This is a genomic window from Natronomonas gomsonensis, from assembly GCF_024300825.1.
In the GTDB taxonomy this organism is placed as follows: domain Archaea; phylum Halobacteriota; class Halobacteria; order Halobacteriales; family Haloarculaceae; genus Natronomonas; species Natronomonas gomsonensis.
The window spans coordinates 223,405-281,075 of the sequence record NZ_CP101323.1; the positions used below are offsets into that span (position 1 = coordinate 223,405).

Consider the following 57,671-nt stretch of genomic DNA (forward strand, 5'->3'; position numbering starts at 1 on the left):
TGGCGATGAGTGGTCATCGTCCTCTCGTCCGGTCTTGTTACCGTACTCCGTCATTGTTGAGCAGTAATTCAGAGTAGCAGTGATGGGTCGACTCTATCAGAGAATTCGGTCATCGGCACCAAGCCTCCAGTTCCGTCGTCCAGCAGCCCTCTCGGCTCAGCCAGTCCCCACGGAATGCTGTCCGTCGGCGAGCGCTGAACGTTCGCTGACACAATCGACCGGCTAAACCCTGCGCCGTTCGCTCGGTGCGAATCCATTGCAACTCTAACGTCTCTCTGTCCATGGATATATTTCAGGTATACTACCATACCCCTGGTGTAGTTCGCTATATCTGGTTCGACAGCGACCGTCTTACCGAAGCGGGGGTTCGTTGCTGTCCTCTCCGGTTGGGCCGGACCGGCGACCGTTTGCTGACCGACAACTCGATTATTCTGTAGCGAAAACGGCTCACGATAATGACCGACCCAGCTGGCACGGACGGCGCCGTCCACATCTCTCTGGATTTGTGGTATCCGGACTGTTGGGAAATCGAAACGACGGAGCGGTTCGACGTGGGTATGCTCGGGTACGGCATCTACACGACGGGGGAGCGAGTCAGCACGCTGTTCACGCTGCATGCCGACACGCAGGCGGCTATCGACTCGGCTATCGACTACATCGCGGAGTATCCGTACGTCCACGCCGTCTCAGAGATGAACCCGACATACCGACACGCGACCACCCCTGTACCGGGCAATGCCATGCGGGACCTGCTCGTCGACCACGACGGTCGGAAGCAGATTACCAACGCGTTGATGTCACGAGGGTTCGTCTGCGCCGGGCCAATCGACATCAGGGACGGCCGAGAATTTTGGTCGCTTGCCACGAACCACGACCGCGAAACAGTCCAGTCGAAACTCGATGAAGTGCGTGACGAGCGGGATGCGGAAATCAACGTCCGCAAAATCACGAACTCAACCTGGCAGTCGGGAGCCAACGCACTGCCGACCGAGCGGCTGACCCAGCGGCAACTCGAGGTGTTTCGCCTCGCTCGGGACGAGGGGTACTACAACTATCCGAAGGACGCTTCGGCGAGGGAAATCGCTGAGGAACTCGAAATTTCGACCTCGACACTCCACGAACACCTGCACAAGGCAGAGGCGATACTGCTCGGACAGAACGACGAACGGTGACCGCTCACCGCCGGCAAGCGAAACGCGATAACGGTCACCGACGAGACATGGCTACGATTCGGGGGCGAACCAGGCAAGGACGAGGCCTATCACGGCGATTCCGGCCGCATAGGCGAACGCGCTGGTGTACGTATCCGTCGCGTCGATTAATACGCCCGCGACCAGCGGCGCGGTGAATGCTCCGGAGATACCTGCGGTTCCGAGCAACGAGAGGGCGGTCCCCGACACGTTCAGGTCCACCGACTCCTGTACGTAGGTGTACACGACCCCGAAGGTGAGTTGGATGACGAACCCGGAGACGACCAGTAAGAGCGCAATCAGCCGAACGCTCGACGTGCGAGCGATGAGGAGTACAACGGGGAGGGCCACCAAGAACGAAACCTTGATGACTGGTAGCCGGCGCCGCCCGAGCACCCGGTCTGAGAGGTAGCCACCGCCCGCACGCGAAACGACGCCCACTGCTGGAAACAGCGAGGCTAGCAGGCCGCTGAGGCCCAGCGAGATGCTGAAGTTCTGCGACAAGTACGTCGGCATCCAGCTGTTCATAAACAGGTACAGGGAGTAGGCCGCGAAGGCCAGAACACAGCCGAATCGCACGGGTCGTGATTGGAGCACCTGTGAGAAGTTCTGAATCGCGGTTTCGGAGGTTTCCCGGGGCTGTCGCTGAACGAACCGGAGCGATACCCCGAACACTACCAGTGCAGCCACGGCACACAGCGCTACGATGAGGAAGGTGGCCGCCCAAGCGTGCGACCGAGCGACGATCGGTGTCACGACTTGGGCGAGAGCGAACCCGGCGGGCGCACTCGTCGTGAACAGTCCGAGCGCCGTTCCCCGAGTGTCGTGGGTAAACACCTGCCCGACGACGTTTGCCGATGCGGTCCAGATGACTCCGATACCGGCACCGGCGATGACGCGTGCCACGAGGAGCAGCCAAAACAGACCGTTCGCTCCGGCCCACCAGCTGAGTATCGATGCGCCAGCGACGGTGAGGGTGGCGGCAACCGTCGCCCTCACGTCGCCGTACCTGTCGATACCGGCGCCCAGAAGGAAGTTCGTCACCGCCCATGCTCCAGGCGTCGCACTAACAATCCAGACTGCAGTTGAGGAGGAGACGCTGAACTCCGACGTGATAATCGGCAGCACGCTCGCTGGGACGATGATGTATCCCTGAGTGACCACCGAAAGCAGCCAAGCCCCGATGAGACACCCGATTGCGCTCCGCTGGTCGGTGAAACTGGCAGTCGAGACCGAGGGACCAGTTTGGGTTGCCATTACCCGAAGACCCCTCGATTTGATGGTGAGTACACACCCGGATATGGCAGGTCCTATCCAGAAATTGGAGATTCACGATCAAGGCTTGCTTCGAGGATAATCGGTTCTGTGACTTACCTACGCCCCATATTCAGCACGATTCCCGAAATTCCCCTCTATAATTACTTGCGTGGGGATTCTGGCCTGCCTGAACCTGCCATAGTCGCGTTCATCTATCATCAATCGGCGGTGAGTGCCGGTATTTGATCCTCGAATAGTCTTTCGAGTGCCGTCCAGAGGATTTCCGTTGGAACCGTCTTGCTGAACCGCGCCCGCTCGTGGCCGTCGTCTTCGCGCTGTGGAATTTCGTATTGGAAATGCAGTGGGCCAAGCTCTGAGTAGTCGTCGTCTCGGTGCCACCCACAATTGAATCCCGTTCCGGGTCGGCGTAGTGAATCCGATAGAACGCTGTCTCATCGGCAACCGCCATTCGAATCCAGCGTCGGTGTCTCAGGCCCGGTCGGCGGAACGACACGGTCGGGGTCGATTCCCGCCTGCAGGTACCGTTTGATCCGGATCATGGACATCGGCAGTAGAGGTGGCAGGCCTCGAGCCTGCACAGAGGCAGAATGTATCTCGGTGATGCTGCGAGACTCGCTGATGTCGATCGCTGGACGATGCGGGATATTCTCCGTGAGCACGGTGTAGAACTCCGGCTCGGGCTCGTGGATGAGGAGGATGCGGCCTACGAAGCGGAGGCGGCGACGGAACTCGAATTCGATGATGAGTCTGCTGATAACGAGACATCGGACTCGCAATGACGACTACCGATATTCCAGTGGAGCCAAGCGTTCTCAATACGACCGTTCTCTCGAACTTTGCATACATTGACCAGTTGTGGGTAGTGGCCGGACTCTCGGGAATCTGTACGGTGCCGGTCGTTCGCGAAGAACTCCACACTGGTGTTGAGGATCATCTCTACCTCCAGTCAGCGCTGGACGTACTCGATGCGGAGATTCCAGTCGCGACAGTTTCGGACACTGTTGCAAACCGTGAAGCAGTCGTCAGTGACCATCTTGATCCCGGAGAAGCACAGGCATTTGCGCTTGCCGATGCACACGACGGTCGGTTACTGACAGACGACGGCGACGCAAGGGCATTCGCGAAAGAACAGGGCGTGACCGTTGTCGGTTCGGTCGGCGTCCTCCTGACCGCCATTGATGCTGGGCGGATTAGCGAGGAAACTGCGGATTATTGGCTCTCAACGTGGATTGATTCGTCAATCTACTGTGCTTCGTGCTGGGGAGGAAGCCGAGCGTAGTAATTTTGGCAACAATACACACACTAACGGTGAAATAACCTTCTGGTGTCCAAGGTAGACCTCATAGCAACCACTTTTGAATTCCATTCAGAGCCGCCAAATGTATGGGAACCAGTCGAAGGTCCTACATCGGCGCATCGGCCGCAGCCCTCTTCGGTGGCCTCGCTGGCTGCATATCAAACAGCGATGACGGATCGAACGGCTCGGGTGACTCCGAGACCTACACAGTTGGGTACGGTGACTTCGAGACGGAGATTAGTGCCTCTGCGTTCCCCGACATGCTCTATTTTTACTGTGTACAGTCTGGATGGATGAACTGGCCGACAGTCATGGAGAACTTCGAGTCGGCGTACGGCCCAGCAGTCCACGACGACGACCGATCCTCCGGTGAAGCGCTCCAGCATATGCGCTCGCACTCGGAAAACATGACCCACTCCGGCTACAACGGCGGGTACACCTACGGGATCGTCGCCAAGAACGACGGCTTCACACAGGCCTACAAACCCAAGGGGTGGGACAAAGTCCCCGACTCGCTCAAAACCGACGACGGCCACGTCACTGCCACCCGACGGGTCACAACAGCTGTCACCTATCGGCAGGACATCTACGAGGAGCGTGGTCTCGACGCACCCGAAACGTGGGAGGACCTCCTCCAGCCCGAGATCATGCAAGACCTCGCGCTCCAGACCCCGCAAGCTGCGGTGGGTCTTGCCGCGGCACTCTCGGTCAACAACGCGCGTGGCGGCTCAATGGACGATCTGCAGCCAGTCATCGACTACTACAAGGAGATACAGGAAGGCGGCGCGGAGTTCACAGACAACTTCCTCGCGCAGTTCTCCAGCGGTGAATACTCGACGTTTATCCGGTATGACTACTCGGGACTCGATCTCAAGTACAACAACGACGAGATCGCCGAGGAGAACGTGGGTGTTGCGCTGCTGGGCGGCGAAAACGGGAATCAGGGGGCATTGAATATGCCCTACGGCTACGCCCTGCTGGAAGACGCCCCCAACCCGGAGGCGGGCAAACTGTTCATGGACTACGTCCTCTCCCTTGAGGGCCAACAGCACTTCCTCGACGCCTATGTCCGCCCGATTCGGTCCTCGGAGATGGATCTTCCCGACGAATTCATCGACAGCTCCGAGTACGAGCGAACGGAGTTCCAAGTCGATTACAATCAACTAGTCGAGGAGCAGGATTCCATCATCCAGGAGATTACCCGCGGTGCGAGCATCTGATGGCGACACCTGGCGATCATCCGACCGATACCGAATCGCAGTTCCGGGCCACGATGGACGGGGTTGCTGCCCTAATCAAGTCGGTTGTCGACCCGACGACGGAGCGTGACCGGGAGCGTCGGCGGATTGCCGTACTGTGTGCGCCCTTCGCCGCGTTGCTCACCATCGCAGGCGTGTATCCGTTAGTGGAGGTCGTCCGTATCAGCGTCTCCACAGAGCCATACCAGTCCGTCGGATTCTCGCTTCAGGCATACGAGACGCTCGTGTCTGACCCCTACTATCGGGGTGTCGCGTTCAATTCGCTGTGGCTGGCTGGCGGGACCACGCTCGCGTCGGTCGGTCTGGCGGTCCCTATCGCCCACGCCCTCGAGAAGTACGAGCTGCCCGGTGAGGATCTCCTCGTCACGCTAGTCTCATTCCCAATCAGTCTGCCGGGCATCGTCGCGGCGTTCATGATTCTCGTGCTGCTCGGAAACAACGGACTGGTGACGAACGTCGTCGCAATGCTCACCGGCGGGAGCGCGATTGATATGGCCATCGCGGTCAGCGCGCCGGGGCTGTTCGTCGCGTTCTGTTACTCAATGATTCCACGGGCAACGCTCATCCTTCGTGGGACCTACGCTGAGGTTGATCACGCCGCCGAGGAGGCGGCGAAGTCGCTTGGTGCAACTCCATGGCAAACGTTTCGACACGTCACCCTCCCTCAGATTAGACCCGGAATCACTGGTGCGCTCATCCTCACCTTCCGGACGGGGCTCGCCATCTTCGGGACGTTAATCGTCATCCAGGCGGTCGTGGTCTGGACGCTCCAGATCTCTCGGGAACTAGGGCCCGGTTACAACATTCAGATTGCCGGCGCGATGGCGACTGTGTACTTCCTGTTCACCTTCGCGTTCACGGCGCTTGGGCTCCGGTACACAGACGCGGAGGTGGGGCTGTGAACGCTGCACCATCGCGACGATTCGGCCGCGGGTTGGTGACGGCGACACTGCTATTGGTCGTCGGCTTCCTGATGGTCCCCGTTCTTCTCACGTTCGTCGGCTCGTTCGCTGGCGAGTGGAGTGGTGTCTTTCCCTCTGAGTTCGTCACGCTGCAGAACTGGCGAGAGGTTCTCGGACTGGCGGAGACAATCGGTTCTCAGCGCAGCATGGGCTGGGACGCGCTCTTTTCAGTCGGTGGCTACACGTTCGCCGTTCCATCGGAACTGTTCTTCAGCGTGGGGCTGGCCTTGGGCGGAGTGTTCATCAACCTCATCGTCGGCGTACCGATTGCCTACGCCGTTGCGCGCTATGACTTCCGGGGTGATGAGTGGCTGAACGCGGTCTCGGTCCTTCCTTTGGTCCCGGGGGTTATCCTTGGAGTGGCGTTTCTCCGGGCTTACCCCGTCCTCTCGGGGACGAGTTTCGGGCTCATCGTCGGCTACTCGCTGCTGAAGGCCCCGTTCATGGTGATGGCCGTCCGGAGCGAGTTCGAGTCGATGCCGCTTCGACGGCTAGAGGAGTCGGCGCGCTCGCTCGGTGCGTCTTGGCCTCGGACGTTCCTTACCGTCATCGTCCCGAATGCCCGTTCAGGAATCGTCTCCGGGGCGATTATCTGCTGGACGCTCGCAGCAGCAGAGTTCAATTTCTCTTACATCGTCTGGGCGAAAGGCACTCAGCCCCTCGCGCTGTTCCTCCAGCGCCATATCTCGAATAGTTCGTTCACTAAGGCCGCCGCCGCGGTGTCGATGTTCTTCTGTATCATCGTCGCCATCACAGTCCTGCTCCAGCAGGTCGGTTCGCGCGGCTTCGACACCAGAGGCTAACCAATGGCACGTCTCACACTCGATTCGGTTCAGAAACGATACGGAGAAACGACCGCTGTCGACGGCGTCTCGTTCACCGTCGACGATGGCGAGATTCTCGGCGTCCTCGGCCCCTCGGGCTGTGGGAAAACGACCACCCTGCGAACCGTGGCGGGCTTCGAGACGCCGAACAATGGAACAGTGTCGTTCGACGACCGGGACGTGACACACGTCCCGCCGGAGAACCGCAACGTCGGGCTTGTGTTCCAGGAGTACGCCCTATTTGACAATATGACCGTTCGCGAGAACGTCGCGTTCGGACTGAAGATGCGCGGTGTCGGAACGTCCGAGCGCCGGGAACGCGCCGCAGACCTCCTCGACATGCTCGATATCGGTGAGATGGCAGGGCGGCCCCCGACGACGCTCTCGGGCGGCCAACAGCAGCGTGTCGGCCTCGCCCGTGCACTCGCTATCGAACCGAGTGTCCTTCTGCTGGACGAGCCGATGACGGGGCTGGATGCGAAACTGAAAGCCCGGCTCCGCGACGAAGTTGGCGAACTCCTCTCGGAACTCGACGTCACTGGTCTCTACGTCACCCACAATCAGGAGGAGGCGATGCTGATGTGTGATCGTATCGCGGTTATGAACGATGGACGTCTCGAACAGGTTGGGACGCCTCGGGAAGTGTACGAGTCGCCGGCGACGGAGTTCGTCTCCGAGTTCGTCGCACTGGACGCCCCCGAACTTCCCTTTGTCCAATGGTAGACTCGACGGCATGTCGACCGTGTCGGTAAGTTCGGACCCATCTATCTCCCGGCACCCCAGCGGATTCGTGACCTCTGGCTTGATCTTGAACCGCTCGTCGACACACTGCGTACGGCGATGTCGTCGCCCCCACGGAACTGCAGATCAGTGACGGGCTCGGCGACGCCGAGAGCGCTCGGCTCGATATCCAATGGAGCGAACTGGGGATGTATTCGTTCCATTACGTCGATAGCGAAAGCGTTAGTTGGCGCTTCGATTGTCACCCGAATACACACTCTCCTGAGATTCATTTCAACCCCCCACCCGATGCAGCCATGACGGCCGCCGAACCGTCCTGTATCGACGTGACCGAAGTCTCACTTGTGACGCGTGCTGTCCATGCGATGTGGCGAGCGGCATACGAGAATGAGGATCTGGACCGACTGAGTGACCTCCTCCTCGCCGTAACCGGCGAGGCCTCCCACGGCACCGCACCGCTGGGTTGAGATACTTGCTGGTTGACGATTCGTCGGCATGACGAGTCGATGGTGGGGCCACACCGCCGTTACTCCTATCCCGGCATGGGATTCGGAGTTATCTTGACCGAGACACCACAGCGGTTCAAGAGGGTGTCTCGAACAGTCTGGGTCTCGGAATCCGATATTGTACATTTACGCTGGCGGTGAAACCGCCTCGGTGTACGTCATGCTACAAAACGTATCTGCATAAATATCCGTGGGAGCGTCAGAACGTGGCTTGTGTCGGCGTTGTCGGATTCACGCCCGCCGTGAACGATGGGGTTTCTCTCCTCGAAGAAAGATAGGACGGCGGCCGACAGTCTTTCGGCGGTTGCTCTTTCTGAGAAACCACGCGAGACACCCTATATCGACTGAAAACCGTTTGATCAGCAATCAAAACGGGTGTTCGATGCTGGCCCTTACGCTTAAATTCACACCGTTAGTAATACACGAGTATGGTGTCTCCTCAAACCAATAACATTTCTGTAGGCCCGCCAAGCAACGAGGAGGCAATTTCTATTCTCCACGTTGATGATCAAATCGACTTCATCGAGATGGCCGCCCGGTTTCTCGAGGGTGAACGCGATCGGTTCACTGTCGAAACCGCAACAAGTGCCAGTGAGGGACTCGAACGACTCTCCGAAAAATCGATTGATTGCGTGGTCAGTGATTACCAGATGCCCGGCATGGACGGGCTGGAATTTCTAGAAGCGGTACGCGAGAAGCGTCCCGACCTGCCGTTCATTCTGTTCACCGGCAAGGGCAGCGAGGAGGTCGCAAGCGACGCCATCTCGGCCGGAGTCACCGATTACCTTCAGAAAACCCCCGGCTCTGAGCAGTTCAACATTCTGGCCAACCGTATCGAAAACGCGGTCCACCAGACTCGAGCGGAACACCGCCTCGAAGAGAGCCAGCGACGGTTCCGGACGCTGCTCAGCAACGTACCGGGGATGGCCTATCGCTGTCGAAATGAGCGTGGCTGGCCGATGCTCTTCGTCAGCGATGACTGTGCCGAATTGACTGGATACGACCAGTCGGAATTCGTCGACGGCGACGTCAGTTACGGCCGAGATGTCATGCACCCGGACGACCGCGACCGAGTCTGGGGATCCATCCAAGACGCCTTGGAGTCTCGGGAGCCGTTCCGCGTCGAATACCGTATACGGAGTGCTGACGGGATGGAGAAGTGGGTTTGGGAGCAAGGTCAGGGCGTATTCGACGGCGGGGAGGTTGTTGCGCTCGAAGGCTTCATCTCGAATATAACGGAGCGACAGAGGGCCCAAGAACGACTCGAGTACCAGTCGTCGCTGCTGGAAGCACAGATGGAGACCACGATCGACGGGCTGCTCGTCATCGATGAAGACCGAACTGTCGTCTCCTACAACGACCGGTTCGTCGAGATGTGGGGAATTCCCGACGAGTTGGTCGCGACGGAATCGGACCAAGCGTTATTGGACTGGGTCGTCGAGCACAAACTCGCGGATCCAGAGGAGTTCTTGGAGTTGGTCGAAGCCCTTTATACCAATCCAGGGGAGACGAGCCGCGACGAAGTCAGACTTACGGACGGCCGGGTGTTCGACCGCTATTCGGCCCCGGTCGTCGGCGACGACGGCACTAACTACGGTCGTTTGTGGGTGTTCCGCGACATCACAGAGCGCAAAGAGCGTGAGCGAGAACTCGAACGGCAGGAGTTCCTGTTTAGCCGGGTACAAGAGATCGCTGATGTCGGCGCCTGGGAGTACGATCCACAGGCGGACGAGATTACCTGGACCGACGGTATCCGTCGTATCCACGGGGTCGACGATGACTACGAACCGACCTTAGAGGAGGCATTTGACTTCTATCACCCCGAAGATCGTGACGAGATTACCAGAGCGGTCACCAGCGCAATCGAAAATGGAGAAGAGTACGACCTCAAACTACGTATCGTCCGGCCCGACGGAGACATCCGAGACATTCGTACACGGGGGGAAGTCAGCACGGATGAACGCGGGGAAACTGAGCTCGTTCGGGGAGTGTTCCAAGACATTACTGAACGCAAGGAGCACGAGCAGGAACTCGTCGAAGAGTGTGAGAAGTACACGACACTGGTCGAACAGAGCCACGACAGTATCGCGATCGTCCAGAACGAAGAGTTCGTTTTCGTCAACACCCGTATGACGGAGATCACTGGTTACGACGAGGACGAACTCCTAGGGATGCCATTCACTGAGGTGATTACCCCGGAGGACCAACTACTCGTACAGGACCGGTATGAACGACGACTCGATTCGGACGCCGACTCGCCTCCATCTCGGTATACCCTGACCTTCGAGACAAAGGATGGACGCAAGCGAGTCGTTGAGGTCAGTGCCGCCAACATCCAGTACGAGGGAGCGCCGGCTGGTCTTGCCTCCTTCCGAGACGTGACCGAGCGCCAACGGTATGAAAACGAGTTGGAACAAGTCAACGAGCAGCTGGAGATATTGAATCGGGTTGTTCGCCACGATATCCGTAATGACATGGCAGTCATCCTCGGATGGGCAGACTTACTTGAAGACTCCGTCGACGACGACGACGGGCAGGATAACCTCGAGAAGATACTCACGAGTGGTGAGCATATCGTTGAACTCACAGAAATCGCTCGTGACTACGTTGAGACGCTGACGAGCGGCGAGGAGGTTGAGATCAAACCAACGGCGTTACGACAGGTGCTAACGAACGAGATAACCATTCGTCAAGAGGCATACCCTGGTGCGGAGATCACCGGTGACGGCTCCATCCCGGATGTCGACGTTCAGGCGAATGAGATGCTTTCCTCGGTGTTTCGGAACCTGCTGAACAATGCCGTCCAGCACAACGACAAAGACACGCCGGTCGTCACGGTCGCTGCTGAAGAGCGAGAGGACGACGTGCGCGTGACGGTCGCAGATAACGGGCCAGGAATCCCTGAAATGCAGCACGAGACGATATTCGGAAAGGGTGAGAGGAGTCTTGAGAGCAGTGGCACCGGCATCGGTCTCTACTTAGTCGGAACACTGATTGACCAGTACGGGGGCGATGTCACGGTCGAAGACAACGAACCGGAGGGAGCGATGTTCACGGTGACACTTCCGAAAGCAGATTCACCCCAGCAACGCTAGTGAGGAAGGGTATTCACGACGATTTTCGGACGGTACTTGACGACGCCGACGATTCCTGATCCACAATACGGCAGCTAATTTGAGGAGTCAACAAACTGGCGTCGAGGGAGATGATCGAGGTCGCTTCAACGGAGGTCTCTAGTCGGATAACAGTGCATCTGAACCTCCGAATCGGCCCGAGTTGGTCCCTAACCAAACGGTAATTCAATTTATTCCTCAGATTCAGACGCAACAGTAAACGACTCTGGTGCGCATGGAAGCTGGTTGTGTTGACACCATTGGCAGTGTTCAACAGCACTGTACCGCCCGAACGAGAACTCAGTAATCGGTTCATCGACGACGCCACCTCGTCTCTGATGGTTTCAAGTTCGTCATTGCTAAACATGCGTGACTCGACTTTCGGTCCGATATTACCAACGTACGCATAGCCCGCACGATTGACTGACTCGTCGTACAGTTCACGACAGGCAAGCAGGTAAATCGGGAGTTGCTTATCGAAGTTACAATAAAACTTCGCCCTTCAGGGCGGGGAGGATGTCAACAAAAACTGTCTCAGGGCTCGTCGAATGTCATCCCGTAACCCCACTCCTCAAGCTCACCTTCGACGTCGTCGAGATGCTCAAGCCCGGCCCGAACCAACGCTTCCCGAAGATCGGTGAGCGAGACATCCGCATCGAAGCGTTCCTCTAGCTCCCGCAATGCATCCCGCTCCGCCCGCTTCGTCTCCGGCAGCAAAAACAGCGGCACGCGGTCCCGACCGTCCTGGACCCCATCCCGACGGAATTTGTACGGGATGGTCATCGACTGCTGTTGACTCTCCGTCGTCTCGGTACTCGACTGCTCACTTGGCTCGTCAGCGGTCGCCTGCCCGTCGGCGTCTGCCTCCACTGGGTCTGAATCATCCGCCGTCGTCTCTTCGGCAAACGGATCCTCGCCGGCGCCTTCCTTCATGCCCGTCATGCCGATAGCACCTCGTGGTCAAGGTCACCGGGTTCCGGTGGATTTGGCGCTTCGATACCGACTTCCGCTCCGAGGTGTCGCGCAATGCGGTCGAACTGTGCGAGCGTCTCGAGTTCGTAGTCCCGGCGACGGTCACGGTGGTCCCGCACGTATTTGAACGCCGAACACTGCTGCATCCATGCACCTTCCATCATCGAAGCTCGCTCGCCGATAATCTCTGGGATGGGGTAGTCGATCTCATCGAGAATCGTTCGCTGGTCACGGGTGTTCTTGAACCCGATCGGCACAGCGGCAAGAACACCGACCTCTACGTCCAATTGGTCTTCGAGTCCGGCGACGAGGGACTCTAATCCTTCGACGGCAGCGCGACCTTTCGCACTCGGTTCGACGGGGATGACCAACGACCGAGTCGCGTGGATGGCGTTGTAGAGATGAGGGCCTTCGGTCGCGGGCGGATCACAGATGAGGACATCGTATTCGTCGGGTACGCCGGCTTCACGGAGGACACGGAGCAGCTGGGCGTGCATACCGAAAGCCTCGCCCATCGCTTCTGCCTGCTCTTTCTCTCGTTGGAGGTACTCCGCGAGGTCCGAGAGCATGTTGTGCTCTGGGATAATGTCGACGCCTTCGACCGTTCGGATGAGATCGTCGAAATTACCCTTCGGGCGACGAATCATGTGCCGGACGAGGTTGTCGACCGGCTCCGTACGGTCAGTATCGACACCGAAAAGGCGAGAGAGGTCGCCATCCTGTGGGTCAAGTGGGACGACAAGCGGTTTGAGACCGGCTCGTGCGTGAGCAACGGCGAGATTTGCAGCAGTGGTCGTTTTTCCAACGCCACCTGCCTCACTGTAAGTCGAGTACGCTAACATATGATGTTCATTGCTGGTATTTATCTTGAATGTTCGTCAGACACGTGTAACACAACAAACCAAACATGACATTCATTAATGTATTTAGTAGTGTGTGATAACGGTATTCAAGAATAAGAGTAATGGATACAACTCATGAATGTGATTAATGAATGTATGCAATGAACATAACCAATGAAGATTTGCAATGAACACGATTAGTGAATGCACATACGGAGGTGGTATTCAGCCATCTGCAGCTGTGTGAAAATCAGTTAGTACGGCTTCCAGAAATTGGCTCGCCAAATGCGACCGTCTGATTCACGGTCGTAATTTCGACCTCGACCTGTTCGCCGGGTTGCGTCCCTGGAACGATAACGATGAAGCCACGTTCGACCTTCGCAATGCCGTCGCCTTGGTCTCCAAGCGTATCGATCGTGACTGAGCGAACCTCGCCTTCCTCAACTGGGGGCTCAGGTGATTGGGTTTCTGATGGAGCCGTTGGCTGTTCGTCGCTCGGGTCGTTGCGAGAGGAACCATGGCCAGGTTCTGACTGGGAGGTATCTACGGCGGAGGGAAGAAGCGCAACTCGATAGATTTCGTCAGCTGAAAGCGAACTGTTCTCGACGACCTCTTTCGGGAAGCTTACAACGTACCGATCGCCATCAGCTTCGACCCGCGACTCGATTAACAGCCGAAGGGAATCTGAAATCTGCGTCATTACCGCTCTTACAATTCCCTTTCACAAAGTGGCCATGGATATGAGCTAGTAGTTACCTCTCCGGTGAATATTTCTAGCATAAACCCTTGGCCGCTATATCGAGAGGAGTCCAGGCGTTGAGACTAGCCGCCCTACTGCATACGACCCTCAAACCTATTCACCGAGAGTGTTCATCCTCGTTTTATATGTCCAAAGCAGGACTCCCCTTCAGAAAGCGTATCTCAGGTCTCAGAACAGCCCCGAATCCCCTTCCGGTGGGACGTCCCCGAGCACGCCGACACTATCGATGGTGTTAGCAGTGAAGTAGACCGCTCCGTCGACAAGCACCGGGGGAGTGGTAAACACCACGTCGAACCCGTCGATGTGATAGTACCAGCGTACGTCGCCGGTCTCGCGGTCGAACGCGGCGATCGTGGGCCATGTCGTTTCCAGTTCGAACTCCTCGTACTGGACCGGAGCGACGATGGTGTCCTCGCCAACGCAGAGCCCCTCTTGACATCCCTGGGCCTCGAGACGCCACTCTTCGGTACCATCTTCGATAGAGATCGCTGCGAGGCTTTCGAAAGTCAGCCAATAGGCAGTTCCGTCCGCGAGTGCTATGCCGTAGGCTTCGCGGTTGTAGCTGTCGAGCGTTCGGAGACGCTCTCCGGTGTCGGCGTCGTGGACGGTGAGCGCGCCGTTGGCAGCAACGACGATTCCATCAGCAGTCGGTCTCGGTCCGAGCACAACATTCTCGACGCTTTGACTCCATACCTTACTGCCGTCCGTGATATCGAGGCGATACAGCTCCGATTCCGAGGCGACGAAAGCGCCGTCTCCTTGGACTGCAGGAGCGTCGACAATGCGCCCCGCAAGCGGTGTAGACCACTGTTGTTCTCCCGTCGTAGCGTCGAAGGCTGTGAGAGCAGCATCTTGCCTAGAAACTTCAGGAACCAGCACGAGCGTCTCCGCAGAAACAGCGGTCATCTCGGTGCGGGAAACGGTACCGGATAATGTAGCAGTCCACTCCTGGTCACCCGACTTGCGGTCGAGCGCGATTACTTGGTCTCCGTACGCGGCAACCAGCAACTCTCCGATGACGGTGGATGTATAGTGGTTTGCCTCCTCGATACTGACACTCCAGCGTTCAGAACCGTCCGTCGCGTCGAGTCCGACGATTTTCGGGCCAGGGTTTGGGTCGACGTTGCCGATGTAAACCTCCCCGTCGGCCACGACCGGTAGCCAGCGCGTGAATGCGTCCGACGTCCAAGCGAGATTCCCGCGCGGCGGGACGGTTGCCTCCGTTGCCCCTGTGTTCCCTTTGTCCCGCATATACTGACGCCACGACCCTGAGGGGGTCGACGGGAGAGAACGATCACGGCTGCCCAGACAGCCGCTGAGACCAACACTAACACCAACAATACTCGCCGTCAGAAACGTTCTCCGCTTTATATCATCCTTGATTTGTGAGTCCTTACCCTTTTGTGATGAATCACCGAACACGGTTCCACTGATTTTGGAGGGCTTCATACCGATATTTATCGAAACATCAATGTAAGAGCGTATCGGATATCCTTGACAATCATTTTGCGTTCGCGTGTCTGCTGTACTCGATCTGGTGAGCAGTCGATCCGCTCGTGCAGGTCGAATTGACTGGTGAGTATGAGAACTCAGCGTGATTACAGCCGACAACACGCTGACGCTGTTGAAGAAGGTGGCAGGAATCGGGTAGTGAGGCACTCTGTCCGGGTTAGCGTGCCGTCTGAGTGGTACGGTGCTGGAGGTCTCGTTAATTTGCCTATATGATTGGGTTGTGACACGAACAGCCGCTTGGAGAGTCATCTGGAGCAGTTTTCGCTGACCGAATCGGTCGAAGCCACGCACCACAGCCCCGCTAAACCCGTTGTAGTCTCAACTTCCCACAACCTCGGAGGATGGATTTTGATGTGTGCCTTTAGTTCAAGAATTATTTCAGGGATTTGTGATTTCTGAAAATGTTCCGCAGCTACTAGGGATGAGGAAGCCGACATCAACTAAACGGGGGGTTCTGAAAATCACTCTGGTTCTCTGATGCTGGACATGATGTTCTTCATATACAATCTAGCCCGAGATTCGGCTTCAATCCAGACCGATTGCACGACTAATCAAGTCCACATCAGTCCATCGGATGACGAATCAGTTGGCCGTGTTCTACCTTCATACAGCGATCTTGAACGACATCTAACCCGGCTGCTTCCGCTTCGTGTGCTGCCTTGTCGTTCTGGATCCCCGGTTGCATCCATATCGCTTTCACGTCGTCACGAGAGAGTGCTTCCTCCACAATCCCCGGAACTTCCTCACTCGGCCGGAAGATCTCGACGATATCAACAGTCTCGGGAACGGTGGCAAGTGAATCAGACGCCTGAGTGCCAAAGATCTCGTCTGCAGTCGGATTGACCGGGTGGAGTTCGTACCCGTGCCTCTGGAGATACGCCGGTACGATGTGTGCGGCTTTCTCGTACGAAGTTGATGCCCCCACGACTGCAACCCTGTCGAGTTCCAGAACTTGACGTAGTTTATCGGAGCTTTCGATTGGCACACACTGTATAGATTGATCTCAAACATCAGTATTCCGCTGGAAACCAGTCCACTTTATCGCACCCCCTCTCAACATTCGGCCGGATGTCGATACAGTTTGACTTCACCGGTCAGGTGGTTCTCGTTGCGGGGGCTAGTGGCGACCTCGGAACCACGGTTGTCGAACAGTTCCAGAATGCGGGCGCAACTGTCTGTATGAGTGCCCGTCACCCCCCTGAGGACGGGAACGCTGCTGAACTGCTTGAGAACGATATGGTTCACTTCTACGGTGCCGACTTCACTGACGAAGCAGCTGTCAAAGAAGCCTACAACTCGATTATCGACGACCACGGTCGACTTGATGCAGTCTGTACGGTAATCGGCGCTTGGAGAGGTGGAACGCGACTTGACCAGACTGCTGTCGACGAGTTCGACTTCCTAATGAGCGTCAACCTCAAGACGATGTTCTTGGCCGCGAAGCACGCTGTGCCCCACCTACGCGAATCGAATGGGGATCTGGTGAGTGTCAGTGCCAGGTCCTCCTTGGAGGGTGGTAAAGGAGATGGGCCGTATCGAGCCGCGAAAGCTGGTGTCCGGCTGTTAACCGAAACGATTGCAGAGGAGAATCTTGGTAGTGTTCGCGCGAACGCAGTCATGCCGAGCATCATTGATACGCCGGCGAATCGAGACATGCTCCCGGATGCTGATCACGATAGCTGGCCGACACCCGAGGAGATTGCCCGGGAGATTGCGTTCCTCTGTAGTGACGCTTCGAGCGCTACAAGCGGAGCTGCGGTGCCCGTGTACGGAGAAATCTGACAGCCTTCGAGTACGTCAGTTCAAGAGAGTCGTTCGATGAAGGTGTTTATCGTCTGAATCTCGTCGTCGTTAATCGCGTGTCCCAGCCCATCGTAGAGTTTGCTGGTCACGTCGCCACCGAGTCGTTCGAACAACTCTGCAGAGTCGTTAACCTGCTCAGCGGCGACGTATGGATCGTCAGAACTGCAGCCGAGAAATACTGGGGTTCCGTTGATGGACCCCTCGTACTCCTCTCTCGTTTCTTCCCCGAGTAGACTTCCCGACAACACTACGAGACCCCCGTACTGACGGGGATTTCGGGCGACGAACTCACTCGCGAGACACCCGCCTTGTGAAAACCCGAGAAGAAGCGTCTGTTCGGGTGAGATTCCGGTATCAGCAGCAACGTCGATTGCTCTCGCCACGTGATCGAGTGCCGAGGAGAACCACGGTTCATTGTCTTCGAGTGGTGCATACCCGGAGCGGGGATACCAAGAATTGTGAGCCGCTTGCGGGGCGAGATACATCACGCCGTGCTGTAGAAACTCGTCGATGAGCGCGAGAATGCTCTGGGCAGTCGAACCGCGTCCGTGCAGCATCACGACGGCGTTCTCCGCTACCTTCGGCGGTGCTCCCGCTGTCTCGATGGGCTGTCCACGGTGTGGGTCCTCTCTTGATCCGGCAGAATTAGCGTTCCGTCCCATTAGTTTGTCCCTGCCCCAGAAGAGGGATCGAGCGGCCGCAGTTGCCCCTCGATCATCTCGCGGTCTTCTTCGAGCCACGGCGGGAGAAATAGCGATTGTCCGAATGAGTCGAGGTGGCCCTCACCTGCGAGTCCCGGCTCTTCCGTAGCGAGTTCGAACAGGATCCCGCCGGGTTCGCGCACGTACAGCGAGTGGAAGAAGTGACGATCCTTCACTCGTGACACATCGTACCCACGCTCGCGGAAGAGGTCGTGCCACTCGTAGAGTTGGTCTTTCTCAGGGATCCGCACGGCAACGTGATGGATGGATCCAGCACCCTCCCGTCCAAACTCGGCGTCCCGGTCGAGGAGATCGACGACGGTCGCACGGTCTCCCTGTGCCTGATACCGAACCCGGTCGCCGGCTTGATCGCGGAGTTCGAATCCCAGTGTCTCCAGGACGCTCGCAGTGACGAAGACGCTCGTCGACAGTAGCGTTACGCCGTGGATGCCGCGAATCGCGTGCTGAGTCGGAACCGAACCGTCAACCCACGGCTCTACGTCCGACTCGCCGGTGACGAGTTCGAGTTGCGTGCCGTCCGGGTCGGAAAACCGAAGGATCGTCTCGTCAAACCGGTCGCGTGGTCCCTCGACCGTGACGTCGTGGTCGGCTAGTCGGTCCTGCCAGTATGACACCGAGTTCGACGGGATGGTCAGCGTAGCGGTGCTGATTTGTGGCTTCCCGGGGCGACCAGCCTCTTCGGCGGGATACGGAAAGAACGTCAGGGCGGTGCCCGGTGAGCCAGTTTCGTCACCGTAGAAGAGGTGGCGTGTGAACTTCTCGTTGAAGTTCACCGTTTGCTTGACGAGTCGAAGACCGAGCACGTCGCTGTAGAAGTCGACGTTCTCCTGGGCGTCGCGAACGATGCCTGTGATGTGGTGGATTCCGGGTGTATCGGTGAGCATGTGAATGGGATGTCGAAGAGATGTCGTGAAGCTACGCTCCGTGTTTCTGGTGTCGGTCGGGCTTAGTCGAATCCGCCAGCACCAGACTGCGCGTTGGGGAGTTTCTTCCGTTCGATGGGTAGGTCGAGTACGATGAGTGCGGCTTCGAGATGTTCCGCTTTGGCGTACTCGGCACCGTCTTGGAGTCGTTTTTCCTGTGCGAGGGCCAGCACTTCGCCGCGCCGATCGTCGGGAATCTCGAATTTGTCGGTCGCAAGTTCGATGACGAGGCCGTTGTGATCGCTCGTATACAGCGAGTGGAAGATCCCACGGTCGAACTCGTTGTAGTGATGACCGTGTTCTTCGAGTCCGGCACGGATCTCTTCCAGTCTTTCGGGCTCGTACCTGAACGCGATATGGTGGACACCGCCAATCGGTGTTCGCAGACGGTCCGTGTTCGTCTTCCGCCTCTCTTCGACGAAGAACGTGAGAATGCGTCCGTCACCCGTATCGAAGAACAGGTGAGTAACGTTCGGCGCGTCGAGATTGGGCTGTTTGAGGACGAGGGACATTCCGAGCACGTCCCGGTAGAACGCAACGGTGTCCTCGACGTTGCTCCCTATGATCGAGACGTGATCCATCCCGGTTACGTGGAATGCACTCTCCGGTGGAGTATCGGTCACGGGCGGGTCGGTGGGTGGCGATTGAGAGTTAGCCATGGTTCGTTGTGTGATTAGATTTGTTTTCGAACCACTGTAAGTGCTCTCGGACAGAAACAACACCTGGTGACAACGATGCCAGTACCGACCGGATTCAGAAGATGTGGGCGTTCACGTTCCACGTACTGAGTGTCGATACTCGGAGTACAGCGTCTCATAAGCGGCGAGTGCAACGAACAGAACCATGACTCCGGCCAAGGCAGTAAGTGAAGACACTTCCAGTACCACAGGGATGATTGCACAGGCGAAGATTGCAACGACCAGACGTGGTCTGCTGATGCTGCCAACATCGCGCAACCGAGCGGCCACGTCACCGAATAGATAGAGTGCACCGCCACCACATAATGCGACTGCAGGAATCGTTTCGAGTGGGACCTGTGGATGGGCAACTGTCTTTTTGAGGCCGAACGCGACAAATATGACACCCGTCACGATCGGGAAGTGCAAATAGCTGTAGGTATCCCGGGCCATTCTGGCACGCTCGTGACGATCTGCTGTGACGAGATTCTCTTCCATCCCTAGTGTGACGTAATCGAAGTACAGCCACGCGAGCCCGGCGGCAAGTATGATTCCGAGGAACGCAGCAACAATCGATTCTGGGGGAAGTTCGAGGACGTCGTTCCCAAGCCCGAGGCCCATTGCCAACACTGACTCGCCGAGTGCGATAATGACGATATCTCGATGTCGATCGACGAAATGCTCGGGGCGGATCTGGAACCCAGCAACACCACGGACGTACGCGACTCCATAATCGATCGCGAGCGCGACGACCCAGACCGCAGCTTGTAGCGGGCCAGCAAGAAAGCTGGCCACCACAAGTAACAATGGTCCACCCAAAAAGCCCGGGGCGAGTCGGAGGATAGCATCTCGCGTTTCGGGTGTCGTCGCAGTCGCATACAGTGCGACGTGCAACACTCGAACGACGAAATATGCGACTGCAAAGAGCAGCGCACCCTCCTGGAAGGCGGTCGGAACTGCAAGGGCGACAATAAACATCCCAGCAGTTGCGGCAAAGATCACTATCCGTTCAGCGACGCTCTCTTCAGTCGATAGCGCATCCGTCAGCCACGTGTAGGTGACCCATCCCCACCACAGTACTGCAAGGAGGGCTATAGCGCGGCCCACGCGCATCCAAGTGATGTCCGCCGCTAGAAATGTTGTAACCTGTACGAACGCAAATACGAACACGAGGTCGAAAAACAGTTCGACAGGACTAACGGAATCCGCTGCATCACTCCCGTCTTTACTTTCTGTTGGCAGCACCTTCGCCATCGTTTCGTTGTACTACTGGATCCCAACCGAATCAATATAAACTGCCGCGGACAACGACACTACTAGGTGACAACCATGCCAGCACCTCGGTCAGATTCAGAGGGCAATCTCGCTGAAGACGAACGTAACGTAATCGATTCGCTAAGTGAACTCGGCTCTGAGTGGAGACTGGTCGTACTCTACGACCTCCATAAGGGTGAGAAACGATTCAACGAGCTTAAACGCTCGACCGATGCGTCGGGCCGAACCCTCTCTCGAGTCCTCGACGACCTTCGAGAGATGGGGTACGTTAATCGCCGTCTGGAAGAGGACACTCCCGTGGCCGCATTCTATAGTCTCACCACGAAAGGCGAATCCCTCTGCCCCGTATTCAACGAAATAGAGGAGTGGACCAAAGAGTGGACCGACGAATCAGCGTCCGGGTCTGACCCCACATAAACATCGTCCAGCCGGTTAGGTTCCCAAGAGCGCATCGATTCCCGAGTTTTGAAGCACTACTGTCGGAAACGACACTGTAGATGAAGTCAGCTCCCTCGCGGTTGGCGAGCCTCGAAGACATCGGTGGAGACGAGGAGGAGGAGGAGGTTACGCCGCTTGAGTTGTTCTTCGATCTCGTCTTCGTCTTCGCGATGACGCAGGTGAGTAGTTTTCTCGCCAACCATCTCACGTGGATCGGCGTCGTTCGTGGTGTCGGCTTGCTCGCCGTATTGTGGTGGGCGTGGGTCACTTACTCCTGGTTGACAAACGCCATTCCCGCAGAGGAGGCACTCCCGGCACGAATCGTGCTTCTCGCGGCGATGGCGGCCATGCTTATCGTCGCACTCGCCGTTCCCGACGCTTTCGGTGACGATGGAGTGCTCTTCGGCCTCGCGTACTTCGTCGTCCGGATGTTACACGTCCTCCTGTACGCGCTTGCGACCGACCCAGAGACACGGGATGCGATTTTGCGGCTCGCTCCAGGATTTTTACTTGGACCGATACTCCTCGTCCCGGCAGGGTTTCTCGATGGATCCATGCAAGCATTGCTGTGGGTCCTCGCGCTCGCAGTCGACTACGGCGTCCCGTTGGTCCGAGGTGTGTCCGGTTTCTCCATCCAGGCGAGCCACTTCGTCGAACGCTACCGCCTGATTCTCATCATCGCACTCGGCGAGTCCATCGTAGCAATCGGCGTCGGCGTCAACGCCGGTGGTCTCGCGCTCACTCCGAACGTTATCGTCGCCGCTCTCTCCGGTATCCTGCTCGTATTCGCTCTCTGGTGGCTCTACTTCGACTACGTCGTGCTCGCTGCCGAGCGGCGACTCGTTTCGGCGACCGATTCGGAGCGAGCGGTCCTGGCACGGGACTCCTACAGTTATCTCCACCTCCCGATGGTCGCTGGGATAATCTTTACCGCGCTCGGGATAGAGCAGACGCTCGCACACGTCGGAGAACCGCTCGGGACCATTCCAGCCGTGGCGCTCGGTGGCGGCGGGGCACTGTACTTGATCGGACACAACCTCTTTCGACTCCGCGATACCGGAACGATCAGCGTTCCTCGATTCGTCGTTGCAGCCGGTGCCTGTCTGACAATTCCGCTCTCGATGCGTGTCTCCGCGCTCACGTCGCTGTTTTCGCTGATGGTTCTGTTTGTCGGTCTCTCCGGCTTCGAGACGGCCCGGTCTGAATTTCGCCAATCGGTTCGAGGGAGCTGAATCGACGACGCGAAAACACTTACCGACCGCCGTCCGATGGAATCGGTATGAAGACCGTCTTTCACGTGGCCGATGGGGCTGAGGACGTTCAAGACGCGGCAATCCGATACGCAAGGGGTATCTTTGAGGACGAATCCGTCGAGATGGACGCCGTCGCCGTCGTCGCCAACGCATCTGGTATCGAACTCGTTCGATTTGATTCCGACTACGCCGAGGAAATCGCCGAACTATCCGAGGGGGCTGTCCAGTTCGTCGCCTGCAAGAAATCGATGCAGGCCGCTGGACTGACGCGAGATGACATCCTCGACGTCGTCGAGACGGCCCCCACGTCTGTCGGAGAACTCACGCGGCGTCAGGAAGACGGATACCACTACATCAAGGTCCCCTGAACCTGCCCAAGTAGTCCTACTCGGAGAGGAAGTCCGCGAACTCGACGGCCATCCCGAAATCACCACCGTGATCTTTCGCGATCTGGTGCGCTCGTTCGGCACCCTCAGTCGCCCAGTCTCGTTGCAGTTCGTAGAGGACCTGCGACCACGTTACTGGAGTCACACCGGCTTCGATCATGCGCTCCATCGCACGCTCGTGATCCGCGGTCGTTTGTCCGCCAGATGCATCGGCAACGACGTAGACGTCGTATCCCGCGTCCAGCGCCGAGAGTGCAGCGAAACAGACACAGACTTCAGTCCAGAGACCAGCGATGACCAATCGGTCACGGCCGGTGGCTTCGATGGCTTCGACGAACGCCTCGTCCTCCCACGAGTTCATTGTCGTTCGGTCGATCACCTCCTCGTCCGGCAACGTCTCCGTAATCTCCTCGAAGAGCGGACCGTTGTACTCCCTGCCTATGCTCGTGAGAACGGCCGGCACGTCGTACGCGTCGATGGTCTTTGCCAACCCAGCGACGTTGTTCCGGAGTTCTCCGGTCCCGATGGTGTTGACGCCGAGTACCATCTCGGGCTGGTGGTCGATGAGCGTAATCGCACAGTTCTGGGGCGTGAGCAACTGATCACTCGGAGTAGCAGTTATGTTTTCCATGGGACGCAATCTAAATCCGTTCACGAACCGGAATAAGTGCTTGCGGACAGGAACACCACCAGGTGACAACGATGCCAACTCTCCGACAACCATCCCATGCTGGCGGCCAGGACAGATGCCAGCGCCCCAAGTCTCACCGGATGGAATCGACGCGTCCGCTGGTGGTTGGTCGACCGAATTCCCCTTGAGTTCAAGAAGTCACTCTTCGGTAGCCCTGCACCTCGGAGTCGATGACAGGAGTGTTACCAGGTGCTGCGATTGTCTCTCTCACCTATTAATGGCCTGGGACTGAAGGAGGGCTCACGATGTTGTACGATCACGTCTCCGACCTGGAACTTGAAGTGGAGGACTACGAGCTCGAATGGCGCGAGCGGGACACGACCAGTGGTTTCACCCGCGCGACGACCATCGTCTCGTTACACGGCGACGGCGAAACCGGGCGTGGCGAGGACGTCACGTACGACAACGACGCACACGAAGCCCTCGACGGTTCCGCAGGGGACTTTCCGATAACGGGGGAGTACACCCTCGACGAATTCTCGAGGCACGTCTCCGAGATCGACCTCTTTCATGGCACTGAACCAAACCAGTCGATTTTTCGTAACTACCGACAGTGGGCGTTCGAGAGCGCCGCGCTTGACCTCGCATTGAAACAGGTCGATACGAACCTCGCCGACCGCCTCGGCCACACGTACGACCCCGTTCGATTCGTCGTAAGTACACGTCTGGATGAGCCACCGACCGGCGATGTCGTGCTCGATTGGCTCGACCGCAATCCAGAGCTGGAGTTCAAACTCGACCCGACATCGGAGTGGACTACAGAGGTCGTCGAGCGACTCGCGGCGACCGACGCCGTCCAAACACTCGACCTCAAAGGACAGTACCACGGGACGACGGTCGATCAGCCGGCCGACCCGGAACTGTACGAACGAATCATTGAAGGCTTTCCCGAGGCGCTCATCGAAGATCCAGAATTGAACGAGGAGACGCGACCACTGTTCGAAGGTGAGGAAGCTCGTGTGACGTGGGATTACCCTATTCGCGGAGTCGAGACGGTCGAAGAGCTCCCTTGGCAGCCGGAATGGCTCAACATCAAGCCGTCCCGGTTTGGTTCGGTTCAGTCGCTCTTCGACACAATCGATTACTGCCGAGAGCATGACATCCATATGTTTGGAGGAGGACAGTTCGAGCTCGGTGTCGGACGCGAGCACATCCACGCGGTTGCTTCGTTATTCTATCCCAACGCACCGAACGACGTAGCTCCGAAGGCATACAACGACCCTGATCCGAGCGGTGATCTCCCGGCGAGTCCGCTTGCGCCGCCAACGGTTTCTCGGGGTCTCTCTTGGCGATAGCGAGTGCAAAAGCTACGCTTGTTTGACGAAAGGCATCTAGTTCTACGACTCTGATTGATACCCTCATTGATGGAAAGCAATAGCCGAAGGACTCATGCGTATATGGTCGGCATTGGTCTACGCAACGACCTTGATGGTGGAATCACTCTCAGTGAGGCAATACGGAGGGTTGATGTTCCATTCGAAACTCTTCAGGATTACTATCCCGACCACCGTACTCGTTCGAGGGCATCCTCAAGCTCTTCTACTATCGGGAGATCACAGGCCACAGCTACCGTAAGCTGGCAGAATACCCAGAGTTGGCGGATTCGTTCGGACTGACGCGGATCCCGGACGAGTCGGTCCTCTCCAAAGCGTGGCGCCAGCGCTTCGATGCCAGAGTCCGTGAGTTCATCACGACGGGGGCGCACTACGTCATCAAGGAGATCCATGACCTCGACCTGGGTGTCCCGGAAGCCCGACCAAAAGCGGAGGTAGTTGATCAGCGACGGGACTCCGATGATGTCACTGATAGCGAGGCGAGCAAGTCGTTCTCTGACGAGCAAATCTATCGGACGACGCGATTAGCCCGTGACCACGGCTTCGACGATTTTGACTCTGGGCGAGCAGAGAACGCTTCCTACGCAGACTCACAGTTCTTCGAGCTACAAACGTTCATGGGTATGGTTGGCTGTGGCACGCCCTAAGGCGCCAACCGCTTCCAGTACCGACACCGCCCGGACAGTGGACCACACGGTGATACGCATCTCAGAGCGGTCAAACAGTTCGAGCCGGAAGCGCTGATACAGGGGTTCGATGCGGCGACCGACCGGCTGCTCTCGGTCATTGAGTCTGAAGCGTCGTTCCGCCGGCCTGTGACGGCCGCGATTGATATCACGACTATCCCGTACTACGGCGACGTCGAGGGCATGTCGATAATCAGCGGCACGAAAAACACTGACGTCAGGGCGTTCAAATTCGCGACGTTGTCGATCATCGGGCAGAACATCCCATTGGTCCTGGGTGTGGAGCCGATTCGGGAGAGCTCGGAATGGGATAGGAATCCGCCGAATAAGATCCATCGTGTCGTCCGAAGCCTGGTGAAGCGAGCCCAGGAACACGTCCCCATCGAGACTGTACTTTGTGCCCGCGAGTTCGACTCTCAACAGGTCTATCAGACGCTCTCAAACCTCGGCGTGAACTACCTCATCCCGAAACGGATCAACAGCACCGAGCGGGACATCATCCAAACGATGGAAACAGATGGCGAAGCGGTCGCTGTTGAGACTGCTTCCGTCCACGTCGAAGCTGGAAACCACCAGATGCGGTTCCTGTACGTACCCTCGACGAAAGGCGATGGCACAGCTGCCTTCGCGACGAACCTCAGGGTGGGCCCAGATGAAGCAGAGACGGTCTGTCGCCGATACAGTCGCCGCTGGCAGATCGAGAACGAGTACAAAAGCATCAAGCACGATTTCCTCGCGAAGACCTCCTCGAAGGATTACAGGGTTCGGCTGTTCTACTTCGTGTTCGCTGTACTGCTGTACAACATCTGGCGACTCACCGACTTCCTGCTGAAAGCTGACGTGGATGGGCGGATGGACTATGCACCTGTGTTGACTGCTGGTGAATGCATTGAGATCGTCGTCTCGGTGCTGATTCCCCCTGACTAATGGACTGAACCCCGCTGGGTCCACTCTCTTGGAGTGGCAACACTGGTCAGCACCGCCAGAAACTAGCTACTATCATACTCTTTCGATAGTTGCGGCCAAAAGAGTCCAATCTACTGGTGAAACACCGAGTAGAAGCACAAGCTGGCGGAGATATTAGCGAAAACTAGGCCAGCCTCCGAAACTCTGGGGACTACCAAAGCAAGACAATAGTTGAGACTGGCTCTCTCAATGCATAAAGCCCAGGCTAGTTGTTCGATTTGCCGTCAAACCGTATGATACTCAGGCCCCCCGCGCACGAATTCAGCAGTTACACTGAGGAGAAGTACGACTGACCGAAGCGAAGCAGGTCTCGGTCAAATGCTTCTGGGTCGTCGACTCGAAAGTGGAAGAGCTGATTTCGCATATCCCCGATTTCAAGGACTAGCTCGCGAATTACGTCCTGTTGATCATCGAAGAGTGATTCAAATTCTGCCCAGTGGATCGAGATGAATTGGGCATAGTGTGCGTAACTGCAGTGCTCGATTGACGTTGGCGTCGGCAGTGGGTGTTCCTCGTCGAAGGTTTCGGCCAACTGCTCCGACAGTGAATCTCCGAACACTCGCGTGAAAATCTCGCGCAACTGCATTTCGATAGACTCGATCAACAGAAACGGCTCGAGCATCTGTTTCAGTCGCGTCAGGAGGTCGTAGTCGGTCAGAATCTGCCACTCGTCGTCTCGATCGACCACAATGTACGTGTACTCTGCGAGTGAATCGAATACGGCGAGAAGGTTCTCGTCTTCACTGATGGTGTGTGCATCTTCGACGGCCGCTCCGACCGAGATCTTATCGAGCGTTTTGTGCCCGACATCCAGCCGCTGGAATGCAAGGAGGGTCCGGACCACGGACCTGTAGGTGACAATCCCGACGAGCTCGCTGTCACGTTCGACACCGATCTGGGTGTAGCTGTTCTCGAACATCCGACGGAGCGCCGATTCGAGCCCGAGGTCATATTCGACGGTCTGGAGGGTGTTTTCGATGGGCAGGTCAGCGATTGTGTACATGGATGCTCAGAAGGTTGGTTCGTAGCTAACTATGTGTTTCCGTCTGTATCCAAATGACCGCTTTGTCTAGGTAGTATTCGATGTCTCTAGGTGTTGGTCGGTAAGATGCGTCTCGGCTTCTGTTCACAGATATGGAGACAAACATTGCTATTAGCGGGCTATTCAGTAGTCCGAGAGACTTGATTGTTCATGTGGCTGTCTGCCGGTGAGCACGTACGATGCAATAGTTCTAAAGAACTCTGCGAGGAGGACAAGCAGTATTGGGCCAAGAAAAATCCCGTAGAACCCGAACGCGATCGGTCCGAGAATATAGGCAAACATCAGTAGGCCCACATGTGTCCGGTTGCCGCTCACATACGGGCGGATTAGAAAGTCAGGAATCGTATCGACGACTACGAACGCTAAAAGGAGAAACAGAATCACGAAGCCAAACGCGCTTGGCTGACCACTGGCGACGGCTGCAACCGCGAGAATCGCTCCGACGGGGAGATACACGATTTTCATCCCGACAACTGGAATTAAACTTCCTGCTCCTGTGAGTGCACCGACTAGGGGCGCAAATGGAACTTTTACTGCTTCGGGTGCAACAAGATTATATCCAGAAAAGACAAGAATCCCGATAATTCCCGTCACAAATGCGTTCAGGATATTACCGAAGAGAATAGAAGACAGTTCATCGTCAACAGCTACTGCGTATGATTTGACAACACCTGACTCATCAAAATTGTCGAGGAACCAGCCTACGAGCTGCGAACCATCGGTGAGTAAATAATACGTTCCGGCCAGAAGAATGAATCCATGGAGTGCTGCGTTTGCGATGAGGCCTACTGAATCAATCAGCGTAGTCACCATTCGTTCTGCCCATGTTTGAACTGCGGGATTGTTGAGAATCGCTGCAACCTCCTCAGGACTCATTGCTAGTATGTCACTGATCTCTAACCCTACAAGTGGTGCCGGAAGTCCACTCCCTTGTGCCGACTGCAGTGCAGAGAGATATGCTGCACCAGGACCGTTCCCGCCGACGAAGCGCTGGATCTCGGGTACCACTAGCACAAGGGTATAGGTGAGCAAGAAGAGAAACGGCAGTAGGAAAACAGCAATCGTAGTCACTGCAAGCACCTGACGGCGATAGGGAAGGTAACGGCCTTGGAGTCGCGATGGAAGCGAAAAGTTATCGAGCTTTCGATAAATTGGGCGGCTTGCATAGTAGAGAAAAACCGTGAACACGAGCGTCGCCTGAAACTGAATTAAGACAAAAACGACAGCAATTAGCAATCCTACCCCTCCTATTCCGAAGAGAATTCGTCGCCGTAGTCTTGCGTCGTAATTCATTCAGCTAATGATTACAACGGTATGGAAAAGGTATGTTGATATTGGAGTGCTGACTTTCGCTCGTTAACCTACAATCGTGGTTGGCTCATTTATCGCCCAGAAGACAATACGAAAAACATCATGACGCAATCGCCATGAGAAACCAAGACGACATCTGAATTGTCGGCTAGATCTGCTTGAACCCAGCGAGACACCGTCACGGAGGTTGTCTAATGTTTACAAAAAGAGCGATCACCACCGACAATCAAAGAGGAAAATGTAACCACGGGGGCTATCTGAAAAGACGACCAGCACGCCACTCCCACAGTGACTCAACTGATATCCAAACCAATATCCAGAGGGCGGTCAGGCCCACCACAAGAACTGTAGTTGAGAGCACCCCGAACGGTTCTACCGTTCTGAATAGGAGGGGTGTGAAAATGAGGATCAGGACTACAACAGATCCCAATCCGGCGAGTGCACATACAAAGTGCTCAATCCGTGAAGGGGTGGATAGCTGATTGCTAGCTGGTCTTGCCTCCTGACTGACCGAGGACGGTTTGCTCATACATACCACCTTCTGAATAAAGCTTCGTGATTGGCATATAAAAAATCTTGGTAGCTATTCACACAGCCTGAGGATTCCTCCGCTTTCAGGCGGGGAGAGGATGTTACACCCCGTATATTATCATAGGAGACGTGCCAACGCTTGTGTCTATGCTCTCGTCCTTCCTTGTCCCTCTCCAATCTAGCACGGAATTCACCGAAACGGTGGCAGTAGTCGCTGCAGCAGTCATCGTCGGTGCTGTGATCTGGTTCCTGGGAAAACGCCTGAGAACCCGACTTCGAACGGAGAACGCCGAAGTCGTCCGGGCGGGACTCCTCCTGGTTGTGGCAAGCGTCGCCGCCGTCGTCTTGGTGCTCCGATGGAATGCGGCTCGGACCGCACTCTCGGTCGTTGGTGTGCTTGAATTCGGTATTGAGGCTGGTGTCCGCCTCCTACTTACGATACTCCTGTTCGTCGCCGCGTACACCGTCACCCGTATCCTGAAGCGGTTCCTCCTCGGCAGTGGCAGCTCGAACCACCGCGTCACGTCCGACCACCAGCGTCGGGTCAGCTACTACGTCACTCAAGTCGTGATCTACGTTTTCGCCGTATTCGGAACGTTCTCACTGTGGGGTGTCCAGCTAAGCGATCTTCTGCTAGGAGCCGGCGTCCTGGGTATCGTGCTGGGGTTTGCGGCCCAGGAGACGCTCGGATCGATTCTCGCAGGGTTTATTCTCATGCTCTCGCGCCCGTTCGCCATCGGGGACTGGGTCCGAATCGGCGATCACGAGGGATTCATCACCGAAATCACCATCAACAACGTCCGACTCCGTAATCTCGACGGCGAACACGTTGTGCTCCCGAACGAAGCCGTGAACAATCGAACGATCATCAATCGCAGTATCGAAGGAAAACTTCGGCTCCGGGTCGAAGTCGGGATCGATTACGACGTTGATCCCGACCATGCCGAAGCTGTCGCTCTGGAGGCAATCACGGAACTCGATGAGATCATGAGTCAGCCCGCCCCGCAGGTACTCCCGGTTCGATTCGACAATTCGGCCGTGATACTCGAACTGCGATTCTGGGTCGACAAACCGACTCCACAACGGAAATGGCGAGCCACGCAAGTAGTCATCCACAATGTCAAGGCCGCGTTCCGACGGGAGGGAATCAAGATCCCGTTCCCGCAACGTGAACTCACGGGGCGAACAGAAACCGGTGGCTTTCGAGTCGTTGACGACGAGCTGAGCGGCCAACCTGAGGCGGATTCATACCCGCCGACATCATCGCCAGATCGATCCGAGTGAGCGGGAGCAGCGTCCCTCCCTCGATTACCGATTCCCTTCGAGTCGAGTTCGTGCCTCGGCAATCGTGTCCGCACGACCGAGGAGTGTCACCATATCTCCACGCTCGAGAACGGTATCCGGCGTCGGAACGAACCGCTCGCCGTCCTGCTCGACGAGTCCAATGATACAGCCCTCGGGCAAATCGAGCGCCGCGATAGTGGTTTCAACGACCACCGGAGCGTCCACGGTCACGTCGCTCACGTCCCCTCCGTCACCGAACTCGGACAGCCATGAGAACAGCCCGGGGCGTAACAGTATGTTGTCCATCGTGGATGCTGTCGCCAAAATCGGTAAAACCGTCCGAACCCCGAAGTCCTCGAAGGCGTCTCGGTTCTCCGGATCGTTCACCTGCACGACAAACTCGTCAACACCGAATCGTGTCCGGGCCGTCTGACACGCTAGAATGTTTTGATCGTCCCAGCTCGCCTATGATGAACACTCGATAACAGCCTGGGGAAACCGGTAGCCGACAGCTGGCAGGGTATTGCAACCGCATCTATTGGATTCTATTGACAACCAACTCAGCGAGCCCTCGGAGGTGATTCGTGGCCGTCGTTTTCGGGAACGGAGCGAGAAACTCTTTGGCTGTTCGTGCGTATTCGGTGGCTCGCTTCTGGCCGTACGCGATGCTCCCGCTGGATTCGAGCTCCGAGATGAGTTGTTCGTCGGACGTATCAGAAGCATTCGCTAGAACGGACACGTCGACGCCGTGCCGTCGCGCGTGAATCGTGATGAGTGTTGCTTTCCCTTGGCGCACGTCACTGCCACGTGTCTTTCCGAGTGTCTCGGTCTCGCCAGTGAGGTCGAGTACGTCGTCATAGAGCTGGTACGCGACGCCCAGATTTCGACCATATGCGGCCGCACGGTCGGCAGTGCGATCATCGTGCCCAGCGAGCACCGCGCCCATACGAGCCGAAGCTGCAAAGAGTGCCCCCGTCTTCAGTCGGGCCATCTCGAGGTACTCGGTCTCGGTCACCGAGTCACAGTGCTCGAACGAGAGGTCAAGTGCCTGTCCCTCACACAGCTGTCTACACGCCCGTAGAAGCGTCCGGTGACAGACCAGGATTTCATCGGCGGAGACGTCTGTCTTGAGAAGTGTCTCGAACGCTCTCGGGAAGAGGACATCTCCCGCGAGGATGGCGGTTGACGTGTCCCACTTCGCATGAATGGCCGGTTCGCCCCGGCGTAACACGTCCTCGTCGATGACATCGTCGTGGATGAGCGACAGTGTATGAACCAATTCGACGGCAAGCGCCGCTGGTAGTATTCCGTCTCGTGCTTCCTCGTCAGCACCCAAAGCCTCTGCAACGAGGAGGAGCATCGTCGGCCGAAGTCGCTTCCCGCCCGCACGGATCGGATGCTGTGCGGCTTCGTACAGGTACGCTGGTGACCCAATCGAGCAAGTATCCAATGCGCCGGAAATCCGCTCGGCGTATCCGCCAAGCACATCCTCGAGGTCTGTATCGTCTCCCGTGTTCATGAAATTATTTGCTTGATAGGGTGTGTGGTCATGATTCGGTGGACCCACTCAGTCATCACCTGTCGGCACGGACTCACGCGCCTCGCCGATAACGCTTTCAGCCCATGTTCCACGAAGGAACCACAGTACGGTTGCGAGCATCGCCAGCACGTTCGAGAGCGCGATGGCGTACCAGACGCCGGTCGCGCCCATGCCGAGCCATTCCATGAAGACGTACGCTGGCGGGAGCCGGAACACCCACAACGACAGGATCGCGAACACCATCGCCGTCCGGGTTGATCCACTGCCGCGGAACGCCCCTTGAACGACCTGGAAGACGCCGATGAACAGGAACGTCGGCCCGATGATCCGGAGGTAGTCGCCCCCGATGGCGATGACGTCGGGCGCTCCCGGAATGAAGACGGCCGTGATGGGTTCGGCGAACAGATACGCGACCGCTCCGGCCAGCGCGAGGACGACGGCGACGATACCGCTGCTGTACCCGACTGCACGCTTCGCCCGCTCGGCCTGGTCTGTCCCGAGGTTTTGCCCGACGACTGTCTCCGTGCCCCGGGCCAGTCCCAGCGCCGGGAGGAACACCAGCGAGTTGAGACGGTTGCCGATACCGAGTGCGGCGACGGCGTCGTCGCCAGCGAAGGCGACGAGTGCGGTGAGGACCGTAATCCCTAGCGCCCGCGTCGACTGCTCGACGCTTGAGGGCGCACCCAGCGAGACGATCCGCTTCACCATCGTCGGGTCGAGCTTGAAATCCGACAGCGAGAGGTGGATACCCACTTTTCCAGAAACGAGCCAATACATCCCGAGAATCGCACCGACCCCTCGTGAAAACACGGTCGCGATGGCCGCACCCTGCACGCCGAACCCCTCGAACCCCGTCGTCGCGTACAGCCACGACTGGAGTCCGTCGAGCCCGAGTCCACTCAGGAGAACGTTCTGGTCGAACCCGAGGATTAGGAACGGGTCGAGGATGACGTTGAGCGCGACGCCGAGGGCCATCAGGTACAGCGGGGTTCGGGTGTCGCCCCACCCTCGAAGCAGTGCCTGAAAGATGAAGAATCCGAACATGAAGACGACGCCGAGGAAGATTGTGCGGGTGTACTCGACGGAGAGCGCGTACTCAACCGTCCCGGGCGTCGCCCCGACGAGGGAAACGAGTGATGGGGTAAGCACGTACCCGAGGACGGAGAAGACGGCCGCGACGACGGCGACGAACGCGATGGTCTGGCCAGCAGCATAGTCGACACGGTCGTCGTTCCCTGCGCCCTTGTTCTGGGCGACGAGGACCGTTCCGGCGACAGTGAACCCACCGGCTACGGAGATCATCAAAAAGACGAGCGGCCACGAGTACGAGAGTGCCGAGACGGCCTCCTGCCCCAGTCGGCCGACCCAGAACGTGTCGGCGAGGTTGTAGCCGACCTGAAGCATCTGGGAGAGGACGATCGGAAGCGAGAGTATCACCAGCGGCTTCAGCAGCTCACCGTCGGTGACGTTGACATCGCGCGTGCTCACGCAGTACGCCTCAGTTCCGAGTCAATATACGAGGCCAGCGAGACGCGTGCTGCCGCGGCGGCGCTTTTGCGGTCTGTCGTCGCGCGACCGTACATCGCGCCGTTGACCGTCGCTAGGATATGCTCCGCAACCCGCGACGGGTCGACATCACGGAACGTGTCTTCCTCAATACCGTGGTCAACAATGCCCCGAATGGTGGCTGCCAGCCGTTCGTCGATCTGTGTGAACTGCTCGCGAAATACCCCGTTCGTCACGGCCTGTGACCGGAGGCCAACTAGTACCGCTTGGAGCTGCCGTTGTTCCTCGTCGGGCTGAAGCGGGAGGAGCTTCTCAATGACGTGCTCGAGATCCGCTGCCGGCTCATTACCTGTCTCTGTATCGATCGTCTCTTCGAATCTATCGACGGCGAACTCAAGAAACGCGACCAGAAGGTCGTCTTTCGTGTCGTAGTGGTAGTAGATAGCAGCCTTCGATTTGTCGAGTTCGTCGGCGATTCGGGAGATCGACAGGTCGGCGTAACCGTGGTTAAGTAGTGCTCGATAGGTGGCTTCCATAATCTCTTCTTCGGCGGTGCTCCAGTGCTTTTCGGGTGAATCAGAAGCCATTGTCAGTTTGATTGGTTCTCGTCGAGTGGTTCCAGTTTGGTGACGTCGACGACGTTGAATTCGGTCGTACACCAGTGGCAGAATCCGAGATCGGGGTCGACCGGCTTTCCGCAGGCAGGACAGGCTGGAGATTCATCAGCCCCTGTTGGCCCGACAGTATTGTTTGCCTGGAATCTATCGGTTCGTCTTCTAACCTTCGCGATGAGATACGCGTCAACGGCGCTGGCGGCACTGATCAGAACTATCGGGAGAGTCGAGAATGGATCGGTTAGCGTACCCGAACTAAGCGCGGATATCGTTGACTCGGGGACGAACAGAACTGAAGCAGCAACGATGAGTCCTAGCCATCCAAGCGCTCTCAGCCAGCGCCGGAGGTAGAAGTGGCCAAGTCCGGTGACCACTATCCCCAGAAGCGCAGCGAGTAGTGGATTGTTTCTGAGTGAGACTCGTCCCATACTACTGACTAAACGTTCGGTAGGTGTTAAACCCTTCGTCTAACCTGAGAAGGCCATTGCCAGAGGCATGATAAGATACACACTACATATCTGAGTGTACTAGTTTTGAGCCGTATATTCGGCAGATAGGCAAATTATGGCTGAGGATATTGCCTGGTTCGAGGCGGTCTACTCTAACGTGAGATGAGGGGAAAGATTGATACTTACCGAACGTTCAGTTAGGGCCGTGGCGCGACCCGAAGCGCCCGAATACACAATGACCGATGAATCTCGGCCCGCTGACGAATTGACAGCATCGTGGCACGGCCGCTACCTGGCTCGCTGGGGCAATGAGACACCCCTCTACGAGGCCGTCACCGACGCCGTATCGACCGTTACCGGCGATGCCCGTTCAGCAGTCGCCTCCCGCTATGATCGGGCGCATGCGTTCGCGCTCAGTCAGCTGTTCGGCGGAGCTGACGGACCGTCGACGCCATCGACTGGAGTGGTCAAGTTCGTTCTCTCCGAGTGTGTCGTCTCGGTCCACAGCGACGGGCAACTCTCGGTCAGCCTCGCTGACCGTGAACGTAACGCGATTGACTAATCACATACATACATGCATAGACTCACCGCGAACAGCAGACCCGATACAGGATTGACGGCCGGACTCGATCGAACAATCGTCACCCGGAGACTGAATCGGGTTGATGGACCAGCCAGCCCCGAAACTGAGTATACTCCCGAGACCACCTCTACAACATAACTCACATGCGACATTTTGGACTCAAAATACGGATGGCCGTCGTCGGTGCACTTCTCGCGGGGTTCTACCTCGTGGCCGTCGCCGCAGCGATGGTCGCGTTCGGCGAGGGCATCCTCCCGATTGCCATCGTCGGCAGCATCCTCTTGATCGGAATCCAGTATAAAGTCGGCAAGTGGGCCGCGTTACGGAGCGTCGGGGCCGAAGACCTGCCTGAGACCCAATACGCAGAGATTCATCAGTTCGTTGAGCGCGTCTGTCGAGAGAAGGAGATGAAGAAACCGTCGTTGAAAATCGCCAGTATGGGCGTTCCGAATGCGTTCGCGGTCGGTCGCCGCGGAAACGGAACCGTGGTCATCTCTCAGGAACTCATTCAACTGCTTGACCGAAGCGAGCTCGAAGGCGTCATCGCCCACGAACTCGCCCACATTGACAATCGCGACGTCATCACGATGCAACTCGGTCAAGGCATCGCATCCATTGTCGCTATCGTTGCGCAGTACATCGTGTTGTTCACTGGCGAGAACGACCTCGCAGATTTCTTCCTCGCGGTCGTCGTCGGGAACATCGTCCAGTTCGTCGTGATGATCTTCGTGCTCGCGATTTCCCGGTACCGTGAATACGTCGCCGACGCCGACGCCAGGGATGTCATCGGGCAGGGCGAACCACTCGCTCGCGCGCTTGAGAAAATTCATCAGGGCAACCAGCAGGCCCAACAGTCGGCTGGACGTGCCCAGCGCGGCCGTGGGTCGGCTAATCGGCGTGGCCGCGGGCGAGGGAGTCAGCGCTCCCGCGACGCGAACGTTGATCAGCAGGTGAGCGCACTCTGTATCTCCAGCTCTGACCGTGGCTTCCTCCAACAAATCGTCTCCACGCACCCGCCCATGGAGAAGCGTATCCAGCGGCTCCGCTCGTAGATGCCCGGGGTCCGCGAACTCCTCGCAGTCGTTCTCGGCGTCCTACTCGGCATTGTGTTGATTGTCGCCCCACAAACAGCACTCCGACTGTCCGTATTCGTTGGCCCGAACCGTCGACGTCGTAGTGACTACGGCACAGACAAGCACGACTCGCTCTCCGACCAGTGGACGTGGCTCATTCGTGGACTCGGTGTCTTATGTCTCGCTATTGCGCTCTTTATCGCGTATCAAACGTATGCCTGACTGGTCCGCCAACACATCTCTATCTCTATAGCTCCAGAGAAACTCATCGATATGAGATACTGAGGTAGTGAATATGACGGCAACCCCGGAGTCTCGTCGGGTGGTCTTCCGACGGATCGCAAGACGTTCGCATACTGATTGGCCGGCGTACGATTCGACACCCTTGTACGATCGGACGTCGCTTGCTGGTCTGGAATCGGACGTTCGTATCGTCTCTGCAACGTGGTTCAGACACGATGATCATACCTCCGTCGAGCAATTCGTCTGCTCGCTCCCGTTGGCCTATGTCATCTTTGACGCCGAGGATCGCTACACCGGGCCCACACGATACGAGATGTCTACGCTCTTTCGGGTGTTCGTACTGAAAGAACTCCACGGATGGGAGTACGAAACAGCTCTCGTCGACTACCTAGAGAACCGTCCTGTACTCTGTGAGCAACTGGGGTTCGAGACGATCCCAGAGCAGTCAACACTGTGGCGAAGCTGGCACGAGCGGTTCTCCGCTGACCTCCGAGAGACTGTCGAGACAGCGGCTCGAACGATCCTCATCAAAGCACAGAATGCAGGTGTCGCGGTTCCGCGTGAGCCGGCACGAAAGCTCCGATACCACGAGAACGAGTCTGGTGAGTCAGACTCGGATGAGCAAACTACGTTGGAGCAGGCAGAGAAGATCACTGACCACGTCAGCCGCATCGTGTTCCCGGCGTTTTCATTGGACCGTGGGGACGGCTGTGAAATTCACGAGAACGCCTACTGGGGCTTGCAGACCTATCTCGGACTCCGTGAGAGACTGGCTGCGAACGAGGGCGCTCGTAGTTTCACCTACGAGTCGACTCGTGAGCGGACACCACTCGGACATGCCCACCGCGACCACATTCGTGACCTCTCCATCGCGGAGATCCGCGAGATGTACCGACAGGCGGTCAATAGGCTCCTGAGCGAAGTCGCGGAGACAGGGGAGTTCTTCCGAGCCGGGATCGTCGCAATCGATATCACCGAGGCTGACCCGTTCACCGGCGATAGAACGGGCCACGAAGACGAAATCATCGGCACCAAGGAGAACACGGAGGAGTACGCCTACCAGTGGGCCACCGTCCAGTTAGTCGGGAATGCCGTTCCGATTGTACTGGACGCACGGCCAGTTCGGAAGGGGGAGTCCCGCTTGGAAATTGTCAAGGACCTCTTGGATTCTGCTGAAGAGATGGTACACGTTGATAACGTGCTGATGGATCGGGAGTTCGACAGTCAGCACGTCCTGGAGATGCTCAGCCAGCGTGGCCTGTCGTATGTCGTTCCCAAGCGGATGCAGACCAGCGAGAAGGCTCAGGCGAAGCGATTGCTCCGGCGTGACCAAGACCGATACGAGACCGACCGAAAGCTCCACCTCGGGAAGAACGAATGGCACGAAACGACGCTGATTTACCGCCGGAAAGAAGACTCCGAGTACGACGACCACCGACAGTACTCGGTGTTCATGACGAATTGCGGGAGTGGGCACCTCACAGAGTACGGGTATCGGTGGGAGATCGAAAGCGGCTACAGGTCGATCAAACGGTTCATGGCTGCGACGACGTCGAAGGACTTCGGGTTACGGTTCTTCTACTTCGCGTTTGCGTGTCTGCTGTACTCGATTTGGCGGGCAGTCGATCTGCTCGTCCAAGTTGAATTGACCGGGGAGTACGAACACTCACCGATCGTGACAGCCGACAATACGCTCACGCTGCTGAAGAAGGAGACTGGAATCGGGTAGTAAAGCTCTCAGTCAAGGTTAGCGCGCCGTCTGAGTGGCCACACTGTTGGAAGTCTCGGAAATTCGCCCATACGTTAAGGAGTATGACAAGAATGGTCGCTTGGAGATCGATCTGAGGTAGTTTCCGCTGACCAAACCGCTCAAATTCACGCATCATAGCCCCGCTAAGCCCGCTGTAGTCTCAACTTCCAAAGCAAGAGATTTCATATAGCACTATACAGTTTACAAGATGGGTATTCGGCCCAATCAAGCGGATACAGTGCCTGTAGGTGTCGAAAATCTCGAATAAGATTCTGCGCTACATTGGTCATGATTACTCTGATAATCACGATCACTTTGAAGTACCCTGCCGCCGTCGGTGAAGCACGAATGCTGCAACCGCCTCACGCCGCCGCTTCCCCCGGGGTAGAGCCGCCAAAAGTCGGGACGCAGGACCACGGAGGGTGGACTGATGTCTGACCGAGCGCTTTCGACGCCGCTTGACGACAGCTTCGAGCGGTACCTACAGGACAAAGGGAAGGGCCGCGGTGGCGATGGCGGGAACTACCGCCGAAACGCAGCGCGCGAACTCAAGCGGTTCACCGAATGGGCCGCCGGCGCCCGCGGTAACGACGACTGGACCGGAATCGTTCCCGATAACGCCGACTCACAGCCGACCTTCGAGCACCTCGACGAACGAGTCTTCCGAGAGTACGCCCGTCACCTCGCCGGAGATCGTGGACTCAAGCAGAACACTGTACAAACCTATTACCGCTATATCTCTGCGTGGTGTGGATGGTGCGTCAACGAAGGCTACCTCGAGGCGCACTACGCCCAGCGGGCGAGTGCGATAGCCCCACTACCAGAAGATGACGGTCGTAAGCCCGGTGACCAGCAGGCTTGGACCTCCGAACAGCGACACACGCTTACCCAACACGTCGACGACCAAGCCCGCGCCGCGGTCAAGGCCTACACGACTGTCCCGGAGGATACTGGTTCTCTAGACAAACAGCGGGCGCGCTACGCGGCGCTGAAGGCGGCTCGTGACCGTGCCCTTGTGTTCCTCCTCGCGTACACAGCTGTCCGGGTTGGCGAACTCCTTCGGGATCCGAATGACCCGCGTCGACGCGGTGTCCGTTGGGAAGACCTCTCTCTCAACGACGGGAGTATGGATGTCTACCGAAAGAAACAGCAATGGGACGCCGCGAGTCTCCCCGATCCGGTGATCGCTCCGCTTCGGAGCTACCGGAAGCTAATGGATCCACCGGCGGAGCGGTGGCCAGTATTTCCGACGTTCGATCAACGGACCCTTGCGGGGCTCGTCCGAAAGGAGCTAGCCGACCGAGGAAACGTACCGGATACAATCGCTAAGAACCGTGAAAGGTACGCTCGTGACCTTCTGTTGGCGCTCGATGAGGACGTTCGGCCGCCATCGATTACGACAGATGGCGCACGGTCGATTCTCAAGCGACTCTCAGAGGCCGCAGAAATCGATATCGACCATCCGAAACACGACTATCTCGCCCCTCACGGCGGTCGACGTGGCATGGGCGAGGTTCTCGTTCGAGCGTTCGGCTACACCGTCGCAGCGCGATATCTTGACAATTCAGAGGAGATGGTCCGCGAACGGTACTCTCACATCGAAGCTGGAGAACTAGGCGATATTGCCGCTGATGCACTAAAAGAGGTGGATGGTGAGCATCTTAACTGAATAATTATGAAATCGATAGACGAAGTACGTCGATTGTCGTAGAAAGGTTTTAGTAATTGTCGATAACACCATATGACATGGAGTACGTGTGCCCAGACTGTGGAGAGACAGCTGAAATGGGAAAGTTCCCCTCAAAATGCTCCAATTGTGGTTTTACTCCAAAGCAAGGAGCTGATTGAGGCGACAGTGTTGTTTTGATTCACACCTGTCGGAACTAAGTCACAAATCACCAACCGAATTCTCGACACGGGTGTTATTGCACCCGGCCTTTCGTAAAACAGCTGTTCATCCCTGGATACATAGCCCGTCAGTACCGGCCGCGACGGATACAACTCGCTAACAAAATGAGCTGATGCGAATCAGTACTATGGCCTTAGGAACTCTTCTACATTCGGTTTCTCTCACGGCACAGTCGGGGGTTCATCATTGACCGTTTAGCGTGATATCATTGATTTCGATAATGCGTTCGTCAGCCTCGAGATCCTCTTTTGCTTCATCCGGCATCGGACTGTCGACGTTGTAGACTGTTAGTGCCGTGCCGCCGATCGTCTCGCGCGCGTTGAACATCCCTGCGATGTTGACGTCGTATTCGCCCATTACCCGCCCGATAAAACCGATAACCCCCGGCTCGTCGGCGTTGCGCGTTACGACCATGTTCCCGTGTGGGATGGCATCGACACGGTAGCCATCTACGCGGACGATACGTGGGTCGTTGTCAGCGAACAGCGTTCCATCGACCGAGATTTCGTTGCCGTTGTCGTCGCTGACGGTTACCGAAAGCAGGCTCTGGAAGTCCTCGGACTGTCTGGTCTTTGATTCGGTAACGTCGACGCCCCGTTCATCGGCGATTTGTGGCGCGTTAACTGCATTGACTTGCCATTTGAGCGGTTCGAAAATCCCTTTGAGTGCAGAGGCAGTGACGAACTCGATGCTCTCATCGGCGATTTCGCCCTCGTAGACGACTTCGATGTTCTCGATACGGCCATCGAGTAGTTGGGCGGCCACTTTACCGGCGGTTTCGGCGATTTCGATGTAGGGCTCAAGGCGCGGGAACGCGCTCTCATCAATCGACGGCGCGTTCAGGGCATTGGCAACCGGCTCGCCAGCCAGGGCGGCGTTGACCTGGTCGGCTGTGGAGGTAGCAACGTTCTCCTGGGCAGCCTCCGTTGATGCTCCCAGATGGGGTGTGACGATAACCTCGTCGTACTCAAGTAGCGAGGAATCGGGGGAGAGGGGCTCCTCAGCGAAGACGTCCAGCGCAGCACCAGCTAGGGTGCCATCACCCACCTTCGTCGCGAGAGCCTCCTCGTCGACTACGCCGCCACGAGCGCAGTTGATGAGATAGCCGTCTCCAAGGGTGTCGAGTTCCTCCTCACCGATTAGCCCCTCTGTCTCCGGAGTTAGCGGCGTGTGGACAGTCAAGAAGTCCGCCCGTTCGAGACTCTCCTCGAGACCAACGAGCTCGGCGCCGATTCGTTCAGCGCGTTCCTCACTAATGTAGGGGTCGTAGGCGGCGACTTCCATACCTAGTGCATCGAGTTTCTTGGCGACCTCCTGTCCGACGCGGCCGAGGCCAACGACACCCATCGTCTTCCCGTTGAGTTCGGTACCGAGGTAGTCGCTTTTGGCCCACTCGCCGTTCTTCAGGCGGATATGCGCCTCTGGAATCGAGCGGGCGGTCGCAAACGTCATTGCGACAGTGTGTTCAGCAGCAGCACGAACGTTGCCCTCGGGGGCGTTGGCAACGATAACGCCCTGGTCGGTGGCGGCTTCGATGTCAATGTTATCGACGCCGATGCCTGCTCGTCCGACGATGACTAAATCTTCGGCGGCCGTGAGAACCTCCTCGGTGACTTCGGTTCCAGAGCGAACAATCATTGCGTTGGCGTCCGAAACTGCCTCAAGCAAGTCGTCGCCCTCAAGTTCATAGCCTGTTTCGACCTCGTGACCCGCGTCTCTGAGTACATCTAGACCCACGTCTGTAATGGGATCTGTAACTAACACCCTCATGTGTGAACAACCCTCTTACGTGGAAGGTAAAAATTCTTCCGCTCAAAGTGAGGAGCACTCGCCATCCGCTATCCCCGACGTGTCTTGTAGGGCAAGGTAACGCGACGGCAAGATTCATGCGTGTCGTATCTCTCTTTTTCCGAACAGTGACTCGATGGCGGTACAGGAAATATTTATTTGACGGCCCTGTCATTGTTCCACCGCGATGACACAGAATGTCACAGAAACCGAGTACACTCTACACGACCTTCGCGTGGAGTGTGTCGAAATAAATGGCGAAGCGGCGGCCAGTTACGAAGTGGGCGACTACTTCGAAGTCCACGGGGAAGAACTCGTGTTCCCTGATGGACAACCGTTCTCGATGTATGCGTTATCGTCGCTTCTTCCTCTCCTTCCCGCGAAACAGCGAGAGGCAGATTCCGACGACTGGATGTCCTCAAACGTGAGGGTAGCCGGGCCGGACCCCGATATCGCTGGAATCTTCGAAATCACTCAGACTGATACGCGCACAGTCAGCTACGAGGAAGTCACTGATGAGTAGCAATCAACACCAGAGCTAGTACGGTCGTCCATCGGACGGAGACGCATAGTCTGGTACAGTGACATCGGAAACTTGCGGCTGACTGGTGGTGTGGGGAGCACCCGATTGGAATTCGTTCATCCGAGGTGTTCAGCCTAGGGGAGTTGAGATTTCGGGTGTGCGAAAGCAATCACTGAGTGGGTACAACACCCGGAGAAAATCAACGAGAGCGGGCGAAAGCACTGGGGTTTCGAATGAACCGTTGGAACTACCGAGCGGCAATAGATATATAATGACGGGTGAAAAATGTGGGCAGGTATGACAGAACCTTCCGATTTGAACGACCTCCGGCAGGGTACGGAACTCATCAAACGCGGCTTCGCGAAGATGCAGAAAGGCGGGGTCATCATGGATGTCGTTAATCGTGAACAGGCTCGAATTGCTGAAGACGCTGGTGCGGTTGCAGTAATGGCTCTTGAGGCGGTCCCAGCAGACATCCGTAAACGGGGAGGAGTCTCTCGAATGGCCGACCCAGCAATCATTCGCGAGATTATCGACGAAGTCTCGATCCCAGTCATGGGTAAATCGCGAATCGGCCATACAAAAGAAGCCGAGATTTTGGAAGCGGTTGACGTGGATATGGTCGACGAGAGCGAGGTGCTGACCCCTGCCGACAACCGCTATCATATCGACAAGCGCGACTTCACCGCCCCCTTCGTTTGCGGGGCCCGAAACCTCGGTGAGGCGCTTCGACGAATCGACGAAGGTGCCGCTATGATTCGCACGAAAGGAGAGGCCGGAACGGGCGATGTTAACCAAGCTGTCCACCACCAACGGAATATCAAAGGGGCCATTCGCAGCTTAGAAGGGATGGCCTTTGAGGAGCGTGAGTCTTGGGCCCGAGAAAACGAAGCCCCGGCCGAACTGGTACACGAAACCGCAGAGATGGGTCGTCTCCCGGTAGTGAACTTCGCTGCAGGTGGCATCGCTACACCGGCAGATGCCGCTTTGATGATGCACCACGGGTGCGACGGCATTTTCGTTGGTAGTGGAATCTTCGGAGCTGAAGACCCTAATTCGATGGCCAATGCCATCGTTAACGCGGTCAACAATTGGGACGATGCCGAAACTCTCGCGGAGATTGCCAGCGGAATCGGCAAAGGCATGAAGGGGAAAGCCAATGTCGACCTCTCTCAAGAGGAGCAACTGCAGGAACACGGTGTGTGAGTACGGGCTTAGGTGACCAAGGAGATCCAGCCACTACACAGTATACGTTTACGTTCGGTCTCGCTATGCCAGACCCCGGGATTGCTCTAGGTGGCATGGAAGCCGATGTTGGCGGTTATCGCACGGGCCGTTCGGGATGCTGTCGACATGCACCGTTTCAGCGATATAGTTGCCATCTGGGCGTTCCAGATGATTATGTCTGGAAGGAAAATTTATATATGATTACATCGATACTGCTGCTATGGGTCTTGATGACTCAGCGCAAGGTGCAACCTTTGGACAGTTCGGCGGACGTCATGTCCCGGAAGAACTAGAAGCGGTACTTGAGGACCTGGCCAACGAATACGATCGCCTAAAAGACGATCCGGAGTTCCAGCAGGAACTCGATGACCTGATGCGTAATTTTGCAGGTCGTCCGACGCCGCTTTACCACGCGCCAGCACTTTCCGAGAAGTACGGAGCGACCATCTATCTCAAGCGTGAGGACCTCGTTCACGGTGGCGCTCACAAGCTGAACAACGCTCTCGGTCAGGCACTGCTGGCCAAACACGCGGGCAAAGACCGACTTATCGCGGAGACGGGAGCCGGCCAGCACGGGACGGCTACCTCCATAGTTGGCGCACTCACCGGCCTCGAGACGGAGATTTATCAAGGAAAAAAGGACGTCGAGCGACAGCAGATGAACGTCTTCCGGATGGAACAGATGGGCGCCAGCGTCAACGAGGTCACGCGTGGTGGTGCCGGCCTCGCCGATGCGGTAGATGCGGCAATGGAAGACCTAATTAAAAACTCCGAAGACACCCACTATATGGTCGGATCAGTTGTCGGCCCCGACCCCTGGCCGCGAATGGTCCGCGATTTCCAGTCAGTAATCGGCGAAGAAGCACGTGAGCAAATTCTCGATCAGGAGGGACAGTTGCCGGATGCTGCTATCGCTTGTGTTGGCGGTGGATCGAACGCAATGGGGCTGTTCCATCCGTTCTTCGAGGATAAGGAAGTCGATTTCTACGGCGCAGAGGCTGCCGGAAAGGGGCTTGATACTGACAAACACGCGGCACCGCTTTCGGAGGGCGATGATGAGGTGTACCAGGGCATGCGAACGCGAGTAATCGATGATGATGTCGACGTACACTCCATTGCTGCCGGGCTCGATTACCCCGGCGTCGGACCAGAGCATGCGAACTATCAAGCGCTGAACCGGGCCTCGTATCACGGCGTCACTGACGACGAAGCGCTCGAAGCCTTCCAAGATCTCTGTGAGTACGAAGGGATCGTTCCGGCCCTTGAGTCGAGCCACGCTGTCGCACTCGCGAAGAAACTGGCCGCCGATATGGACGAGGACGACGTTCTACTCGTAAACGTGAGCGGACGAGGCGACAAGGACGTCGAAAAGATTGCCGAAGAATACCTCAGATAACCCGCTGTAACCGTTTCTTCTCGAGTGGTGGCCTCGATTTGCAGCGTTTTTCGAGACGGCATCGCCACGTTATGTTGATGGCCGTTCCGGTATGGGACCATCGCAGAGATAGGGAGACGGCGATGGTTCTCACTTACAGTGTCGGAGAAAATCCGGTAGGAGACGTTATCGCACGGAGTCCAACAGCAGTTTCTGTTCGACGCGTTTGACTTCGTGTTGGACATCGCGGACGGCGTCGATGTTCGCCGAAATCGAGGAGACGCCTTCGTTGACGAGGAACCGCGCCATCTCGGGTTTCGACCCGGCCTGTCCGCAGATGGACGTGTTGACGTCGTGTTCGCGGCAGGTCTCGATGGTGGTGCCGATGAGTTTCAACACGGCGGGATGGAGTTCGTCGAAGCGGTCGGCGACGTGTTCGTTGTTGCGGTCCACAGCAAGCGTGTACTGGGTGAGGTCGTTCGTCCCGAAGGAGGCGAAGTCGATGCCCGCCTCGGCCATCGCTTCGACGCCCAGCGCCGAGGCCGGCGTCTCTATCATCACGCCCCAGTTTCGCTTTTCGGGGTCGATGCCGGCCTCTCCCATGAGGTTCCGGGCCCGAATGACGTCCTCGGCGTCGTTGACGAGCGGGAACATGATTTCGACGTTGTCGTAGCCCATGTCGAAGAGTCGGCGGAACGCTTCGAGTTCGTGGGCGAAGACGTCGGGGCGGTCGAGACTCCGGCGGATGCCCCGATAGCCCAACATCGGGTTGTGTTCGTGGGGTTCGTCGTCGCCGCCTTCGAGTTGGCGGAACTCGTCGGTCGGCGCATCCAGCGTCCGAACGCGGACGGGTCGGGGGTAGAACTCGTCGGCGACGCCGCGGACGCCCTCGACGATTTCCTCGACGTAGGCGTCGACGCCGTGGTCGTCGATGTAGCGTTCGGGCGTCTTGTTCGTCGAGAGAATCATGTGCTCCATGCGGAGCAGGCCGACGCCGTCGGCGCCGGTCGCGGCCGCGCGTTCGGCGGCTTCCGGAATCGAGACGTTGACCTTCACTTCCGTCGCCGTCATCGGCTTGACTGGGTTCTGAGGTCTGACATCGTCGAGGGCATCCGTCTCCTCTTCGGAATCGACGCTCGTCCCGTTCAGGACCGCGCCCTTGTCGCCATCGAGGGTGATGGTTTGTCCGTCTTCGAGTACCGCCGTAGCGTCAGTCGTTCCGACGACTGCAGGAACGCCCAGTTCCCGGGAGACGATGGCGGCGTGGCTGGTCATGCCGCCCTCGTCGGTGACGATGCCGCTTGCGCGCTTCATCGCCGGCACCATATCCGGCATCGTCATCTCGGTGACGATGATATCGCCCTCGCTGACCTTGTCGACATCGTCGAGTTTGCGGACGATACGGACCGGGCCGTCGGCGGTACCAGGGCTCGAACCCAGGCCGTCGACGAGTACCTCGCCATTCCCCGAAGCGGACCCATCGTTAACACCGGTGTCGGTGGCGGATGTCTCGACGTTGCTGTCGGCGTCGTCTTCGTCGATGGTTGTAATCGGGCGCGATTGAAGCATGTAATCCCCCGCATCGGTCATTGCCCATTCGACATCCTGTGGTGTGCCGTAGTACTCTTCGACACGTTCGCCAAGGTCTACGAGTCGGGAGATATCCTCATCGGAAAGCACTCGTCTGGTGCGTTTTTCCTCGGGGACGTCCCGTTCGACCGTCTCACCGGTTTCCTCGTCCTTCAGGTGCATCACCTTCTTTTCGGCAACAGTTACGTCGATTTCCCGGTTGGTTCGTTGGACCACGTAGTTGTCCGGGGACACCGCTCCGGACACTACTGCTTCACCGAGCCCCCAAGCGGCTTCGATAACCATTGTTGAATCACCCGTTGACGGGTGGCTAGTAAACATCACCCCCGACTTCTCAGCATCAACCATCTGCTGGACGACGACAGCGATGTTAACCACCGAGTGATCGAATCCCTGCTCTTGTCGGTAGTAAATCGCCCGCTGCGTGAACAGCGAGGCCCAGCATTCTCGAACTCGGTCGAGGAGGTCATCACCTGTGACGTTCAGGAAGGTGTCTTGTTGGCCAGCGAAAGAGGCGTCCGGCAAGTCCTCTGCGGTTGCCGACGAGCGGACCGCGACAAAAGCGTCATCCTCCCCGATTTCGTGGTAGGAGCCGAGGATCTCGTCTCGGAGTTCCTCGGGGAACGGTGTCTCGAGAATGAGTTCCTGTGCACGGTCCGAAGCGGTCATCAAGGCACTTGAGTCCTCAACATCGACATCGACGGCATCGAACAGTTCCTCATCGATTCCTGCGTTTTCAATAAACGTCCGGTAGGTGCCTGCCGTTACAACAAATCCCGGTGGAACGGGCAATTGAGCCTGCATAAGCTCGCCAAGAGATGCACCTTTTCCCCCGACTACCTCGATGTCGTCAGCACTAACCTCATCCAACCAGAGTACTGGCATCTGTACATGACGATGGTATAACTGAATAAAGAGTTTTACGGCTTTTGACACAGGTGGTCGGATGATATCGGGACGAACTAACACTGCGGAACTGTCCAGTTGCGGCCTGACAGAAAGAGCTCGTGTGGCCTGACTCAACAGCACAATGCGGTCGACAATGTGTCGGTTCTGCGGTACCGAAACAGGAGTACGAACTTCTAGGGCCTATCGGAGGATGGTTTGATTGTCATGGACGAATGTCTCCCTAGATGCGATACAACGAGGGGTGAGCCGTCACTCCTGAAAACATAATTTGACATTAGCGAACTATCTTCACGGCAACTGGTAACTTCCCCACCGATGGTATTATTCAGAATATTGGGGGCAATTATAACTATGATTTCCATCGTATCTGCGCAGTTCGAGGGCCCCGTTCTACACATAAAGTCGTCTCAAATACGCACACCCATGTTCACTATCCACAAACGCTGCTGTGTTATATTGAAACACGTTCACACCCGTTCTATCGGACTACGCTTTCCATCTATTCTTATACATCGAAGTGTCGTAGTTGTACACTAATGAATATCAATAGTACTGTTGTTATCTCTACTTCGCCGTGGATCACTTCGGGACGTTTCAGTGCCAAATAAACGGAGTCGATAGCGGACCGTCGCCTGAGGGCGCTCTGGAGGTGCTAGCTGAACGGTAGGAGATCCGAACTGATCTGCTGAGGCTCCGTTGACGAAGCGTACTACAGCTACAGGCGAGACCTGGGTAAGTTGAGTGAAGTAAGGACAAATCATAACAGACATAACTTTGTTATTGATTGTGTTTAGAAGTCGGGATCCAGAACCAACCGTCAGCGCGAAATCCCCTAGTAGAACTCACCAAACCCGAGAATATCGTGCTGTTGATTTCATGGTAACCGATATCTGTTTCCGTTTGTAGTTAACAAACGCATGTCGGTTGTTACAGACGTATATTCGAACCTCTTCCATACCATCGATGTTCGTTCTCTTGGTGGTATTTCCACCTTCTGTCGGTTCATGTATATTGATGGTGTACCGCCGACGGACTAGTGAAATAGACAACCATGATTGTGTTTGTCTAGACCAAACGTATAAGTCAGAGGCTGTCAACCCGTCGGGTATGAACGATAGACAGGAACAAAAACAACGCACGATTCAGTCTGTTGATAAGGCCTGCCGTATAATTAGGATGCTGCGAGAGTTAGACGGTGCAGGTGTAACGGAGATAGCCGATCGGATGGATATGCCAAAAGGTTCTGTGCATACCTATCTGAATACCCTGAAGCAGAACGATATCGTGTGCAAAACTGGTGGTCAGTACCGTCTTGGGTTCTTTTTGCTCGAACTCGGGGAAGAGATCAAACACAAAAACCAGGTGTGTCAGTTCGCACAGGGGCCACTCGATGAGCTGGCTTCGGAGACCGGTGAGTTGGCCCGTCTTGTCCTACGAGAGCAGGGATACGGTGTGTACTTGGACAAATCTGAGGGCAAAAAAGCGATCGAAACCACGATTCTACCTGGACAGCGTGAGTACCTCCACTACACGTCTCAGGGGAAGGCTATCTTAGCTCACCTCCCAGAATCAGAAGTTCGGAAAATCATCGATAAACATGGATTGCCCAAACAGACAGAGAATACCATTACGGATCCTGAGGCGCTGTTCGAGGAGTTAGCGGAGATTCGTGAACGGGGGGTTGCCTTCAGTCAGGGCGAACGCACCCGTGGACTTCGGTGTGTATCGACAGCGATTCACGAACCAAATGGCGATGCCGTAGCTGCAATCGGCGTTTGTGGGCCAACGAATCGCATGCGTGACGATCGGTTCCGGAAGGAAATCCCGGAAATCGTTCGCGACAAAGCAAATCTCATTGAAATCAATATGCAGATGGCTATGAATTGATTTCTGACCGTATTTGTTCTAAACAAAGATGGCCCTTCACAAACGATTTCGTCTCGTTCGGTACCGTACGCAAAATCAGATTCCCGCGTTGACGTCCCTGCCTTCGCGAGTGTAAGAAAGACTTAGGTCAAGATGCCACTCACGTATGACTCATCACCCAAACAGCGTTCTCCATAGGTCGGTCGGGTTTGTTAGGAAGTCCTGTACCGGATCACCACCGAGTAGCCGGTTATGTACCGACATCGATAGTCGCGTTAAGCCCTCGTAACTTCTCTATTGCAGAAATCGCTGCGAGATAGCTCGTCTTTTGGTCGTTTGGTGACGGAACGTTTCGAACCGATGTCTCGATTCGACCCATCCCACCCTCAGCCGTAATCTCGTGGACGTTGTTCTTCCCGGTTGGATCTGCGACAATCCTGACAGTCGTTTCTTCAGGGCCGACACCCGCGAGACTCAGCGTCATCGCGACGTTGATATTTGACGGAAACAGCGGTGCGGCCTCGTCCGCTGTTCCTTCAAAGACGACGGTAGGTTCTGTGATGGCGTTAAGATCAATTCCGCTTTCTTCGATATACGGCGCTCCTTTGAGAACACCAAGTGGTTTCGTGGTCTGCAGCGACACGTTTTCTAGTTCCCCAGTTAGCGCAGCGGTTTTTATCGAGTCGAGACCTGCAATCGAACCAGAAGGTAAGTAGAGATTGCCAGTACTCCGCTCCGCTGCCCTGAAGATATTAGACCGCAATTCCGTATCGGCAAGCGCTCCGACGCTCATCAGCATGCAAGAGCTTCCTGATTCAAGTGCTCCAACAGCGACGTCATCGACCACGTCTTTGTCGGCAGCCTCGATAACGAGGTCTGTCTCAAAAACCTCAGCGACCGTGTCGGCTTTTCTAGGATGTTCTCCATGCTTGAACTGGTCGCAAACGGTGGTAACGCGATCTGGATGATGGTCATACACAACAGAGAGGTTGACTGGAGCCGTTCCATCAGCGATGTGGGTCGCGATTTCCTTCCCAATCGTTCCACAGCCGACAATACTGACTGAACGAATCATGGGCCACTGTCAGTTAGGCAGAGGTAAAATATTGACGCAACCAAAAGGATTGCTACGCCGAACTCAGTCGTCTGAAGTTACTGTTTCACGAAGAGACGCCGGCCGGGCAGTATACAAGCCAACGATAGCTGCGCCGCACAAAACATATATTCGAGGGGGAAAACACCTCACATGAACCATGGAAAAAACAGGGTTGCTAGTGCCACTATTCCGTCGGCAAATGGAACACTGTCAGGTAACGTCTGAAGAGACCGTTGCGCTAGTAACGGACACAAAAAGTCCACGTGAGTTCGTTGGGGCTTGCTTCGCCGCCGCTGAGGACCTTGATGCAGACGTGTTCGAGGTACAGATTCCTGAGTACGGTCGCAATTCCGTATCCCCCGAGATATCCGAGGGTCAGGGCGGCACACTGCGCCTCTCCAATGGCCCAGTCGCCGCCTGTAAACACGCCGACATGGTGTTTGACTTCACCCTCGAAGGGTTCATCCACGTCCCCGAGCGCGGTGAGATACGTGATGCTGGAACCCGAATCCTTCGCGTCGGAGCCCGTGAACCGCACTATCTCCGTCGGCTGATGCCCTGGGAGCCCGAGGAGGCCCAGCGCGTCAAAGAGCGTGTCCAACGGCACCGCGACCTACTGGCCGAAACCGACGAGATGCGTATTACCTCCGAATACGGAACGGACGTAACGATGGAAGTCGAACCGAGCACGGCATTCGACTCCTACGGGTTCGTCGATGAACCCGGTAAATGGGACGTCTGGGGGCAAAACATGGTCTCGAATTATCCGTCGAACGTTGACGGGACGATTGTAATCGCACCGAGCGATTACAACGTTGTCCCCTTCGCGGAGTATGTTGACTCGGCCATCGAATGTGTCGTCGAGGACAACTATATCGTTGAAATAAACGGCGAAGGCGGAGACGCCGAGTTGATGCGCGGCCACCTCGAAAGCTACGACGACCCGGATGTCTGGGCGACGAGCCACTTCGGATGGGGGCTCAACCCCAATGGAACGTTCTACAACATGGCACTTCACGACCGAAAGCCCGACGAAGCGGGCGTAAGCGCCAGTGAAGGGCGGGTCTGGGAAGGTAACATGCTCTGGAGTACCGGTCCGAACACTCATGAGGACCGCTATGCACCGTGTCACTACGACATCGCACAGAAGAACTGCAGTGTCTATCTCGACGGCGACCCCGTCGTCGAGGAGGGTGAGGTCGTCGTTGAGTGAGCGTCGGGGCGAATCTCGGAGCAGCCACCACAACCACCAACTATCGACGTACCGCTGATTCCAGCGGCCACGTTGAGTGTCATTTCAACTGGGTCGTTCCATCGACGTTACCACATTGAACACCGCAACTCGAGCCACGGAAGTCTAGTCTCGACAGGCGCCACCATCCGTGATACGGCCGCGGTGAAATGAGAGACTGTACTTACTGGACCGAGCGCGGAGAAAATCCATACACACAGGACGTCGCTATCGTGATGCCTCCGTATCGGCTGGCTCACTCCTCACGATTCGAGTTCGCTAGCCGTGACCGAATGTGATTCGTCAATCGGTCCATCGCTTCGTCGGCCGTATCGACTTCGTCAGTCAGGCTCAAAAACCCGTGTGCAAGGGCCGGATAGTGGTCGTGAGTGGTCGGGACGCCACTTGCTTCGAGTTTTTCTGCGTACTCGATACCATCATCTCGGAGTACGTCCATACCAGCGGTTACGACGACAGCGGGGGCGACGCCGGAGGGGTCTGATACCCGCCGAACCGCGGCGAGAGGGTTGTGCTTTTGGATGGGATACTCGAGATATTGGTCCCAGAACCACTGCATATCTCGGCGGGTCAGGAGCGGCTGGTCGCTGTGCTGAACGTATGACTCCGTCTCCCGAACGACGCCTGTAATCGGATACAGCAGGAACTGTCCATCTACGGTTAGGTCAGTCTCCATCGCACGGAGTGCCGTTGCAGCTGCAAGGTTGCCCCCCGCACTTGTCCCTGCGACGCCGAGAGTGTCTGAATCGGCACCCAGTTCGTCTGCATGTTCGGCCGCCCACTTGAGCGCAGAAAACGTGTCGTTGAGCGCCGCGGGGAACGGGTGTTCCGGCGCCAGGCGGTAATCCACCGAAATAACCAGACACTGGCTTCGACTCGCGAGTTCCCGACAGATGTTATCAGCGGAATCGAGGGTTCCGAGTGTCCACCCGCCGCCGTGATAAAAGACCAAGACCGGCGGATTCTCTGTTTGGGGATGATACACCCGAATCGGGATGTCGGATTCTTCACCCTCGATTTCGAGATCTCGAACCAACGCAACGTCGGTCCCCCCGCCACGGGAGAAAAGTTCGTCTTCGACTCTCCGGGCACACTGAACGGACATTGTGCTCCAGTCTGGAATCCCGTTTCCATCCATCTCTTCGATTACGGCCGCCATCTGTGAGTCCATTTGCTGGCTCATCTTGTGAACCATTCTCTATTGCAAGTAATTCAAACCACCGGTCAGTCACACAGTACACGGGCCGCACGTACATTTCACCTTAGTGAGAAGGAATGACACTTACACCCCGGTTAGAGGCCAGCAACATCCTCGATGGCGTCGGTTAGCGCCTCAATCGAGTCGCGGTCGTGTTCGCCCATATGGCCAATGCGGAACGTTTCCTCGCCCAATACCGACCCATAGCCGTTGGAAAAGACGAAGTCATATTCCTCGGATACTGCGTCGATGGTCTCGGCAACGTCGATGCCGCGAGTATTCTCGATACAACTGACCGTCTGGGATTCGTATCCCGTTTCTGGGAAGACATCGAAGTGTTCGCGGGCCCATTCGCGGGTGTATTCAGCCATCTCGCGGTGACGCCGGTCCCGGGTTTCGTGACTCTCTTCGAGCATGTGTTTCATCTGCTCGCGATAAGCCAACATGATTGGGATGGCTGGCGTCGAGTGAGTCTGTCCCTTTCGGTCGTAGTAATCCAGCGTCCGCTGGAAGCCACCGTACCACGACGCCGACTCCTTCTGGCGTTCCCGCTCGTAAGCCTCGTCACTGACGACACAAACCGCTAACCCCGGCGGCATTGCGAAGGCTTTCTGAATCGAAGTAAAGATTACGTCGATTCCGTGGGCGTCGATATCGACGTAGTCGCCTCCTAGCGCAGAGACGGCATCCACGACGAAGTAGGTGTTTGGATACTCTGCGACGACATCGCCGATCTCTTCGACTGGGTTACGGACACCTGTAGAGGATTCGTTCATCACACAGGTGACGACATCGTAATCCCTGTTGCGTTCCTCGAGAGCCGTCCGGACGTCATCGGGTTTGACTGCCTTCCCCCACTCGTACTCGACGCGGTCGACGTTCTTTCCGAGACGTTCGGCGACGTTCGCCTGCCGCTCGCTGAAGCTGCCGCAGGTCGTACACAGAACGTTGTCATCGACGAGATTGAGAATCGAACTGTCCATGAATTCGGTTCCGGACCCTGTGAGAACGATGACCTCGTTGTCGGTGTCGAGGAACTCCTTGGTGTCCTCGACGATGGTCGTATAGAGGTCCGTCATCCGGTCCATCCGATGGCCGAACATCGGCTGGCTCATTGCCTCGATAACGTCCTCACGAACCTCGGTTGGACCAGGAATGTACAACGTCTTGTCGGGATAATCGCCGGTGTATTCACGTTTCTGAGTCATGCATTTCACCCAGGCAGTATCCACTGAGTAGCGAAACAGTATGGTACTTTTGGTGTGTAAAATCATATCATACCGGCTGGTAGAAACGCGGTCTCTAAACGGAGCACGTTCTCTTTGAGCCACGTCTGTGTGCGACGAAGGGGTTCTCAGTAACGTCTGGTGAGACGTGAACGAATCGTCTCTGAACTCAGGCGTTTTCAAGAACGTCGCGGTCGAGAAGTGTCTCTCGGACGTCTGCCATCGAGTTCACGACGATCTCACAGTGGGGTTCGACAGCTGGCTTGGGATCGAACCCGATCGAGAGCCCAGCTACGTTCAGCATTGGTAAATCATTCGCGCCGTCACCGACCGCAACAGTGTCTGCGAGGTCGATCCCAACCTCGCTAGCGAGGGTCTCAAGGGCATCGTCTTTGGTGCCCTCAATGAGCGGTCCTTCGACTTCTCCTGTCAATTCGGGTTCGTCGTTCATCGGCAATCGGTTTGAAACGATTCGATCAACGGTCACCCCTTCGCGTTCGAGTGCGGTCGCGACACCGCGCTCGAAGCCCCCAGTGAGAATCGCCGTTGTCACACCTGCGTCATTCAACTCCCCGATGAGATCAGCAGCCCCCTCGCGGAGTTCCACTTCGTCAAAGGCGGCGTCGGCATCGGAGCCCGAAAGCCCGTCGAGTAGTGCCGCGCGCTTCCGAAGGCTCTCGGCGTACTCGATCTCGTCGTTCATCGAGCGTTCGGTTATTTCAGCCATATCGTCGGCCACGCCACACCGATCGCCCAACAACACGGTCATTTCCGAGTCGGAAAGTGTCCCATCGAAGTCGAAAGCTACGAGTGACATCATCACCCGTTTCTGTGCCCCCGAATAAACAATTTTAGATTACGAGCGGTAACCGACAGTATCAACTGACAATCGGTACTGCCGGCTCTGAAACTCCCCCAACTATCCGACTAAGTCGAAGAGGGAGTTGTCGGCAACAGCATTTCGCCGTCGTGTTCCAACCCATTCACGGTGGCTAATTCAATGCCGTACACTACGTTGCAGTATCGTACACTTACTCCTATAACCACTCATATGAGCGGTTTTTTGCGCAGAAAATAATAAACCATCCTGTGTTAGTAACTATGGTCAAATGTCCGAAGCAGAACTTCTGGAAGAAGTCGATAAAGAGCGCGGATTCCTTCCGGCGCGTAATCCGTTGACCGAATTCGATACCGACCATCATCGGCCCGCCGTCGCCAGGTACCTACGTCACTTGGACCAACTCGGGACGGAACTTCCCGACCTTGTCGAGTCGGATAACGTCAGGCAGCCCCTTCGTTCGATTGAAACGCCACCGGCCGGTTTAGTCAGCGAACTCAACGACCATGAAATCCACCGACTCTGCCAACTATCCGGCTTTTTTGCGAGCGCATACGTTAACCACGACCTGCCGGATGGGCAGTCTATTTCCACCCTCCCGGCCGGGATAGCCGTTCCACTTTACGAAACCTCCATGGAGATCGGTAGGCAACCGATTCTGTCCTACGACCTTCTCTGTCTCCATAACTTCCAACTGAAGGATCCCGATGGTGAAATCACACTCGATAATCTCGATGTGGTTCAACGCTTTACACACTACGACGACGAGCGGTGGTTCGTCATCGTCCACGTTGCCATTGAGGCAGCCGCCGCCCCGGCAATAAGTGCGTGTCCGGTCGCACAACAGGCCATTCGTGACGACGACCCGCAACAACTACAGGACGCTTTAGAGACCATCGCCGAGTCACTTAGCGAGCAGACCAAAATCATGCAGCGAATGACCGAGGGCAATGATACGGAAGTCTTCGCAAACGAGTTTCGACCGTACTACGATGGCTTTGACGACATCGTCTACGAAGGCGTTGATGAGCTAGAGGGACAGCCACAGTCGTTCCGTGGTGGGTCAGGTGCACAGAGTTCTCTCCTCCCTTCCCTTGACGCGACGCTCGGAGTAGAACACGAAGCGACCGAGATGACCGAAAAGCTCGGGGATATGCGGAGCTATATGCCGCCGCTACATCGCACTACCATCGAGCAACTGGACAACGGCCCTTCGATTTCGGAGTACGTAACCGAGCAAGGATCGGACAGTCTCCGGTCGACGTATAACAACTGTATAGCTGAACTCGAACAGTTCCGGCGGACCCATTTCAAACAGGTAATCCAATACATTCGCGAAGTGACCGGGGAAACAGAGGGAACTGGTGGAACGAATTACATGCCATATCTCCGAAAGTTAGAACAGGAAACGAAGTTATCACACGTCGGCGAGAAATCATGATTGTAAACGCACCACTACCACTGGCGGTTTCGTCAACGGCCTGGATTCAGTCCCCGCGTTTTACCGCCAGCGAAGTTTGGTGATCTCGTCAATAAACACGGCCGCAGCCACAACGCCGCCCACATCTACGATGGGTGAATCGCGAACAGAGCAACCCCCGGAGTTCTTGAAATCGGCAAGGGCGTATCCACATCGGTTCCGGCCGGTCTACCGACGCCGAGAGAGGCATGCCGGGTGTTTCACCTAATGCCAAAACCGAACTGTCTTCGACACCAGAAAGAGCTTGTATTGGCGCTCTAACTCAGAAGAGCGCAAGGTATATGTCGGTTCTCTGCGAGGGTTGGTGCATGAGTCAAGATAGCTTACCGCTAGCCGATCGGACTGAGCGAGTCAGTCGCTCACCAATTCGGGAGATGTTCGATCTCGCTCACGAGTACCGAGACAGAGACCTCGTCCATCTGGAGATCGGTGAGCCGGACTTCGACACGCCGGAACACATCATCGATGCGGCATCGGAAGCGCTTCGGGACGGTGCGACCCACTACACGTCAAGTACTGGCACCTCGGAACTACGGAACGCCATTTCGGATGACCTCGGTTCGGAGTACGTCTACGACCCCGAGTCAGAGATCATTGTCACAGCAGGGGCCGTAGAAGCCCTGGCGCTGGCGTGTATAACTGTAGTTGATCCAGATGACGAAATTATCATACCGTCACCTGCTTGGCCGAACTACCAGATACAGTCGATTATGACCGGGGCTGAAGTGGTTGACGTCCCGTTGGATGAAGCCGAAGGGTTCGCGTTGGACACCGATCTTTTGATCGACCAAATGTCCGATGAGACTGCCGCAGTTCTCCTCACGTCACCATCGAACCCGACGGGACAGATATTCGATACTTCTTCGACGGCGGAGGTCGTCGAAGCGGCCGCTGAACACGATGCCTACGTCATCGCTGATGAGGTGTACAAAGACATTGTCTATGACCAGGAATTCCAATCGGTCGCCGGCAGCACTGCACACCCGGAACACGTCATCACGGTCGGTTCCTGCTCGAAGACGTATTCGATGACTGGATGGCGTGTTGGCTGGTTTGCAGCC

General features: G+C 56.7%; 50 protein-coding genes and 3 pseudogenes (2 of these 53 only partly in view). 28 read left to right on the forward strand and 25 right to left on the reverse strand.

What is annotated here, in order from left to right; all coding sequences use genetic code 11:
- Nucleotides 1-54, reverse strand: the start of a protein-coding gene (locus tag NMP98_RS01225) for an AzlC family ABC transporter permease (protein ID WP_156707463.1). It extends 681 nt beyond the left edge of the window; the window shows 54 of its 735 coding nt (coding positions 1-54); its start codon is at nucleotides 52-54; the stop codon falls past the left edge of the window.
- Nucleotides 55-455: 401 nt separating this feature from the next.
- Here NMP98_RS01225 and NMP98_RS01230 point away from each other — a divergent pair, with 401 nt between their 5' ends.
- Nucleotides 456-1,172, forward strand: coding sequence for a helix-turn-helix domain-containing protein (locus NMP98_RS01230; protein ID WP_254859663.1), 717 nt, complete (start codon nucleotides 456-458; stop codon nucleotides 1,170-1,172).
- A 51-nt stretch (nucleotides 1,173-1,223) separates the two neighbouring features.
- On the opposite strand, the gene NMP98_RS01235 is transcribed toward NMP98_RS01230, so the two are convergent.
- A complete protein-coding gene (locus NMP98_RS01235) occupies nucleotides 1,224-2,447 on the reverse strand; it encodes an MFS transporter (protein ID WP_254859664.1) in 1,224 nt (407 codons plus the stop codon).
- 599 nt (nucleotides 2,448-3,046) lie between these two features.
- Between NMP98_RS01235 and NMP98_RS01240 the strand changes: the two are divergent.
- The 8 genes and pseudogenes from NMP98_RS01240 to NMP98_RS01275 form a co-directional block, all read left to right on the forward strand.
- Nucleotides 3,047-3,247, forward strand: a pseudogene (locus tag NMP98_RS01240) (UPF0175 family protein); the annotation flags it as partial.
- On the forward strand, nucleotides 3,244-3,747 hold the full coding sequence (locus NMP98_RS01245; RefSeq protein ID WP_254859665.1) for a PIN domain-containing protein: 504 nt from the start codon (nucleotides 3,244-3,246) through the stop codon (nucleotides 3,745-3,747). The pseudogene NMP98_RS01240 and the gene NMP98_RS01245, both read left to right, overlap by 4 nt.
- Nucleotides 3,748-3,851: 104 nt before the next feature.
- Nucleotides 3,852-4,985 carry an extracellular solute-binding protein gene (locus tag NMP98_RS01250; RefSeq protein WP_254859667.1) on the forward strand — a complete coding sequence of 378 codons (1,134 nt, stop codon included), beginning with the start codon at nucleotides 3,852-3,854 and terminating at the stop codon, nucleotides 4,983-4,985.
- Nucleotides 4,986-5,038: 53 nt separating this feature from the next.
- Complete coding sequence (locus tag NMP98_RS01255; protein ID WP_367997278.1) at nucleotides 5,039-5,926, forward strand: ABC transporter permease; 888 nt, start codon at nucleotides 5,039-5,041, stop codon at nucleotides 5,924-5,926.
- A 71-nt stretch (nucleotides 5,927-5,997) separates the two neighbouring features.
- Entirely contained in the window at nucleotides 5,998-6,789 is a 792-nt protein-coding gene (locus NMP98_RS01260) for an ABC transporter permease (RefSeq protein WP_411911620.1), read from the forward strand.
- A 3-nt stretch (nucleotides 6,790-6,792) separates the two neighbouring features.
- On the forward strand, nucleotides 6,793-7,533 hold the full coding sequence (locus NMP98_RS01265) for an ABC transporter ATP-binding protein (protein ID WP_254859672.1): 741 nt from the start codon (nucleotides 6,793-6,795) through the stop codon (nucleotides 7,531-7,533).
- Nucleotides 7,534-7,572: 39 nt separating this feature from the next.
- Nucleotides 7,573-8,018: pseudogene (locus NMP98_RS19505) on the forward strand (toxin-antitoxin system TumE family protein).
- Between the two features lie 467 nt (nucleotides 8,019-8,485).
- Nucleotides 8,486-11,152 carry a hybrid sensor histidine kinase/response regulator gene (locus tag NMP98_RS01275; protein ID WP_254859676.1) on the forward strand — a complete coding sequence of 889 codons (2,667 nt, stop codon included), beginning with the start codon at nucleotides 8,486-8,488 and terminating at the stop codon, nucleotides 11,150-11,152.
- Between the two features lie 552 nt (nucleotides 11,153-11,704).
- Here NMP98_RS01275 and NMP98_RS01280 read toward each other — a convergent pair.
- The 5 genes from NMP98_RS01280 to NMP98_RS01300 all read right to left on the reverse strand — a co-directional run bounded on the left by NMP98_RS01280 (nucleotide 11,705) and on the right by NMP98_RS01300 (nucleotide 16,241).
- Nucleotides 11,705-12,112 carry a DUF7970 domain-containing protein gene (locus NMP98_RS01280; protein ID WP_254859677.1) on the reverse strand — a complete coding sequence of 136 codons (408 nt, stop codon included), beginning with the start codon at nucleotides 12,110-12,112 and terminating at the stop codon, nucleotides 11,705-11,707.
- The gene (locus NMP98_RS01285) at nucleotides 12,109-12,984 is read right to left on the reverse strand and encodes a ParA family protein (RefSeq protein ID WP_254859678.1); all 876 of its coding nucleotides are present in this window, start codon (nucleotides 12,982-12,984) and stop codon (nucleotides 12,109-12,111) included. The genes NMP98_RS01280 and NMP98_RS01285 overlap by 4 nt, the downstream gene beginning before the upstream one ends.
- A 250-nt stretch (nucleotides 12,985-13,234) precedes the next feature.
- A complete protein-coding gene (locus NMP98_RS01290; protein ID WP_254859679.1) occupies nucleotides 13,235-13,684 on the reverse strand; it encodes a TRAM domain-containing protein in 450 nt (149 codons plus the stop codon).
- 228 nt (nucleotides 13,685-13,912) lie between these two features.
- Nucleotides 13,913-15,193: an outer membrane protein assembly factor BamB family protein gene (locus NMP98_RS01295; RefSeq protein ID WP_254859681.1), complete on the reverse strand. Its 1,281-nt coding sequence runs from the start codon at nucleotides 15,191-15,193 to the stop codon at nucleotides 13,913-13,915.
- Nucleotides 15,194-15,818: 625 nt separating this feature from the next.
- Nucleotides 15,819-16,241 carry a CoA-binding protein gene (locus NMP98_RS01300; protein ID WP_254859683.1) on the reverse strand — a complete coding sequence of 141 codons (423 nt, stop codon included), beginning with the start codon at nucleotides 16,239-16,241 and terminating at the stop codon, nucleotides 15,819-15,821.
- Nucleotides 16,242-16,324: 83 nt separating this feature from the next.
- Between NMP98_RS01300 and NMP98_RS01305 the strand changes: the two genes are divergently transcribed.
- Nucleotides 16,325-17,038, forward strand: a complete 714-nt coding sequence (locus NMP98_RS01305) for an SDR family oxidoreductase (protein ID WP_254859684.1) — start codon at nucleotides 16,325-16,327, stop codon at nucleotides 17,036-17,038.
- A gap of 20 nt (nucleotides 17,039-17,058) precedes the next feature.
- Here the strand turns inward: NMP98_RS01305 and NMP98_RS01310 are convergent, their stop codons facing one another.
- The 4 genes from NMP98_RS01310 to NMP98_RS01325 form a co-directional block, all read right to left on the reverse strand.
- Entirely contained in the window at nucleotides 17,059-17,721 is a 663-nt protein-coding gene (locus NMP98_RS01310) for an alpha/beta hydrolase (RefSeq protein ID WP_254859685.1), read from the reverse strand.
- Complete coding sequence (locus NMP98_RS01315) at nucleotides 17,721-18,665, reverse strand: VOC family protein (RefSeq protein ID WP_254859686.1); 945 nt, start codon at nucleotides 18,663-18,665, stop codon at nucleotides 17,721-17,723. The genes NMP98_RS01310 and NMP98_RS01315 overlap by 1 nt, the downstream gene beginning before the upstream one ends.
- Nucleotides 18,666-18,727: 62 nt before the next feature.
- Nucleotides 18,728-19,363 (reverse strand): VOC family protein, encoded by a 636-nt coding sequence (locus NMP98_RS01320; RefSeq protein ID WP_367997248.1) that lies wholly within the window; start codon nucleotides 19,361-19,363, stop codon nucleotides 18,728-18,730.
- Between the two features lie 111 nt (nucleotides 19,364-19,474).
- On the reverse strand, nucleotides 19,475-20,635 hold the full coding sequence (locus tag NMP98_RS01325; protein WP_254859688.1) for a low temperature requirement protein A: 1,161 nt from the start codon (nucleotides 20,633-20,635) through the stop codon (nucleotides 19,475-19,477).
- Between the two features lie 75 nt (nucleotides 20,636-20,710).
- Between NMP98_RS01325 and NMP98_RS01330 the strand changes: the two genes are divergently transcribed.
- The 3 genes from NMP98_RS01330 (at nucleotide 20,711) to NMP98_RS01340 (ending at nucleotide 22,715) form a co-directional block, all read left to right on the forward strand.
- Nucleotides 20,711-21,073 carry a winged helix-turn-helix transcriptional regulator gene (locus NMP98_RS01330; protein WP_254861348.1) on the forward strand — a complete coding sequence of 121 codons (363 nt, stop codon included), beginning with the start codon at nucleotides 20,711-20,713 and terminating at the stop codon, nucleotides 21,071-21,073.
- Nucleotides 21,074-21,153: 80 nt separating this feature from the next.
- Nucleotides 21,154-22,326, forward strand: coding sequence for a low temperature requirement protein A (locus NMP98_RS01335; RefSeq protein WP_254859691.1), 1,173 nt, complete (start codon nucleotides 21,154-21,156; stop codon nucleotides 22,324-22,326).
- Between the two features lie 47 nt (nucleotides 22,327-22,373).
- The gene (locus NMP98_RS01340) at nucleotides 22,374-22,715 is read left to right on the forward strand and encodes a DsrE family protein (RefSeq protein ID WP_254859693.1); all 342 of its coding nucleotides are present in this window, start codon (nucleotides 22,374-22,376) and stop codon (nucleotides 22,713-22,715) included.
- A gap of 16 nt (nucleotides 22,716-22,731) precedes the next feature.
- On the opposite strand, the gene NMP98_RS01345 is transcribed toward NMP98_RS01340, so the two are convergent.
- Nucleotides 22,732-23,364 (reverse strand): hydrolase, encoded by a 633-nt coding sequence (locus NMP98_RS01345; RefSeq protein ID WP_254859694.1) that lies wholly within the window; start codon nucleotides 23,362-23,364, stop codon nucleotides 22,732-22,734.
- A 305-nt stretch (nucleotides 23,365-23,669) separates the two neighbouring features.
- Between NMP98_RS01345 and NMP98_RS01350 the strand changes: the two genes are divergently transcribed.
- Both NMP98_RS01350 and NMP98_RS19515 read left to right on the forward strand, forming a co-directional pair.
- Complete coding sequence (locus NMP98_RS01350; protein WP_254859696.1) at nucleotides 23,670-24,719, forward strand: enolase-like domain-containing protein; 1,050 nt, start codon at nucleotides 23,670-23,672, stop codon at nucleotides 24,717-24,719.
- Nucleotides 24,720-24,788: 69 nt separating this feature from the next.
- A pseudogene (locus NMP98_RS19515) lies at nucleotides 24,789-26,371 on the forward strand (transposase).
- Between the two features lie 307 nt (nucleotides 26,372-26,678).
- Here NMP98_RS19515 and NMP98_RS01365 read toward each other — a convergent pair.
- Together NMP98_RS01365 and NMP98_RS01370 are read right to left on the reverse strand one after the other, a co-directional pair.
- On the reverse strand, nucleotides 26,679-27,413 hold the full coding sequence (locus tag NMP98_RS01365; protein WP_254859702.1) for a CBS domain-containing protein: 735 nt from the start codon (nucleotides 27,411-27,413) through the stop codon (nucleotides 26,679-26,681).
- A 162-nt stretch (nucleotides 27,414-27,575) separates the two neighbouring features.
- Nucleotides 27,576-28,745 (reverse strand): AI-2E family transporter, encoded by a 1,170-nt coding sequence (locus NMP98_RS01370; RefSeq protein ID WP_254859705.1) that lies wholly within the window; start codon nucleotides 28,743-28,745, stop codon nucleotides 27,576-27,578.
- A 696-nt stretch (nucleotides 28,746-29,441) separates the two neighbouring features.
- Between NMP98_RS01370 and NMP98_RS01375 the strand changes: the two genes are divergently transcribed.
- The gene (locus NMP98_RS01375) at nucleotides 29,442-30,578 is read left to right on the forward strand and encodes a mechanosensitive ion channel family protein (protein WP_254859706.1); all 1,137 of its coding nucleotides are present in this window, start codon (nucleotides 29,442-29,444) and stop codon (nucleotides 30,576-30,578) included.
- Between the two features lie 24 nt (nucleotides 30,579-30,602).
- Here NMP98_RS01375 and NMP98_RS01380 read toward each other — a convergent pair whose 3' ends face one another.
- The 5 genes from NMP98_RS01380 to NMP98_RS01400 all read right to left on the reverse strand — a co-directional run bounded on the left by NMP98_RS01380 (nucleotide 30,603) and on the right by NMP98_RS01400 (nucleotide 34,666).
- Entirely contained in the window at nucleotides 30,603-30,884 is a 282-nt protein-coding gene (locus NMP98_RS01380) for a TrkA C-terminal domain-containing protein (RefSeq protein WP_254859707.1), read from the reverse strand.
- Nucleotides 30,885-31,113: 229 nt separating this feature from the next.
- On the reverse strand, nucleotides 31,114-32,097 hold the full coding sequence (locus tag NMP98_RS01385; RefSeq protein WP_254859709.1) for a polyprenyl synthetase family protein: 984 nt from the start codon (nucleotides 32,095-32,097) through the stop codon (nucleotides 31,114-31,116).
- A gap of 48 nt (nucleotides 32,098-32,145) precedes the next feature.
- Nucleotides 32,146-33,606 (reverse strand): MATE family efflux transporter, encoded by a 1,461-nt coding sequence (locus NMP98_RS01390; RefSeq protein ID WP_254859711.1) that lies wholly within the window; start codon nucleotides 33,604-33,606, stop codon nucleotides 32,146-32,148.
- Entirely contained in the window at nucleotides 33,603-34,211 is a 609-nt protein-coding gene (locus NMP98_RS01395; protein WP_254859713.1) for a TetR/AcrR family transcriptional regulator, read from the reverse strand. Before NMP98_RS01395 ends, NMP98_RS01390 begins: the two co-directional genes overlap by 4 nt.
- Nucleotides 34,212-34,213: 2 nt before the next feature.
- Nucleotides 34,214-34,666 (reverse strand): zinc ribbon domain-containing protein, encoded by a 453-nt coding sequence (locus tag NMP98_RS01400; RefSeq protein WP_254859715.1) that lies wholly within the window; start codon nucleotides 34,664-34,666, stop codon nucleotides 34,214-34,216.
- Nucleotides 34,667-34,892: 226 nt separating this feature from the next.
- Between NMP98_RS01400 and NMP98_RS01405 the strand changes: the two genes are divergently transcribed.
- From NMP98_RS01405 to NMP98_RS01420, 5 genes are all read left to right on the forward strand, one after another.
- On the forward strand, nucleotides 34,893-35,249 hold the full coding sequence (locus NMP98_RS01405; RefSeq protein ID WP_254859717.1) for a HalOD1 output domain-containing protein: 357 nt from the start codon (nucleotides 34,893-34,895) through the stop codon (nucleotides 35,247-35,249).
- Nucleotides 35,250-35,440: 191 nt separating this feature from the next.
- The gene (locus tag NMP98_RS01410; RefSeq protein ID WP_367997249.1) at nucleotides 35,441-36,322 is read left to right on the forward strand and encodes a M48 family metallopeptidase; all 882 of its coding nucleotides are present in this window, start codon (nucleotides 35,441-35,443) and stop codon (nucleotides 36,320-36,322) included.
- A complete protein-coding gene (locus NMP98_RS19640) occupies nucleotides 36,323-36,565 on the forward strand; it encodes a DUF6199 family natural product biosynthesis protein (RefSeq protein ID WP_497007558.1) in 243 nt (80 codons plus the stop codon).
- 73 nt (nucleotides 36,566-36,638) lie between these two features.
- Entirely contained in the window at nucleotides 36,639-38,315 is a 1,677-nt protein-coding gene (locus tag NMP98_RS01415; RefSeq protein WP_254859719.1) for a transposase, read from the forward strand.
- A gap of 451 nt (nucleotides 38,316-38,766) precedes the next feature.
- Complete coding sequence (locus tag NMP98_RS01420; protein WP_254859720.1) at nucleotides 38,767-40,005, forward strand: phage integrase SAM-like domain-containing protein; 1,239 nt, start codon at nucleotides 38,767-38,769, stop codon at nucleotides 40,003-40,005.
- A gap of 423 nt (nucleotides 40,006-40,428) precedes the next feature.
- Here NMP98_RS01420 and serA read toward each other — a convergent pair whose 3' ends face one another.
- On the reverse strand, nucleotides 40,429-42,015 hold the full coding sequence (gene serA / locus NMP98_RS01425; RefSeq protein WP_254859722.1) for a phosphoglycerate dehydrogenase: 1,587 nt from the start codon (nucleotides 42,013-42,015) through the stop codon (nucleotides 40,429-40,431).
- 205 nt (nucleotides 42,016-42,220) lie between these two features.
- Here serA and NMP98_RS01430 point away from each other — a divergent pair, with 205 nt between their 5' ends.
- The 3 genes from NMP98_RS01430 (at nucleotide 42,221) to trpB (ending at nucleotide 45,179) form a co-directional block, all read left to right on the forward strand.
- The gene (locus NMP98_RS01430; RefSeq protein ID WP_254859725.1) at nucleotides 42,221-42,556 is read left to right on the forward strand and encodes a TIGR04076 family protein; all 336 of its coding nucleotides are present in this window, start codon (nucleotides 42,221-42,223) and stop codon (nucleotides 42,554-42,556) included.
- Between the two features lie 297 nt (nucleotides 42,557-42,853).
- Nucleotides 42,854-43,762, forward strand: a complete 909-nt coding sequence (pdxS, locus tag NMP98_RS01435; protein ID WP_254859727.1) for a pyridoxal 5'-phosphate synthase lyase subunit PdxS — start codon at nucleotides 42,854-42,856, stop codon at nucleotides 43,760-43,762.
- Between the two features lie 241 nt (nucleotides 43,763-44,003).
- The gene (trpB, locus tag NMP98_RS01440) at nucleotides 44,004-45,179 is read left to right on the forward strand and encodes a tryptophan synthase subunit beta (RefSeq protein ID WP_254859729.1); all 1,176 of its coding nucleotides are present in this window, start codon (nucleotides 44,004-44,006) and stop codon (nucleotides 45,177-45,179) included.
- Between the two features lie 165 nt (nucleotides 45,180-45,344).
- Here the strand turns inward: trpB and ppsA are convergent, their stop codons facing one another.
- Nucleotides 45,345-47,633: a phosphoenolpyruvate synthase gene (ppsA, locus tag NMP98_RS01445; RefSeq protein ID WP_254859731.1), complete on the reverse strand. Its 2,289-nt coding sequence runs from the start codon at nucleotides 47,631-47,633 to the stop codon at nucleotides 45,345-45,347.
- 1,131 nt (nucleotides 47,634-48,764) lie between these two features.
- Here ppsA and NMP98_RS01450 point away from each other — a divergent pair.
- On the forward strand, nucleotides 48,765-49,544 hold the full coding sequence (locus tag NMP98_RS01450; protein ID WP_254859732.1) for an IclR family transcriptional regulator: 780 nt from the start codon (nucleotides 48,765-48,767) through the stop codon (nucleotides 49,542-49,544).
- 229 nt (nucleotides 49,545-49,773) lie between these two features.
- Here the strand turns inward: NMP98_RS01450 and nadX are convergent, their stop codons facing one another.
- On the reverse strand, nucleotides 49,774-50,598 hold the full coding sequence (nadX, locus tag NMP98_RS01455) for an aspartate dehydrogenase (protein WP_254859733.1): 825 nt from the start codon (nucleotides 50,596-50,598) through the stop codon (nucleotides 49,774-49,776).
- Between the two features lie 220 nt (nucleotides 50,599-50,818).
- Here nadX and NMP98_RS01465 point away from each other — a divergent pair, with 220 nt between their 5' ends.
- A complete protein-coding gene (locus NMP98_RS01465) occupies nucleotides 50,819-51,832 on the forward strand; it encodes a 2,5-dihydroxypyridine 5,6-dioxygenase NicX family protein (protein ID WP_497007559.1) in 1,014 nt (337 codons plus the stop codon).
- A gap of 274 nt (nucleotides 51,833-52,106) precedes the next feature.
- Here NMP98_RS01465 and lipP1 read toward each other — a convergent pair whose 3' ends face one another.
- The 3 genes from lipP1 to serB all read right to left on the reverse strand — a co-directional run bounded on the left by lipP1 (nucleotide 52,107) and on the right by serB (nucleotide 55,109).
- A complete protein-coding gene (gene lipP1 / locus NMP98_RS01470; protein WP_254859738.1) occupies nucleotides 52,107-53,051 on the reverse strand; it encodes a LipP1 family hormone-sensitive lipase in 945 nt (314 codons plus the stop codon).
- Between the two features lie 110 nt (nucleotides 53,052-53,161).
- Nucleotides 53,162-54,274, reverse strand: coding sequence for a pyridoxal-phosphate-dependent aminotransferase family protein (locus tag NMP98_RS01475; RefSeq protein WP_254859740.1), 1,113 nt, complete (start codon nucleotides 54,272-54,274; stop codon nucleotides 53,162-53,164).
- A 187-nt stretch (nucleotides 54,275-54,461) separates the two neighbouring features.
- Entirely contained in the window at nucleotides 54,462-55,109 is a 648-nt protein-coding gene (gene serB / locus NMP98_RS01480; RefSeq protein ID WP_254861349.1) for a phosphoserine phosphatase SerB, read from the reverse strand.
- A 292-nt stretch (nucleotides 55,110-55,401) separates the two neighbouring features.
- Here serB and NMP98_RS01485 point away from each other — a divergent pair, with 292 nt between their 5' ends.
- Together NMP98_RS01485 and NMP98_RS01490 are read left to right on the forward strand one after the other, a co-directional pair.
- A complete protein-coding gene (locus NMP98_RS01485) occupies nucleotides 55,402-56,571 on the forward strand; it encodes a PrnB family protein (RefSeq protein ID WP_254859742.1) in 1,170 nt (389 codons plus the stop codon).
- A gap of 347 nt (nucleotides 56,572-56,918) precedes the next feature.
- Nucleotides 56,919-57,671, forward strand: partial view of a pyridoxal phosphate-dependent aminotransferase gene (locus NMP98_RS01490; RefSeq protein ID WP_254859744.1) — the 5' portion only. Its footprint extends 426 nt past the window's final position; 753 of the gene's 1,179 nt are visible here — the first part of the coding sequence; it begins with the start codon at nucleotides 56,919-56,921; its stop codon lies beyond the right edge, outside the window.

Excerpts from the sequence above, each read along its gene's own strand:
- NMP98_RS01415 (WP_254859719.1), top strand. The coding sequence starts at position 36,639 with ATGACGGCAACCCCGGAGTCTCGTCGGGTGGTCTTCCGACGGATCGCA.
- NMP98_RS01350 (WP_254859696.1), top strand. The coding sequence starts at position 23,670 with ATGTTGTACGATCACGTCTCCGACCTGGAACTTGAAGTGGAGGACTAC.
- NMP98_RS01370 (WP_254859705.1), bottom strand. The coding sequence starts at position 28,745 with ATGAATTACGACGCAAGACTACGGCGACGAATTCTCTTCGGAATAGGA.
- NMP98_RS01430 (WP_254859725.1), top strand. The coding sequence starts at position 42,221 with ATGACACAGAATGTCACAGAAACCGAGTACACTCTACACGACCTTCGC.
- NMP98_RS01420 (WP_254859720.1), top strand. The coding sequence starts at position 38,767 with ATGTCTGACCGAGCGCTTTCGACGCCGCTTGACGACAGCTTCGAGCGG.
- serB (WP_254861349.1), bottom strand. The coding sequence starts at position 55,109 with ATGTCACTCGTAGCTTTCGACTTCGATGGGACACTTTCCGACTCGGAA.
- NMP98_RS01380 (WP_254859707.1), bottom strand. The coding sequence starts at position 30,884 with ATGGACAACATACTGTTACGCCCCGGGCTGTTCTCATGGCTGTCCGAG.
- NMP98_RS01485 (WP_254859742.1), top strand. The coding sequence starts at position 55,402 with ATGTCCGAAGCAGAACTTCTGGAAGAAGTCGATAAAGAGCGCGGATTC.
- NMP98_RS01330 (WP_254861348.1), top strand. The coding sequence starts at position 20,711 with ATGCCAGCACCTCGGTCAGATTCAGAGGGCAATCTCGCTGAAGACGAA.
- nadX (WP_254859733.1), bottom strand. The coding sequence starts at position 50,598 with ATGATTCGTTCAGTCAGTATTGTCGGCTGTGGAACGATTGGGAAGGAA.
- NMP98_RS01265 (WP_254859672.1), top strand. The coding sequence starts at position 6,793 with ATGGCACGTCTCACACTCGATTCGGTTCAGAAACGATACGGAGAAACG.
- NMP98_RS01410 (WP_367997249.1), top strand. The coding sequence starts at position 35,441 with ATGGCCGTCGTCGGTGCACTTCTCGCGGGGTTCTACCTCGTGGCCGTC.
- NMP98_RS01340 (WP_254859693.1), top strand. The coding sequence starts at position 22,374 with ATGAAGACCGTCTTTCACGTGGCCGATGGGGCTGAGGACGTTCAAGAC.
- ppsA (WP_254859731.1), bottom strand. The coding sequence starts at position 47,633 with ATGCCAGTACTCTGGTTGGATGAGGTTAGTGCTGACGACATCGAGGTA.
- NMP98_RS01285 (WP_254859678.1), bottom strand. The coding sequence starts at position 12,984 with ATGTTAGCGTACTCGACTTACAGTGAGGCAGGTGGCGTTGGAAAAACG.
- NMP98_RS01255 (WP_367997278.1), top strand. The coding sequence starts at position 5,039 with ATGGACGGGGTTGCTGCCCTAATCAAGTCGGTTGTCGACCCGACGACG.
- NMP98_RS01260 (WP_411911620.1), top strand. The coding sequence starts at position 5,998 with ATGGTCCCCGTTCTTCTCACGTTCGTCGGCTCGTTCGCTGGCGAGTGG.
- NMP98_RS01320 (WP_367997248.1), bottom strand. The coding sequence starts at position 19,363 with ATGGCTAACTCTCAATCGCCACCCACCGACCCGCCCGTGACCGATACT.
- NMP98_RS01235 (WP_254859664.1), bottom strand. The coding sequence starts at position 2,447 with ATGGCAACCCAAACTGGTCCCTCGGTCTCGACTGCCAGTTTCACCGAC.
- pdxS (WP_254859727.1), top strand. The coding sequence starts at position 42,854 with ATGACAGAACCTTCCGATTTGAACGACCTCCGGCAGGGTACGGAACTC.
- NMP98_RS01305 (WP_254859684.1), top strand. The coding sequence starts at position 16,325 with ATGTCGATACAGTTTGACTTCACCGGTCAGGTGGTTCTCGTTGCGGGG.
- NMP98_RS01465 (WP_497007559.1), top strand. The coding sequence starts at position 50,819 with ATGGAACACTGTCAGGTAACGTCTGAAGAGACCGTTGCGCTAGTAACG.
- NMP98_RS01325 (WP_254859688.1), bottom strand. The coding sequence starts at position 20,635 with ATGGCGAAGGTGCTGCCAACAGAAAGTAAAGACGGGAGTGATGCAGCG.
- NMP98_RS01280 (WP_254859677.1), bottom strand. The coding sequence starts at position 12,112 with ATGACGGGCATGAAGGAAGGCGCCGGCGAGGATCCGTTTGCCGAAGAG.
- NMP98_RS01450 (WP_254859732.1), top strand. The coding sequence starts at position 48,765 with ATGAACGATAGACAGGAACAAAAACAACGCACGATTCAGTCTGTTGAT.
- trpB (WP_254859729.1), top strand. The coding sequence starts at position 44,004 with ATGGGTCTTGATGACTCAGCGCAAGGTGCAACCTTTGGACAGTTCGGC.
- NMP98_RS01290 (WP_254859679.1), bottom strand. The coding sequence starts at position 13,684 with ATGACGCAGATTTCAGATTCCCTTCGGCTGTTAATCGAGTCGCGGGTC.
- NMP98_RS01275 (WP_254859676.1), top strand. The coding sequence starts at position 8,486 with ATGGTGTCTCCTCAAACCAATAACATTTCTGTAGGCCCGCCAAGCAAC.
- NMP98_RS01375 (WP_254859706.1), top strand. The coding sequence starts at position 29,442 with ATGCTCTCGTCCTTCCTTGTCCCTCTCCAATCTAGCACGGAATTCACC.
- NMP98_RS01345 (WP_254859694.1), bottom strand. The coding sequence starts at position 23,364 with ATGGAAAACATAACTGCTACTCCGAGTGATCAGTTGCTCACGCCCCAG.
- NMP98_RS01250 (WP_254859667.1), top strand. The coding sequence starts at position 3,852 with ATGGGAACCAGTCGAAGGTCCTACATCGGCGCATCGGCCGCAGCCCTC.
- NMP98_RS01245 (WP_254859665.1), top strand. The coding sequence starts at position 3,244 with ATGACGACTACCGATATTCCAGTGGAGCCAAGCGTTCTCAATACGACC.
- NMP98_RS01400 (WP_254859715.1), bottom strand. The coding sequence starts at position 34,666 with ATGGGACGAGTCTCACTCAGAAACAATCCACTACTCGCTGCGCTTCTG.
- NMP98_RS01385 (WP_254859709.1), bottom strand. The coding sequence starts at position 32,097 with ATGAACACGGGAGACGATACAGACCTCGAGGATGTGCTTGGCGGATAC.
- NMP98_RS01365 (WP_254859702.1), bottom strand. The coding sequence starts at position 27,413 with ATGTACACAATCGCTGACCTGCCCATCGAAAACACCCTCCAGACCGTC.
- NMP98_RS01315 (WP_254859686.1), bottom strand. The coding sequence starts at position 18,665 with ATGCTCACCGATACACCCGGAATCCACCACATCACAGGCATCGTTCGC.
- serA (WP_254859722.1), bottom strand. The coding sequence starts at position 42,015 with ATGAGGGTGTTAGTTACAGATCCCATTACAGACGTGGGTCTAGATGTA.
- NMP98_RS01230 (WP_254859663.1), top strand. The coding sequence starts at position 456 with ATGACCGACCCAGCTGGCACGGACGGCGCCGTCCACATCTCTCTGGAT.
- NMP98_RS01475 (WP_254859740.1), bottom strand. The coding sequence starts at position 54,274 with ATGACTCAGAAACGTGAATACACCGGCGATTATCCCGACAAGACGTTG.
- NMP98_RS01395 (WP_254859713.1), bottom strand. The coding sequence starts at position 34,211 with ATGGCTTCTGATTCACCCGAAAAGCACTGGAGCACCGCCGAAGAAGAG.
- NMP98_RS19640 (WP_497007558.1), top strand. The coding sequence starts at position 36,323 with ATGCCCGGGGTCCGCGAACTCCTCGCAGTCGTTCTCGGCGTCCTACTC.
- lipP1 (WP_254859738.1), bottom strand. The coding sequence starts at position 53,051 with ATGAGCCAGCAAATGGACTCACAGATGGCGGCCGTAATCGAAGAGATG.
- NMP98_RS01310 (WP_254859685.1), bottom strand. The coding sequence starts at position 17,721 with ATGGGACGGAACGCTAATTCTGCCGGATCAAGAGAGGACCCACACCGT.
- NMP98_RS01335 (WP_254859691.1), top strand. The coding sequence starts at position 21,154 with ATGAAGTCAGCTCCCTCGCGGTTGGCGAGCCTCGAAGACATCGGTGGA.
- NMP98_RS01295 (WP_254859681.1), bottom strand. The coding sequence starts at position 15,193 with ATGAAGCCCTCCAAAATCAGTGGAACCGTGTTCGGTGATTCATCACAA.